The sequence below is a fragment of the Flagellimonas onchidii genome (assembly GCF_004804315.1).
GTDB classification, from domain to species: Bacteria; Bacteroidota; Bacteroidia; order Flavobacteriales; family Flavobacteriaceae; genus Flagellimonas; species Flagellimonas onchidii.
Genome location: NZ_SRXX01000004.1, coordinates 1 through 57,671, shown reverse-complemented (window position 1 = coordinate 57,671; position 57,671 = coordinate 1). Strand labels below are relative to the sequence as shown.

General features: G+C 39.5%; 54 protein-coding genes (1 of these 54 running past the window's edge). 19 read left to right on the top strand and 35 right to left on the bottom strand.

Translation table 11 applies throughout. From position 1 onward, the window contains the following. Positions 1-1,931 carry the 5' portion of a penicillin-binding protein 1C gene (gene pbpC / locus E4661_RS05535; protein WP_205728930.1) on the bottom strand. Its footprint begins 439 nt before the window's first position, so the window shows 1,931 of its 2,370 coding nt (coding positions 1-1,931); its start codon is at positions 1,929-1,931; the stop codon falls past the left edge of the window. 192 nt (positions 1,932-2,123) lie between these two features. Next, positions 2,124-7,592, bottom strand: coding sequence for an alpha-2-macroglobulin family protein (locus E4661_RS05530; protein ID WP_136465834.1), 5,469 nt, complete (start codon positions 7,590-7,592; stop codon positions 2,124-2,126). Positions 7,593-7,801: 209 nt separating this feature from the next. Here E4661_RS05530 and E4661_RS05525 point away from each other — a divergent pair, with 209 nt between their 5' ends. Beyond that, positions 7,802-8,215, top strand: a complete 414-nt coding sequence (locus tag E4661_RS05525; protein ID WP_136465833.1) for a nuclear transport factor 2 family protein — start codon at positions 7,802-7,804, stop codon at positions 8,213-8,215. A gap of 69 nt (positions 8,216-8,284) precedes the next feature. On the opposite strand, the gene E4661_RS05520 is transcribed toward E4661_RS05525, so the two are convergent. The 6 genes from E4661_RS05520 to E4661_RS05495 form a co-directional block, all read right to left on the bottom strand. Beyond that, positions 8,285-8,722 (bottom strand): hypothetical protein, encoded by a 438-nt coding sequence (locus E4661_RS05520; protein ID WP_136465832.1) that lies wholly within the window; start codon positions 8,720-8,722, stop codon positions 8,285-8,287. A 90-nt stretch (positions 8,723-8,812) separates the two neighbouring features. Next, complete coding sequence (locus E4661_RS05515) at positions 8,813-9,604, bottom strand: TPM domain-containing protein (protein ID WP_136465831.1); 792 nt, start codon at positions 9,602-9,604, stop codon at positions 8,813-8,815. Then, positions 9,585-10,022: a TPM domain-containing protein gene (locus E4661_RS05510; protein WP_136465830.1), complete on the bottom strand. Its 438-nt coding sequence runs from the start codon at positions 10,020-10,022 to the stop codon at positions 9,585-9,587. The genes E4661_RS05515 and E4661_RS05510 overlap by 20 nt, the downstream gene beginning before the upstream one ends. A gap of 3 nt (positions 10,023-10,025) precedes the next feature. Then, the gene (locus E4661_RS05505; protein WP_136465829.1) at positions 10,026-10,625 is read right to left on the bottom strand and encodes a LemA family protein; all 600 of its coding nucleotides are present in this window, start codon (positions 10,623-10,625) and stop codon (positions 10,026-10,028) included. A gap of 18 nt (positions 10,626-10,643) precedes the next feature. Next, a complete protein-coding gene (locus E4661_RS05500) occupies positions 10,644-10,973 on the bottom strand; it encodes a MerR family transcriptional regulator (RefSeq protein WP_136465828.1) in 330 nt (109 codons plus the stop codon). After that, positions 10,973-11,950 carry a M23 family metallopeptidase gene (locus E4661_RS05495; RefSeq protein WP_136465827.1) on the bottom strand — a complete coding sequence of 326 codons (978 nt, stop codon included), beginning with the start codon at positions 11,948-11,950 and terminating at the stop codon, positions 10,973-10,975. The genes E4661_RS05500 and E4661_RS05495 overlap by 1 nt, the downstream gene beginning before the upstream one ends. Before the next feature lie 105 nt (positions 11,951-12,055). On the opposite strand from E4661_RS05495, the gene alaS reads away from it, so the two are divergent. From alaS to E4661_RS05465, 6 genes are all read left to right on the top strand, one after another. Then, positions 12,056-14,680, top strand: coding sequence for an alanine--tRNA ligase (alaS, locus tag E4661_RS05490; protein ID WP_136465826.1), 2,625 nt, complete (start codon positions 12,056-12,058; stop codon positions 14,678-14,680). Between the two features lie 3 nt (positions 14,681-14,683). Then, complete coding sequence (locus E4661_RS05485) at positions 14,684-15,340, top strand: hypothetical protein (protein WP_136465825.1); 657 nt, start codon at positions 14,684-14,686, stop codon at positions 15,338-15,340. A gap of 9 nt (positions 15,341-15,349) precedes the next feature. After that, positions 15,350-16,303, top strand: coding sequence for a GSCFA domain-containing protein (locus tag E4661_RS05480; protein WP_136465824.1), 954 nt, complete (start codon positions 15,350-15,352; stop codon positions 16,301-16,303). A 144-nt stretch (positions 16,304-16,447) separates the two neighbouring features. Further along, a complete protein-coding gene (locus E4661_RS05475; protein ID WP_136465823.1) occupies positions 16,448-17,650 on the top strand; it encodes a histidine kinase in 1,203 nt (400 codons plus the stop codon). After that, positions 17,650-19,494: a histidine kinase gene (locus tag E4661_RS05470; RefSeq protein WP_136465822.1), complete on the top strand. Its 1,845-nt coding sequence runs from the start codon at positions 17,650-17,652 to the stop codon at positions 19,492-19,494. Before E4661_RS05475 ends, E4661_RS05470 begins: the two co-directional genes overlap by 1 nt. 57 nt (positions 19,495-19,551) lie before the next feature. Continuing rightward, positions 19,552-20,178: a DUF4230 domain-containing protein gene (locus tag E4661_RS05465; protein WP_136465821.1), complete on the top strand. Its 627-nt coding sequence runs from the start codon at positions 19,552-19,554 to the stop codon at positions 20,176-20,178. Here E4661_RS05465 and E4661_RS05460 read toward each other — a convergent pair. After that, entirely contained in the window at positions 20,146-21,912 is a 1,767-nt protein-coding gene (locus E4661_RS05460; RefSeq protein ID WP_136465820.1) for an aromatic amino acid hydroxylase, read from the bottom strand. The genes E4661_RS05465 and E4661_RS05460 overlap by 33 nt on opposite strands. A gap of 152 nt (positions 21,913-22,064) precedes the next feature. On the opposite strand from E4661_RS05460, the gene E4661_RS05455 reads away from it, so the two are divergent. Next, positions 22,065-22,532 (top strand): Lrp/AsnC family transcriptional regulator, encoded by a 468-nt coding sequence (locus E4661_RS05455; protein ID WP_136465819.1) that lies wholly within the window; start codon positions 22,065-22,067, stop codon positions 22,530-22,532. Between the two features lie 153 nt (positions 22,533-22,685). Here E4661_RS05455 and E4661_RS05450 read toward each other — a convergent pair whose 3' ends face one another. Together E4661_RS05450 and E4661_RS19040 are read right to left on the bottom strand one after the other, a co-directional pair. Further along, positions 22,686-23,273 carry a DUF4136 domain-containing protein gene (locus E4661_RS05450; protein WP_136465818.1) on the bottom strand — a complete coding sequence of 196 codons (588 nt, stop codon included), beginning with the start codon at positions 23,271-23,273 and terminating at the stop codon, positions 22,686-22,688. Between the two features lie 67 nt (positions 23,274-23,340). Beyond that, positions 23,341-23,502 (bottom strand): DUF5522 domain-containing protein, encoded by a 162-nt coding sequence (locus E4661_RS19040; RefSeq protein WP_168796334.1) that lies wholly within the window; start codon positions 23,500-23,502, stop codon positions 23,341-23,343. Between the two features lie 159 nt (positions 23,503-23,661). Here E4661_RS19040 and E4661_RS05445 point away from each other — a divergent pair, with 159 nt between their 5' ends. The 4 genes from E4661_RS05445 to hemL are packed head-to-tail and all read left to right on the top strand — an operon-like array spanning position 23,662 to position 27,028. Further along, positions 23,662-23,991, top strand: a complete 330-nt coding sequence (locus E4661_RS05445; RefSeq protein WP_136465817.1) for a hypothetical protein — start codon at positions 23,662-23,664, stop codon at positions 23,989-23,991. 9 nt (positions 23,992-24,000) lie between these two features. Next, complete coding sequence (locus E4661_RS05440) at positions 24,001-24,906, top strand: 1-aminocyclopropane-1-carboxylate deaminase/D-cysteine desulfhydrase (RefSeq protein WP_136465816.1); 906 nt, start codon at positions 24,001-24,003, stop codon at positions 24,904-24,906. Continuing rightward, the gene (locus E4661_RS05435) at positions 24,903-25,754 is read left to right on the top strand and encodes a glucosaminidase domain-containing protein (protein WP_136465815.1); all 852 of its coding nucleotides are present in this window, start codon (positions 24,903-24,905) and stop codon (positions 25,752-25,754) included. The genes E4661_RS05440 and E4661_RS05435 overlap by 4 nt, the downstream gene beginning before the upstream one ends. Beyond that, the gene (gene hemL, locus E4661_RS05430) at positions 25,751-27,028 is read left to right on the top strand and encodes a glutamate-1-semialdehyde 2,1-aminomutase (protein WP_136465814.1); all 1,278 of its coding nucleotides are present in this window, start codon (positions 25,751-25,753) and stop codon (positions 27,026-27,028) included. Before E4661_RS05435 ends, hemL begins: the two co-directional genes overlap by 4 nt. Before the next feature lie 84 nt (positions 27,029-27,112). Here the strand turns inward: hemL and E4661_RS05425 are convergent, their stop codons facing one another. The 4 genes from E4661_RS05425 to E4661_RS05410 all read right to left on the bottom strand — a co-directional run bounded on the left by E4661_RS05425 (position 27,113) and on the right by E4661_RS05410 (position 30,826). Then, on the bottom strand, positions 27,113-27,466 hold the full coding sequence (locus E4661_RS05425) for an endonuclease domain-containing protein (protein ID WP_136465813.1): 354 nt from the start codon (positions 27,464-27,466) through the stop codon (positions 27,113-27,115). Between the two features lie 166 nt (positions 27,467-27,632). Continuing rightward, positions 27,633-28,076 carry a DoxX family membrane protein gene (locus E4661_RS05420; RefSeq protein ID WP_136465812.1) on the bottom strand — a complete coding sequence of 148 codons (444 nt, stop codon included), beginning with the start codon at positions 28,074-28,076 and terminating at the stop codon, positions 27,633-27,635. Between the two features lies 1 nt (position 28,077). Continuing rightward, positions 28,078-28,707: an HmuY family protein gene (locus E4661_RS05415; protein WP_136465811.1), complete on the bottom strand. Its 630-nt coding sequence runs from the start codon at positions 28,705-28,707 to the stop codon at positions 28,078-28,080. A gap of 13 nt (positions 28,708-28,720) precedes the next feature. After that, on the bottom strand, positions 28,721-30,826 hold the full coding sequence (locus E4661_RS05410; protein WP_136465810.1) for a TonB-dependent receptor plug domain-containing protein: 2,106 nt from the start codon (positions 30,824-30,826) through the stop codon (positions 28,721-28,723). Between the two features lie 100 nt (positions 30,827-30,926). Here E4661_RS05410 and E4661_RS05405 point away from each other — a divergent pair, with 100 nt between their 5' ends. Beyond that, entirely contained in the window at positions 30,927-31,835 is a 909-nt protein-coding gene (locus E4661_RS05405; protein ID WP_136465809.1) for a DUF6607 family protein, read from the top strand. 57 nt (positions 31,836-31,892) lie between these two features. On the opposite strand, the gene E4661_RS05400 is transcribed toward E4661_RS05405, so the two are convergent. The 12 genes from E4661_RS05400 to E4661_RS05345 form a co-directional block, all read right to left on the bottom strand. Next, a complete protein-coding gene (locus tag E4661_RS05400) occupies positions 31,893-32,303 on the bottom strand; it encodes a VOC family protein (RefSeq protein WP_136465808.1) in 411 nt (136 codons plus the stop codon). Positions 32,304-32,373: 70 nt separating this feature from the next. Further along, complete coding sequence (locus tag E4661_RS05395) at positions 32,374-33,096, bottom strand: DUF3307 domain-containing protein (protein ID WP_136465807.1); 723 nt, start codon at positions 33,094-33,096, stop codon at positions 32,374-32,376. Then, positions 33,093-33,701, bottom strand: a complete 609-nt coding sequence (locus tag E4661_RS05390; protein ID WP_136465806.1) for a transcriptional regulator — start codon at positions 33,699-33,701, stop codon at positions 33,093-33,095. The genes E4661_RS05395 and E4661_RS05390 overlap by 4 nt, the downstream gene beginning before the upstream one ends. A 236-nt stretch (positions 33,702-33,937) precedes the next feature. After that, positions 33,938-34,741, bottom strand: coding sequence for an SH3 domain-containing protein (locus tag E4661_RS05385; RefSeq protein ID WP_136465805.1), 804 nt, complete (start codon positions 34,739-34,741; stop codon positions 33,938-33,940). A 138-nt stretch (positions 34,742-34,879) separates the two neighbouring features. Then, complete coding sequence (locus E4661_RS05380; protein ID WP_136465804.1) at positions 34,880-35,596, bottom strand: VOC family protein; 717 nt, start codon at positions 35,594-35,596, stop codon at positions 34,880-34,882. Next, entirely contained in the window at positions 35,593-36,480 is an 888-nt protein-coding gene (locus E4661_RS05375) for a sterol desaturase family protein (RefSeq protein ID WP_136465803.1), read from the bottom strand. Before E4661_RS05375 ends, E4661_RS05380 begins: the two co-directional genes overlap by 4 nt. Before the next feature lie 3 nt (positions 36,481-36,483). Continuing rightward, positions 36,484-36,978, bottom strand: a complete 495-nt coding sequence (locus E4661_RS05370; RefSeq protein WP_136465802.1) for a hypothetical protein — start codon at positions 36,976-36,978, stop codon at positions 36,484-36,486. A gap of 64 nt (positions 36,979-37,042) precedes the next feature. Then, positions 37,043-37,606 (bottom strand): Crp/Fnr family transcriptional regulator, encoded by a 564-nt coding sequence (locus E4661_RS05365; protein ID WP_136465801.1) that lies wholly within the window; start codon positions 37,604-37,606, stop codon positions 37,043-37,045. A 56-nt stretch (positions 37,607-37,662) separates the two neighbouring features. Next, entirely contained in the window at positions 37,663-38,040 is a 378-nt protein-coding gene (locus tag E4661_RS05360; RefSeq protein ID WP_136465800.1) for a VOC family protein, read from the bottom strand. Positions 38,041-38,160: 120 nt separating this feature from the next. Continuing rightward, positions 38,161-38,601, bottom strand: a complete 441-nt coding sequence (locus E4661_RS05355) for a hypothetical protein (protein WP_136465799.1) — start codon at positions 38,599-38,601, stop codon at positions 38,161-38,163. 103 nt (positions 38,602-38,704) lie between these two features. After that, on the bottom strand, positions 38,705-38,896 hold the full coding sequence (locus tag E4661_RS05350; RefSeq protein ID WP_136465798.1) for a hypothetical protein: 192 nt from the start codon (positions 38,894-38,896) through the stop codon (positions 38,705-38,707). Positions 38,897-39,069: 173 nt separating this feature from the next. Then, positions 39,070-41,568: a zinc-dependent metalloprotease gene (locus tag E4661_RS05345; RefSeq protein ID WP_136465797.1), complete on the bottom strand. Its 2,499-nt coding sequence runs from the start codon at positions 41,566-41,568 to the stop codon at positions 39,070-39,072. A 268-nt stretch (positions 41,569-41,836) separates the two neighbouring features. On the opposite strand from E4661_RS05345, the gene E4661_RS05340 reads away from it, so the two are divergent. Then, positions 41,837-42,568 (top strand): hypothetical protein, encoded by a 732-nt coding sequence (locus tag E4661_RS05340; RefSeq protein ID WP_136465796.1) that lies wholly within the window; start codon positions 41,837-41,839, stop codon positions 42,566-42,568. 349 nt (positions 42,569-42,917) lie between these two features. Further along, a complete protein-coding gene (locus E4661_RS05335; protein WP_136465795.1) occupies positions 42,918-43,220 on the top strand; it encodes a hypothetical protein in 303 nt (100 codons plus the stop codon). Positions 43,221-43,285: 65 nt separating this feature from the next. Here the strand turns inward: E4661_RS05335 and E4661_RS05330 are convergent, their stop codons facing one another. From E4661_RS05330 to E4661_RS05315, 4 genes are all read right to left on the bottom strand, one after another. Then, positions 43,286-44,716 carry an SLC13 family permease gene (locus E4661_RS05330; RefSeq protein WP_136465794.1) on the bottom strand — a complete coding sequence of 477 codons (1,431 nt, stop codon included), beginning with the start codon at positions 44,714-44,716 and terminating at the stop codon, positions 43,286-43,288. 45 nt (positions 44,717-44,761) lie between these two features. After that, positions 44,762-46,453, bottom strand: coding sequence for a lysine--tRNA ligase (lysS, locus tag E4661_RS05325; protein ID WP_136465793.1), 1,692 nt, complete (start codon positions 46,451-46,453; stop codon positions 44,762-44,764). A gap of 49 nt (positions 46,454-46,502) precedes the next feature. After that, positions 46,503-47,057 carry a thioredoxin family protein gene (locus E4661_RS05320; protein WP_136465792.1) on the bottom strand — a complete coding sequence of 185 codons (555 nt, stop codon included), beginning with the start codon at positions 47,055-47,057 and terminating at the stop codon, positions 46,503-46,505. Positions 47,058-47,253: 196 nt separating this feature from the next. Next, positions 47,254-48,306, bottom strand: coding sequence for a response regulator transcription factor (locus tag E4661_RS05315; RefSeq protein ID WP_136465791.1), 1,053 nt, complete (start codon positions 48,304-48,306; stop codon positions 47,254-47,256). Between the two features lie 92 nt (positions 48,307-48,398). Between E4661_RS05315 and E4661_RS05310 the strand changes: the two genes are divergently transcribed. The 3 genes from E4661_RS05310 to lipB are packed head-to-tail and all read left to right on the top strand — an operon-like array spanning position 48,399 to position 50,044. Further along, positions 48,399-48,554, top strand: coding sequence for a YqaE/Pmp3 family membrane protein (locus E4661_RS05310; RefSeq protein WP_097043702.1), 156 nt, complete (start codon positions 48,399-48,401; stop codon positions 48,552-48,554). Between the two features lie 9 nt (positions 48,555-48,563). Then, positions 48,564-49,295: a hypothetical protein gene (locus E4661_RS05305; RefSeq protein ID WP_136465790.1), complete on the top strand. Its 732-nt coding sequence runs from the start codon at positions 48,564-48,566 to the stop codon at positions 49,293-49,295. Positions 49,296-49,327: 32 nt separating this feature from the next. Beyond that, positions 49,328-50,044 carry a lipoyl(octanoyl) transferase LipB gene (lipB, locus tag E4661_RS05300; protein WP_136465789.1) on the top strand — a complete coding sequence of 239 codons (717 nt, stop codon included), beginning with the start codon at positions 49,328-49,330 and terminating at the stop codon, positions 50,042-50,044. Between the two features lie 33 nt (positions 50,045-50,077). Here lipB and E4661_RS05295 read toward each other — a convergent pair whose 3' ends face one another. The 4 genes from E4661_RS05295 to E4661_RS05280 form a co-directional block, all read right to left on the bottom strand. Further along, complete coding sequence (locus E4661_RS05295; protein WP_136465788.1) at positions 50,078-50,758, bottom strand: TapB family protein; 681 nt, start codon at positions 50,756-50,758, stop codon at positions 50,078-50,080. 2 nt (positions 50,759-50,760) lie between these two features. After that, a complete protein-coding gene (locus E4661_RS05290) occupies positions 50,761-52,092 on the bottom strand; it encodes an OmpA family protein (RefSeq protein WP_136465787.1) in 1,332 nt (443 codons plus the stop codon). A 114-nt stretch (positions 52,093-52,206) separates the two neighbouring features. After that, positions 52,207-54,669, bottom strand: a complete 2,463-nt coding sequence (locus E4661_RS05285) for a ribonuclease HII (protein ID WP_136465786.1) — start codon at positions 54,667-54,669, stop codon at positions 52,207-52,209. A gap of 28 nt (positions 54,670-54,697) precedes the next feature. Further along, positions 54,698-55,294 carry a ribonuclease HII gene (locus tag E4661_RS05280; protein WP_136465785.1) on the bottom strand — a complete coding sequence of 199 codons (597 nt, stop codon included), beginning with the start codon at positions 55,292-55,294 and terminating at the stop codon, positions 54,698-54,700. A 126-nt stretch (positions 55,295-55,420) separates the two neighbouring features. Here E4661_RS05280 and E4661_RS05275 point away from each other — a divergent pair, with 126 nt between their 5' ends. Continuing rightward, on the top strand, positions 55,421-57,445 hold the full coding sequence (locus E4661_RS05275; protein ID WP_136465784.1) for a putative porin: 2,025 nt from the start codon (positions 55,421-55,423) through the stop codon (positions 57,443-57,445). Positions 57,446-57,671: the final 226 nt, after the last annotated feature.

The following is a 57,671-nucleotide window of genomic DNA, read 5'->3' as shown; positions in this document are numbered from 1 at the left end:
TTATCCAAAAATATTTGATGGTGATAGGGACACTGCTTGCTTCTGCTTCCTTTTAAAGGAAGCAATTCTTTTTGGGTATTGTCACAAAACAGGGAAGCTATAAACCCACTTTCTTTGCAAACCTCTAATTCCGTAAGATCATCAAAAGGTTCTTGAAACCAACCACTCTGGGGCAATGCATCCAAAACATCAAAAAAGAGGGGTGCTGCCGCAGTAACTCCGGTGAGGCCGGGTCTGCCTTCACCATCGGCATTTCCTACCCAAACCCCTATGGCATACTTTGGGGTTGCTCCCACTGCCCAAGCGTCTTTAAACCCAAAACTAGTTCCCGTTTTCCAGGCGATGGGTTGCGAAGAATCAAAAAACTGCCAGTTTTCATCTTCCTCGGGGCGATTCACTTCTTGCAAGGATTTAAAAGTGTGATAAAGTGATCCCGCATTCAAAATGGATGACTCAAATTGTTCTTTGCCAAAATTAATTTCACCATCTTTCAAGTACGTGGGTTCTGTAAATTCGTTGGAGCGGTAGGTGCTGGAATGGGATAAAAAGTGGTTCAAAGTAGATGCTGCCGAAGCATACGTTTTGGTAATATCCCATAAAGAGCTTTCGGCACCTCCCAATATAAGTGATAACCCATAGTGGCTGGCAGGCCTATCCAACGACTTTAGGTTCATTTTGTGCAGTTTGTTATAGAATTTTTGAAGTCCGTATTGCCGTAATAACCGAACTGCAGGAACATTTAAAGAACGGGAAAGTGCCCTGCTGGCGGATACCGCACCGGTGTGTTGTTTGTTGAAGTTTTTAGGGTTGTACCCATTGATTACGGTTGGAATATCTTTGACCAAGCTGTTGGGCAATAATTGACCTTCATGAAGCAATGAAGCAAATAGGAAGGGCTTCAAAGTGCTTCCCGTACTTCTCTTTTTGGTGATAACGTCCACATAATTGCCATGTTCGCGTGTCGTGGAAGAATTACCCACATAGCAAAGCACCTTTCTAGTTTCTACATCCAAGACCAAAATGGATAAATTATAGATTTCATTGTTTTTAAGTTGGTCGTAATAACGCTCCGCCAACCTATTGACCTGCCGCTGCAGGTGTCTATCAATGGATGTGTGAATCCGTTCTCCTGGATGTTCCTGTTTAATCCGTTCGATTAAATGAGGTGCAATGTTGGGCAAAGCTTGTGGTTTTTGGGGCAGGGGTTCTAAAATGGCAAGTTCATATGTGGTTTGGTCAATGTGTTTTTTGTCCCATAGTTTTTTTAGTAGACGATTCCGCTTTTCCAGCAAAATCTGTTCGTTTCGTCCAGGAAAAATTAGAGAAGGAGCATTGGGCAAGACAGCTAAAGTGGCCGATTGTCCCCAACTCAATTCATGTGCAGGAATACCAAAGTAGCGCCAAGAAGCTGTCTCTAGCCCCACTACATTTCCACCATAAGGGGTATGGGAAGCATATAATTTTAAAATTCCTTTCTTAGAGTATCTGAACTCAAGCCGTGTTGCCAAAAAGAGTTCAATGATTTTTTCAAAATAAGTACGTGATTTGTTTTTCCGACTTAGTCGTATCACTTGTTGGGTAATGGTACTTCCACCTCTACGGGTTTCTTTGGTCAGATTGTGTTTTATGGCATTAAAAATGGAAATAGGATTGAATCCGGGATGTTTATAGAAATATTCATCCTCAAACAGCAATACACTCTGTTTGAAACGTTCGGGAATAGAATCCATTTCAGGAAAACGCCATTGTCCGTCATCGGCGATTCTAGCCCCAATTAAAACTCTATCCGAGCTAGAAACCACTGTGGAAGTAGGGTCTTCAAACAAGACCTTGGGTAGACAGAAGAACCATACTAAAAATAACAGCACCAATACAGAGAATTTAATCTTGTGTTTTAACACTATTCTTTTGAATGTCAGCGCCCATTTCATCATTTGTCTTGAGATTGACCTTAGAATTTTATTGTGGCTATTTGGTTGCTATGAACTTTTTAGAGCATCTTGTCATTTCGATAGAGCGAGGAACGAGTGATGAGAAATCCCATTGTTATTGAGATTCCTCTTCGTATCTCATTCGGAATGACATCTAATTGTAAGGAGAATTCCACTTTCTTGTTTAAATAATTACTTTATCACTTTAATCCATTTTCCTTTATTACGGGCATAATAGTTGTCATCATACATGGCTTCAACCTGTAATCCTGGCAAATAGTAATCCCCCAAGAATGAAGCGTTGAGTGCTATATAAAATGTCTTGGACTTTTTGGAATCTAAATCAAAATAGAGATTTGTGCGGTCATCACGAACATCAATATAATCAGTTTTGTTGGAATTGAAATCCGAGGTTCCAGCATATGATGTATTCACAATTTCCCACCCACTAGGCACAATTTGGGTTAGTGCCAAATTGTCGATATAATCGTTGGAGCTATTAAACACGGTAACCTTGGCTTGTAACTCGGTTCCTTGTCGCAATTCAGAAACATCAATACGGTTTCCAAGGGCATTCACATAATCAACTGAAAGCCTCAGATTTTGTGCTTGGGCCAACTCTTGACCAACGGGAAGCTTCCCACTTTGCGCCAAAGTGGCATAAATAATATTGTTCTGGTTGTTTTTAACCTGAATTTGCTCTTTAGCGGAAGATATCACTAAGTCTCGCTGCGCAATGGCCCTGTCTGTTTTTACAGTGACTTCTTTTCCATTATTTGTGAAGGTAAGGTCCAACGACTTACCACCGTTTTGGGTCACCATTTTTGCCATGGACAAAAGGGCGTAGGCAGTTTCTTGCGTACTGTACCAGCGTTGTGAAGACAAGTTTTTTGCCAAAGAAACAGCTAGCTCACGTTGTTGGGAGTCTTCTAAAATAACCAATGTTTCTAAAGCCATGGCTCTGTTACGGAATACAGAACCATAGGTTCTATAATTATAAGAATTTGGCTGAAAATCGATATTGGCAATTTGAATCAGTTTTTTGGCTACCTCCTTTTTCCCCACTAGGGCATAAGCTGCTGCCAAACGCCACTTGGCTTCATTGCTCAGATTTTTTGACTCACGAAGGCGGTTCATCGCTGCCAATTCTGGTTGTTGAGCCAAGGCCAAAGTATATAAGCGGTAGGCTTGGGTGATATCATCATTATAAGTAGAAGCTTTTCTCCACTGTTTAGCCTCATTTTTCTGATAGCGCAACCAGTTGCTTAAAAAGGTCAACGGCAATTGATATCCTTTTTGTTTGGCTTCCAACATAAAGTGACCTGCATATGAAGTTCCCCATGCATTGGGTTCTTTGCCACCTGGCCAGTAGCTTAAGCCACCTCCTGAGGTTTGGAAATTGTTTAACCTTCTAATGGCGGCCTTAATATTTTTTTCTGCTCTCTCTTTCTTGTTGGAAGTAATGTCGAGTACATCATTCAAAAATAATTGCGGAAATGCCGAAGATGTGGTCTGTTCCACGCAGCCATGCGGGTATCTAATCAGGTATGACAACCGTTTGGAAAAATCCATGGGGGGCAAGGTCGAAAATTCGATGGTGGCAGTGTTGGTTCCCGATGTTCCAAAAGGTTCCAATACTATGGGTTCAGATTGATTTGCCTCCAAGGTGTACAAGGTGCTTTTTGAGGTGATGGGATTTGGATTTTCCACATCGATTTCAATTTCATTGGTGGCTTTTTCCCCTGCTCCAGATGCGGTAACTTTTATGGTTTGAAAGGACTTTGTAGGGTTCACCTTAAAGTCAAAATTCACTATTTGATCACCAACGGCATTAAAAGTGATGTTTTTGGAAGTCGCGCCGATGGGCTCGAATGCTTTGCCTGCCTTAATGGAAACTTTTACGTTCTTAACCTTTTTTTCCATGGCAAACACAGTAACCGGAATGGTTACTTTCTCTCCGGGCGACAGTTTTCTGGGTAGGGAAGTCAAGACCATCAACGGTTTTCGAACAGGAGTTGCCTTCTCCGCATTGCCATAGGCGCTATTTTGGTTCCCAGCAACCAGCATGGTGCGAACAGAGCCAACATAATTGGGCATTTTTATGGTATGGGACGCTTTTTCACCTGCTTTTAAAGTGAACGGGCCTAAATAGCTTACAACCGGTTTAAACCGTTGTGCTTTTCTGTTTTTAGAACCGTCACCGGCTTCTTCCCCACCACCGATTTCATAAATATTGCCTACACTCACAGAATAGGCGCCCATGACATCATCAAAAATATCGAAAGTCTTTACGCCCAAAGCCTGTCTGGCATAAAATGCGCTGTGAATATCCGGTGTCTTAAATCGTGTTAGGTCGAGCAGTCCTTCGTCCACAACAGCCAAACTATAGGTCATGGGTTTATTATTGGTTTCGGATACTTTTACATCGAACGAAGTTTCAGGTTCTATTACATCGGGCATTTGAAGTTGGGGCTTTAGACGTGAGGCCGGATTTTCGACCAAAAGCGGGACCACTCCGTACAAGCGAATTGGAAGGTCGTTTGCCACTTGCCCGTGAGGCTGTAATAACGAAATGTTGATATAGGCATTGGGTGCCATTTCGGCGGTAATTGGAATTTTGGCGGTAGTTTCTTTTGCCGAGGTTTCAACCCACTGCTGGGACAACACTTCTGAACCGTTTTCGATACTTATCAGTGCTCTTCCACCTCTATTGGATGGAAAAGTGACCAATGCTTCTTCACCCAGTTGGTATTTTTCCTTGTTTGCTGAAAAGAGAAGGATTTTTGAACTTTCTGAATCGCCTGAGGCGGGTCTTCTCCACCAATCTCTATAGAAATAAGTGGTGCGTCCCGTGGCGTGTCCAGAAGCTTCATCAATCACCCGAATTAAAAAGCGACCTCCATCATCGTTGGGAATGTTCACTTTAAAACTACCCTTGCCATTGCTTCCCGTGGTTACCGACATTTCTTTGTATGGTCTGTGGACTGTGGCATTTTCGTAGCGGGATAGATTGTCTCGACCCCGGTTCCACCACCAACGCCATTCAATCTTAAAGATTTGAACTTTCAGTTTTCGATTACCCACGGCTTTTCCACCTGCATTCACGCTGACCACATCGAATTCAGTGTTTTCATCGGTTAAAAACGAGCCATAACGGTGCGGTTTTGGAGATTGTAACCCTACAAAATGGGTGTAGGGTGCCAGTTTTTTAGAGAATACATCGATAGAAAAGTCACCACCGTCTTCAAAAACCTTGGTGATAAAAGTGGCTTGGAGCATTCCTGGAGCATTTTCGTTAACATTGATTTCTTCATTGAAATCAAGCACCCCATTTTCATCCAAAGAGGATTCAATAAATACATTTTCAACCGCACTGAAGGATCGTACAGGATCTCGGAATTTATAATTTTTATATTTTGGGAATGTGGAATAACTGTTCTGTATTGCACCTTTGATAGAAACCTTAAGATTGCGTGCGGGGGCTCCATGTAACCATTTTACCTTGAGTTCACCTTTGTTAACCTCGTCGGCTTTTAGATTTTCATCATCAAAGGAAAACTCCATTTTAAGTCGATTGGGTTTTATGGTGGCAATCTTTATGCTTTTGTTGTATACAGCTCCTCCAACCACAATTTTGGCATTCCAATCGCCGGTCGAGGCTTCGGGTTTTGTGGGGATAGGGAAATAATAAAAGTTCTTCTCTTTTTTGGCATAAAGACTGCCCTCAATTTGCACAGGGTCTTTTTTGAGGACATTTCTTTGGACCAATTTGCCACGGGCATCCCTTACTTCCAAATTAACCGGGTGATCGTCAGGAATGGGATTGTTTTTGTCATCCAGTACAAAGGTCAAATGTACGGTGTCACCAGGACGATGAACACCACGTTCGGTATACATAAACCCTTGCAGACCACGCTGTAAGGTCTCTCCTGAGACATCAAACTTACTTAAAGAAAGGGCATGGCCGTCTTCCAGTTTTGCATAAGCAAAATTATTGTTCTTTTGTGCGATGGCAAAGAAAGGTGTTTCTTCACCATCAAATAATCCCAAACCGTTTTCATCCGTAATTGCCTGACCAATCAGTTGTTGTTGGTAGTCATATAACCTTATGGTGGTATTGGCTTCGGGACTTGTAGTAAGCAAATTGGTCGTTGCAAAATGGTACGATTGGTTGTTCCCTTTTTTGATAATCAATCCCAAATCGCTGCCCAACAGATTTGTTGATACATCATCTAGATAGTAATAATACCCATTATGGCAGGGATTGTCTCTGTTTTCCCAATAATCATTATCTTCAAGGTCTTCCTGGTCCTCACATTGGTAAGTGGTGTGTTCCTTTTCAAAATTGAAATCAATTTGGTACAATGCCCCTGGGCTTACCTTAATCAGTTCTGAAAGGTTTAGGGCATGGGCCTTCCAATAGCTGGTGTTTGTATCTCCATTTTCTGTTAAAGGGATTACTTTATAGGCGACCCTTTTGCCAACCCGTACAATTTCGTTGTCGTATTCTTGTTTTAGGTTATTTACCTGCAAATACTGCAACATATTGTTTTCATAAATCTGAGTGACACGAACTTCAACGGCGGAAAGATTAACCGTTTCAAAATAAATGGGTGTGGATGCGGCGTTGGGCAGTATGGTTCCTTTGGAAATAAGCCGTACGGCAGGTTTTAACTGCTCAAAGGAGACCAATTCTGAAAATTCGTTTTTCAGGCTAAAACCATATTCACTTTTAATGCCTTGATGAACCGTTACTCTGGCTTCGCCGATAATTCGGTTTGAAGGATAAACCTTTAATAGGTTCCCATCAATTTCATAACGCAGATTTTGGTTATTTTCAATAGTAACAAGCCCTTTAAGGTTTTGATTTTTCTTTAGCGGTTCTGAAAAATTCAAGGTAAGCACGGCATTGGGCGATGAGGTGGTCTTGGAATCTATCACCACAAATTTGTTCAGTCCGGGGATAGTATAGTTTTCTTCTCCTTGGTTGTCGATGCCTAGACTTTTTCCACTCCAAACAATGTTGAGTTCACTGTCGTCGTCTAAACGAGGTATACTATCAATCCTAAAATTGAAAAATTGGGCATCTTCTTCCGTATTGCTCCATTTTACAGGAATTTCTTTATCACCCTGTTTTACTGAAATGATTCCTGTTATTTTACTAGCATCCAAAAGATCTGAAGCTGTAAGATATCCAGAGAGGTATTGCCAGTTTTTGCTGTACGATTGCAGGTCATCCAAATTGATTTTAAAGTTTGGGGCAATAGTTTTAAAACTAAAAGTGAATTCTTTGTATTCGGAATCAATCTCCTCAAAAAGTTTGTTGAGCGAAAGTGTTACCACATACTCTGTATCCGGTTTTAGATGTTCCGAAGGTTGAAAAACAAGTTCCCTACCATTTTCGATGGCGAGTTTGCCTTCAACTTTTGGGGATATTTTTATGTATTCTGAAGGAAGCTCCTGGGTAAGATCAAACTGTTCCAGTTGCTGTACAAGCATAATATGAACAAACCCTGAAACACTTTGATCTCCTTTGGTATGGTAACTTATATAATCCTTGAATTTGAATAGATTGTCTATTTCTGATTCAGGAGCTTTTTTTTTACAGGAAACAGCAAGAAGAATGATTGAAAGAACTAAAATTCGGAAGATTCGAGACATACAAAACGGTATTAAGTTATACGTGATTTTAACCACGGACAAGATAGATGAAAAATGGATGATGGGGCGTTTTGAGTTGATGAATGGCTTGTTATAATTTACGGATGAGCGTTATGGATGGACGTAACCTTATGAAATATTTATGATTTAAAAATAAATGCCTGATTTTAAAATCAATAAATTGAAGAACAAACAAAAAACGTAACACCATGATGCGCAACATTCTCTTATTGTTCCTTACTGCATGTGTTTTTTCAACTGTAAATGCTCAAGAATCGGATTATCAATTGATAGAGAAAACCTTGAATTATTATATGGAAGGTGGTTCTAACAAGGATTTTGAAACCTTAAAGAAAGCTTTTCATGACACCGCAACCATGAAATACATCACCAAAGAGGGGTACAAAGAAGTCAATGCTCTTGAGTTTTTTAGTGGTATGAAACCCGGTCCGAGGGTTGATAGGGTAAATCGTATTGCAGAAATCACGGTTTCAGGTCACGCCGCCAATGCACGATTGGAGTTGGAGTACGAGGATTTCACGTTTGTCGATTTTATGAATTTGCTAAAGATTGATGGAGAATGGAAAATCGTGAGCAAAATTTTTTATAAAAGAGTGGATTGATAGTTCAGTTTCAGATAAAAGCAATAATTGAATAACAAAGCTGGGCTACTGAGAACAGAAGCGAATAAATTAAAGGTTCACAATAATAACCTTTCCTATAGCATCCGAAAGCGCCACTTCCTCACTATTTACCACAATGGAACTTAATAAAGGAGTAGGAGCACAGCACTCACTTCTTTCTGATAGTTCAAAAGAAGGATTGACGGTAAACGAATCATTGTCCCCTAGGCTTATAGTGTAAAAGTGCTCGCTAGACCCCCAATCTGGATCTTGAATCAGCAGAATTGGACTTGAAATTGACTCCAACGAAACTACAGTGTTGGCGTCGTTTATGGTTAAATCGTTCAAGCTATATATGCCATTCTCAAAAACGTTATCGCCATCTAAGCGTACATCAAAGGCCAAAACGCCTAGTTGAGGACATAAAACTGAACAATCATCTTCAGAATTAATACATGATAGAAATAAAAATACGGGTAAAAAGGAGAATAGCTTTTTTAGAGTCATGAGGTATTTTATGATTAGATAAAAATTTATGAAAAAAGTTGCGTAAGACAAAATCTTTGACCGAAAGAGGGTAATTGCATAAAACAATTATCACCACCCACCGGAGGCACCACCGCCTCCAAAACCGCCACCTCCGAAGCCACCTCCAAATCCTCCAGAGCCAAAACCACCGCCTCCAAAACCGCCAGAGGAACCGGAGCTACGCCCCATGTTGCTCAAGATGATCATATCCCAAATATCCAATCCAGAGTTTCGGCCACCTCGACCACCTCTGTTGTTCCGGTTATTTTTTCTGCCTCTTGAAAGGATGATTAAAATGATGATAAAAATGATAAAAGGGAGCAATGATTTAATTGAGAACCCTGTATCGTTCCCAAAAGAACGGTCTTCTTTAAACTCACCATTCAGCACTTGGAAAATAGCATCTACTCCTTTATCCAGTCCTCGGTAATAATCACCTTGTTTGAATTTTGGTATAATGATGGATTCGATGATACGTTTTGACATAAAATCGGTCAGAGAGCCTTCTACGCCATAACCGGTGTTGATAGCAATTCTACGGTCATTCTTGGCCAAAAGCACTAATACCCCATTGTCTTTGTTCGCTTGTCCGATACCCCATTGTTGACCCCATTGGGCTCCCAGATAGTTGATATTTTCACCTTCCGTCGAAGCAATAATGGCTATTACAATTTGGGTTGAAGTGCTGTCCGAATATCGGATAAGTTTTTGTTCCAAAGCCTTGCTTTGGGGAGCGGACAGTAGATTTACATAGTCATAAACACTTGTCTGTTTTTGTGGTTTTTCGGGAATAGTGAATTGTCCCCACGAAAGAGTGGAGCAAAAAACCACAAAAAGAAAATTAACCTTTGGAAATGGCATCACTTAGTTCGTTTGTGTCTGTTTGGTCCCACGGAAAATGTGCCTGAAGCTCCTTACCAGCCATTAAAACGCCTTCAACAATTCCTTGTTTAAATTTTCCTTGTTTAAAATGTGACGAGATAACGTCTTTGGTACCGTCCCAAAAACCTCTGGGAACGGCTCGATCTATCCCTGAATCACCATAAATCACAAACTTTTTGTCTTCCACGGCCACATAGAGCAATACACCATTTTCATCTTTGGTATTGTCCATTTTCAAAAAATGGAAAACTTGTTGTGCTCTACTAAAATGATCGATTTTGGTAGTCGCCTCAATATGTACCCGAATCTCTCCTGAAGTGTTCTTTTCAGCCTCTAGAATGGCGTTAACGATTTCACCTTCTTCTTCGGCGGTCAAAAATTCCTCTACGTATGACATCCTTTAATTGAATTCGAAATTTACATCTGGGGCATTTTCTGCGCCTGGATTGGAGCTGAATAATGCAATGGGGTCAAAATTGGCTATACCTGCTATAATATTGGTTGGAATCTTTTGGATTTTGATATTGTACTCACCAGCTAAATTATTGAATCGGTTACGCTCTACATTAATTCTATTTTCTGTACCCTCCAATTGCGATTGCAGTTCCAAAAAGTTTTGATTGGCTTTAAGTTCAGGATATCGTTCTACGGTAACCAAGAGCCGCGACAGTGCTGAGGATAAACCAGTTTGAGCTTGTTGAAACTCTGCTAACTGCTGAGCTGTAATGTTATTGGCGTCTATAGTGGTCGATGTCGCTTTTGCTCGTGCTTCGATGACTTCTTTCAGAGTATTTCTCTCAAAATCTGCTGCACCTTGGACAGTTTTCACTAGGTTACCTATCAAATCACTTCTTCGTTGGTACGAGCTTTCGACATTTGCCCATTGTTTGGTTGCTTGCCCTTTCATGTCTACGAGTGTATTGTTGGTTCTAACATACCACCCTCCAAGTATAAATATCAGGGCACCTATAATAACTAGTGGAATTAGCCATTTTTTCATTTTATATGGTTTTAGTGTTTATAGTTGTTCTTTGATTTTCAAAAGCTCGGCCTTTACTTTTTGCAGTTTTTGAATGACTTCGAAATTGGAAAGTACTTTTTGCTTTTCTTCTTTCAGGTGGATTTTTGCGCCTTCCAAGGTGAAACCACGTTCTTTGACCAGGTGATAAATCAGTTGAAGGTTTTTGATGTCCTGCGGCGTGAACTTTCGGTTGCCTTTTGCGTTTTTTTTAGGTTGAAGCACATCAAATTCCTTCTCCCAAAACCGAATCAAAGAGGTGTTCACCCCAAAGGCCTTGGCTACTTCGCCAATGCCATAATATCGTTTTTCAGGAAGGTCGATATGCATTAATCCAAGGATTGGTTCTCTTGATTGGCAAACTTGAGCATATTCTCAAATTCTTCTGGAGACAAACTTCCGTAGTAGAAGTTAATAGGGTTGATACGTTCTCCATCCTTATGAACTTCATAATGGAGATGAGGTGCTTCGGACCGTCCGGTATTGCCAACAAAACCGATTAAGTCCCCTCGCTTTACCTTTTGACCTTTGGTCACATTGTATTTGCTTAAATGGGCATATAGGCTAAGATACCCATAACCATGGTCTATCCGTATGTGCTTTCCAAACCCTGAAGACCGATTGTCAGCTCTTGTTACCGTGCCATCCCCAGAAGCATATATTGGGGTTCCTCTTGGTGCGGTAAAATCCATACCCCAGTGCATCTTTCTAGCTTTGGTAAAAGGGTCGGAACGCCACCCAAAGCCTGATGCCATCCGTTTTAAATCTTCATTTCGAACAGGTTGAATGGCTGGAATGGATGCTAATAACTTCTCTTTTTCTTCCGCGAGTTTGGCAATTTCATCCAACGATTTGGATTGAATCACCATTTGTTTTTGAATGATATCCAACCGCTTGGAAGCATCAATGATGATTTCTGAATTGTTAAAACCCTCCAATGATTTATAGCGGTTTACTCCTCCAAAACCAGCCCTGCGTTGTTCTTCCGGTATGGGATTGGCTTCAAAATATAGTCTATAAATATTGTTGTCACGATCTTCAATATTGGCCAAAACCTGCTCCATTTGCTCCATTTTTTTGCTCAATATTTCAAACTGAAGCTCATAATTACGAACCTCGCGATCTAAGGAAAGTTCTTTTGGAGTGTTCAGCCAATTGGTGTTAAGTAGCAAGATTAGACCTAAAAGCCCAAATAGTGCAGAACCTAATACAAAGAAGAAAAGATTACGGTACTTTCTGGATTTTTTCGGTTCTATCTTTCGATAGGAAAGTGTATCAGGATCGTAATAGTACTTAACTTTAGACATGAAGCGATTTTATCCTATTTTTGCGCATTCTGTATAGTCAGAACAAGCAAATATAAAAATTGTTTTGCTTAAACTGTTAAATTTAATATAACCCTAGCAAATCCAATGACATCCAAAGAAGTCAGAGCGCAGTTTTTAAACTTTTTCAAAGGCAAGGAACATAAGATCGTTCCATCTGCACCAATGGTGATGAAAGATGATCCTACCTTGATGTTCACCAATGCAGGGATGAACCAGTTTAAGGAGTTTTTTCTTGGGAATTCGGTGCCGTCTGCCAAAAGGGTTTCCGACACTCAGAAGTGTCTACGTGTAAGTGGTAAGCACAATGATTTGGATGAGGTGGGCAAGGATACTTACCACCATACCATGTTCGAGATGCTGGGAAACTGGAGTTTTGGGGATTATTTTAAGAAAGAAGCAATTCAATGGGCTTGGGAGCTGTTGACCAAGGTCTACAAAATAGATAAGGATAGTTTGTATGTTTCTGTTTTTGAAGGTAGCGATGACGCCGACAATTTAGAAATGGATAAAGAAGCCTTTGAATTGTGGAAGGCTATAATTCCTGAGGATCGGATCATCATGGGGAACAAAAAGGACAATTTCTGGGAAATGGGTGATCAGGGCCCTTGTGGTCCTTGTTCCGAAATCCATGTTGATATTCGCTCTAAGGAAGAAAAGGCAAAAGTCTCTGGTGCATCATTGGTAAACCAAGATCACCCACAAGTGGTGGAAATTTGGAACTTGGTTTTTATGCAATACAACCGAAAAGCCAATGGTGAGTTGGAAAACCTTCCAGAAAAACATGTGGACACTGGAATGGGTTTTGAGAGGCTGTGTATGGTGCTTCAAGGAGTACAATCCAACTATGATACCGATGTTTTCACACCACTTATTCGAGAAATAGAGACCATTACGGGTAAAAAATATGGAAAGGATGAGCAAACGGATATTGCCATTCGAGTAGTTGCCGACCACATTAGGGCGGTGGCCTTTTCTATTGCCGATGGTCAATTACCAAGCAATAATGGAGCAGGTTATGTAATTCGAAGGATTTTACGAAGAGCCATACGCTACGGATTCACCTTTTTGGGAACCAGTAAACCATTCATTTACAGATTGGTGAAGGTATTGGGAGAAACTATGGGGAAGGCCTTTCCAGAGCTTCGTGAACAATACCAATTGATTGAGAATGTGGTAAAAGAGGAAGAAAGCTCATTTTTAAGCACCTTGGAGCAAGGGTTGGTATTGTTGGATTCCGTTATCAAATCTTCAAAAGGAAAAACCATCGACGGTGAAAAGGCATTTGAATTGTATGATACTTTTGGTTTTCCCATTGATCTTACTGCGTTGATTCTTGAAGAAAATGGCTATGAACTGGACATTAAAGGTTTTGAAAAGGCGCTTAAGGTTCAAAAAGACCGATCTCGCGCAGCTTCAGAAGTTTCCAAAGAAGATTGGACCATCCTTTTAGATGATTCGGAGCAGGAATTTATTGGGTACGATAGCCTTGAGGCTGATGTGAAGCTGGTGAAATATCGTAAGGTCAGCAGCAAAAAAGGAGGAGATCAGTATCAAATGGTTTTTAATTTGACGCCATTCTATGCTGAAGGAGGTGGACAAGTTGGTGATAAAGGCTATTTGGAGGTTCCCAATGGAGATGTAATCTATATTTTGGACACCAAAAGGGAGAACAATGAAATTGTTCATTTCTCTAGTAACCTTCCAAAAAAGGTTTCCGATACTTTTAAAGCGGTTGTTGACAAAAAACAAAGACAACGTACAGCCAGTAACCATACCGCAACACATTTGCTTCACCAAGCACTAAGGGAAGTTTTGGGTCCGCACGTAGAACAAAAAGGCTCAGCGGTACACTCTAAACATCTTCGATTCGATTTTTCGCATTTTGCAAAATTGACAGTGGAAGAGCTTCGGGATGTAGAGAACTTTGTCAATGCTCGTATAGAAGGGCAACTGCCTTTTGAGGAAAACCGAAATATTCCGATTGAAGAAGCTATGGCACAGGGAGCTATGGCACTTTTTGGAGAAAAATATGGAGATACCGTTCGAACAGTCCGTTTTGGACATTCGATTGAACTTTGTGGAGGAACCCATGTAAAGAACACCTCAGAAATATGGCATTTCAAAATAGTTTCTGAAGGTGCCGTTGCGGCTGGGATTCGCCGAATTGAAGCCATTACCTCCGATGCTGTAAAGGAATTCTATTTTAAGAACAACCGAATGTTGTTCGAGATTAAGGATTTGTTGAACAAAGCCCAAGACCCGGTGAAAGCTGTTGAAGGTTTGCAAGAAGAAAACGCAGCCCTAAAAAAACAGGTTGAACTATTGTTGAAAGATAAGGCCAAAGGGCTTAAAAACGAATTGATTGCCGAACTGGAAGAAATCGACGGAGTTCAATTTTTGGCCAAAAAAGTAGACTTAGATGCGGCCGGAATCAAAGATTTGGCTTTTGAAATAGGTGGACAAATTTCCAATCTGTTTTTACTGCTCGGTGCTGAAAAAGATGGAAAAGCGCTATTATCCTGTTACATTTCAAAAGAAATGGCGTCAAACAGAGGATTAAACGCAGGCAACATAGTTCGTGAATTGGGTAAATATATCCAAGGAGGAGGAGGAGGGCAACCCTTCTTTGCGACTGCAGGAGGTAAGAACCCAGATGGGATACCCGAAGCATTAAGTAATGCACGGGGGTTTGTTGCCGTAACAGACTAAGGTATGCGATTCTTTTCATTAAAAAAGTTCAACTGGAAGTACATTTTCGGAGAAATATTGCTGCTTTTTATTGGGATTAATTTAGCTATTTGGTTCAACGACTGGAATGCTTCGAAATCTCTTCAGAAGGATAAGGAAATAGCATTGTTAAAGATAAAGGATGAATTGAGCAATAATTTAGCTCAACTGGAAGAGAGCAGATTTAAAAACCAAAAAATACCTTCTTTTTTTGACGAACTCAACAGCTTGGAGAACAAGCAGGGTGATTTGGTTTTAAGCCCAGATATGATGAATATTTTTGTTAGACGTTATCCGGAATTTTATAGGAAAATGGATTCGACTAAAGTTGGGAATCAATTGTACAAATACAAAGGTCTGACCAAGGTATATCTTGAAATTACGGATTTGAGCAATATTGCCTGGGAAATCTCTAAGTCCACTGGAATATTTCACGAATTTGGCTATGACTGCCTTTATCAATTGCAAGGACTGTATCACACACAGGATCTAGTAAAGGGAGAACTTAAAAAGGCTACCGAAGCCTTGGGGAACAAATCAATTGATGACCTGATTCGAGTTTTGAGTTTTATGGATCAATTGGAAGCCCAGTTGGAAGCCCAATATAAAGATATGATTGTGAATATAGAGAATTGTGAGTAATCCATCAGAATGAAACTGCAGACCATTGTATCGATAGAAAAGTCAAGTGTACCCATAGATTATGGTAGTAGAATATTGCTGTTGGGTTCTTGTTTTGTAGAAAACATAGGCCGAAAATTAGAATATTTTAAGTTTCAAACCACCCAAAACCCCTTTGGAATTTTGTTCCATCCACTTGCCATTGAAAATTTAGTGGAAAGAGCCGTTACCAACCAGATATACAAAAAAGAAGAGATTTTTGAGCATGCAGGAATTTGGCATTGTTTTGATACGCATTCGGATGTTAGCGCTGAGTCGGAAAACGAGCTGCTTGAAAAATTAAACCAAGGGTTAGAGAAGACGAGGGAAGCATTGGAGAATGCAACTCACATTATTATAACGTTGGGTACCGCATGGGTATATCGAAATAATGAAACCAAAAAAATCGTTGCTAATTGCCATAAGGTACCCCAAAGAGAATTTTCAAAAGAGCTATTGATTGTTGAAAAGATTCGGTCAAGCCTTGAAAAAATGATCAATTTGATTACGTCGGTAAACCAGAAGACACAAATAGTTTTCACTATTTCTCCTGTTCGTCATTTAAAAGACGGTTTTGTGGAAAACCAACGCAGCAAGGCACATTTGATTTCCTCTGTTTATAAAACTACTTCTAACTTCGTCCCTCTTACCTCGTATTTTCCTAGTTATGAAATTATGATGGACGAGCTTCGTGACTACCGTTTTTATGGTAAGGATATGGTACATCCTAATAATTTAGCGATTGACTATATCTGGGAAAAATTCACATCTACATGGATTTCCCCGAAGTCCTGTCCAATTATGGTTGAAGTCGACCAGCTTCAAAAAGGGCTATTGCATCGGCCCTTCAACCCAAATTCTGAAGAACATCAAAAATTCAAAACATCACTTGAAACAAAAATTGAACGTTTTCAGGAAAAATATCCATTCATAAAATTTAGATAAAAGGAATTGATTAATAAGTTGAATTAACCTCATAGGTTGGATGAAACGCCTTATTGGTCAATTCAAAATGGGTGTACGTCAGATCTACATAGGGTATTTTTTGAAAAACACTAAATTACAAGCTTAAAACCTCAAGGAATAATTATGGCAAAGATTACTCAGAATTCGCGGTTGTTCCCCGAAAAAGATGAGATAAAGTTTGCTGATGTCTTAATGTATTTTTCCGAGTCCCTTCTTGGTATTGATGATGAAGACGAGATTTTGTGGGATTTGGCGAAAAATTGTATTTCCAAATTGGGTTTTATTGACTGTGTGGTTTATCTGTTAGATGGAGATAGGGATGTGATGATACAAAAGGCAGCCTATGGGCCGAAAAACCCGAAAGATTTTGAAATATATGAGCCTGTTGAGCGTCCTTTGGGTTTTGGTATTGTGGGCCATGTTGCGCAATCGGGAATTGCTGAACTTTTGCACGACACTTCGAAAGATGAGCGTTATCGGATGGATGACGAGTTCAGGTATTCCGAAGTGTGTGTTCCCATAATTATCGATGGCAATGTAATTGGTATTATTGATTGCGAACACCACGAAAAAAACTTCTTTTCGGAGCATCATTTGCGTATGTTACTGATCATGTCCTCAATTTGCGCAGTGAAAATCAAGGGGGTTAGGGACCATAAAGAACTGGTTGAAAAACAGGAAAAACTCCTTAAACTAAAAGAAGAAATGATGGAGCTAAGGTTTAAGGCCCTAAACTCACAACTTAATCCGCACTTTGTTTTCAATGCGCTTAACTCCATTCAATATTTTATTACCTCTGAAGCTAAAAAGTCGGCATTGGATTATCTTTCGGGGTTTAGCAAGTTGGTGCGCTTTCATTTAAAACACATAGATTCGGATAAAGTGCATGTTTCTGAAGAGATTAGTATGCTGAAATGGTACTTGAAGCTTCAAAAGCTTAGGTATGTTGAGCAGCTTGAATATGATATCAGTATTGAAAACGAAAACAGATTGGAAGATGCAATGGTCCCTCCTTTTGTTATCCATACCCTTTTCGAGAATATCATAGAACAGGGCGCTTATAATCAATACAAGGATCAAAACTTTGAAGTTAGCTTTAAAGTCAGCGGTAAACATGTTTTTGTAATGCTCTCCTATAGCTATTCCATCTTAAAAGATATGGATTACACTCCTGAGTATCGAGATCAAATACTTGGTTGGCAGGACCAGATTAAACTGTTGAATGCTATAAAGGACTATAATATTGAAAAGAGGATAGCATTTGTTGATAGGCAAGACAAAAAAGGCGTAAGCATAACCCTAAAACTTCCCAATCTATATGAATAATGGCAAAGCCCATATTGAGCCTACTTTTGACAATCGTTTTGGTTTTGAGTTGTCAGCTGGTGATCGCTGCACAAAATATCCTTAGCACAGAAGGCTTAGATTTAGAATTCACCGTATTTAAAACATCCGATGAAACGCTCACAATAAAGGATGTTTTACAGAATCGATATGATTTTAAAAGTCCTGATGATTATGTAGACGAAAGAACACATCCAGATGATATTTATTGGATAAGGATAGATTTTACTTCAGAGCTTCATAGGCTGAAACAGGACTCTTTATGGGTGTTGACCCCATCACTTTTTGATTACGGTACGCTTTATCAGGATGGGGATGGAGCCATAGCAAAAATAAGGTTTGGTTGGTTTGAGGATATACCCAATGAGGGAAGTATAAGCTATAGTCATGGGGTTCCATTTAAGAGCGATCGGCTTTTTTACGATCAATACGTTTACCTAAAGGTCAGAAGTGTTGTGGATATGGAAAAAATTGCCCAGTGGAAGATGAGTTATCGATCTCACCTCCAGGATGGGCTGGCCAAGAAGTTTTATAGCTTGGAAGATTTAAAGTTTGTGGTTCCTTCCTTTCTATTTGCCGGGGTATGCATTATCATGTTTTTGATGATGTTGATGTTTTTTGTGTACTCCAAACGGATGGAATTTTTGTTTTACTGCTTTTATGTATTGTGCTTGTTTCTTTATTTGGGGCCTTATGTTTCCAGATTGTATGTAATGCTACTTCCCAGTTTTAATCTCACCAGCTACACCTTTTTTCAACAGATGCAGATGTTGATCAACCTTAGCTATGTTCTTTTTGTGATGTATTACCTCAATACTAAAAATCTATACCCAAGGTTACATTGGGTCATAAAAAAGATAGCTTGGATGTTGGTTGCGGTAACTATTCTGGATGTTCTGTTCTTGTTAAACAAGTACTTTTTGGAGCATATTTATCTGTTGCATTTTCAGCGCTTGATTATGTCAGTGTTCGGCTTGGGGGCTATGATCTATTTATTGAAGGTGCGGAAGAACAATTTGGCCTGTTTTATTGTGGCAGGTTCCTTTTGTTATATGATGGGGGCTTTGGGATTTTTGTTTTCTAGAAATGGGTATTTAATGTTGGCCGGCTCCAGCTTGGATATACTGATTTTTGCCGCCGGACTTACTTTTAAAATACAGACTGAATATAAAGAACGACTTCAGTTTCAACGAGAGGCCCATATAAACAAAACCAAAGCTTTACGGGCCCAAATGAATCCTCATTTTATATTCAACTCCTTAAACTCGATTCAAAACCTGATTACAAGAAATGATAAAAAATCAGCGCTTCGATATCTTTCAAGATTTAGTCGATTAACCAGAAACGTTCTGGAAAGCTCTATTGAGACCAAAATCATGTTGTCAGATGAGATTAAAATGCTCAATGATTATTTGGAGTTGGAATCCCTTCGTTTTGACAACGCATTCGATTACAGCATAATTGTGGATGAATCTATCGAACCGGAAATGACAGAATTTCCTTCCATGATTGTCCAACCTTTTGTCGAAAATGCCATACTGCATGGGCTCCTGCCCAAACAAGGAAGTGAAAAAATGCTTTCCTTGTCCTTCAAAGATGATGGGGACTATGTACTATGTGAAATTGAGGATAATGGAATAGGAAGACAGGCAGCTCTAAAAAGAAGTACTCGGAAAAATAAAAAATCAAGGGGTATGCAGGTAACCATGCAGCGTTTTAAAACCCTCACAGGGGAAGCGGATGAAAACATGATTCAAATTGTAGATAAGAAAGACCAACATAAAAATGCAGCCGGGACAAAAATCAGTATAAGGATTCCAGTCTAAAAATAGCAAAGTGATCAAACGGAATCTTGTATATTTCCGTAGTTAAACCTTATCACCATGAAAAGAGTCCTTGTCGGTGCAGTCATTGCTTTAGCTTCCATTTTGATTTATAAGTCCTGTGAAAACCACCAAAAAGAAGAAGCGATACTAAAAGAGAGTTCGGTGCTGATTCAACAAGAACTAAAAAATGTGTCCAAGCTTGTGGTGACAGAAGGTCATTTTGCAGAAGTGTACAATTATGCGGATTCCAAAGAACTTTTTGGGACTTTGATTACAGCCGATAAAAAAGCTTTGGTGGTCGTAAATGCGGAAGCATCAATTTCCTATGATTTGAGTAAAATCAAAATTGAACTTGATGAGAGACAAAAAACGATACGTATTTTATCGATTCCCGAACCAGAGATTAAGATAAACCCTGATTTTGAGTATTACGATGTTTCTGCAGATTACCTTAACCCTTTTAATGCAGAGGATTATAATGCCATCAAGGAGAATGTGAAACAATCTCTCATGAAAAAAATTGAAGCTTCCTCTTTAAAGACTAATGCCCAGAACCGATTGTTGAGTGAACTATCACGAATCTATGTGCTGTCAAACTCACTAGGCTGGACATTGGAATACCACGAAAAAAGTATCAATTCCTTAGATGAATTAAAGAGCCTTGGCAAAGTTCGTCTCGATTAACTCAATTCCATCATCAATCAAATGCCCCGCTTTAGGATTGTTTTGCTTCACAGTTTCTAGATGCGCCCTAATTTCTTGTTGAAACCCTGCATCGTTGCTTTTTTTGGCCAATTCATAAAGTTCTACTGATAGCAGCCAATCTTCGGGATAGTTTTTTTGTAACTCGTTGAAAACCTTATTTCGGGAAGTAGTAGTGTTGGTGCCTTCTCTAAAATCCCTTATTTGTTGATAGAACATCTCCAATTGCTTGCGAGAAGCACTTTTTTCTGGTTTTATGGTAGTTTCAGACAGTTCATGGGTGATGAGGTTAAAACTGTTCAAATCGGCAGGGCCATTGAAGGCTGAGACTACCTCCTGGCCGACAGCCATATGATAGAGTCCCCAATCTGGTAAAAATAACATGGTGCCATCATATGTTACCGTGCAATCCCTGAAAGTGATTAATAGAATTTTTCCTTGGAGATTGCGAGTCCCGGTAATAATGGTGCCTTCGATTTTTACGCCACCTTCAAACTCGAGCGAAACCTGCTCTCCTTCATAAATTTTGTAAGCTTTTAAATCTCTTGGCCCCATGTCTTCTATGGCCAGATTGATTCCTTTTAACTTTCCGACCGGTGAGCCAAAACCTTCTAAATGGTGTTGGGTACTATGTCCGACCAGTTCTTTCTCGCGATAGGCCAAGGCAGTTGGCCCTACGGTTTGGAAATATATGGGTTTGTTCTGATGGGCTATTACCCTATGAAATTGCCCCGAAACCTGTAGTCCTGTGCTGAGCTCGATGCTTCCCAAAGCCTTGGAGTCAACCAATTTTTGAATTCCGGAAAGCCCCCCTGTCCGTAGGGCCATGGTGTTGGCAAAATCTTCCAAAACTTGACTTAAAAATGCAAAATCAGGAGTTACAAAAAGCTGTGGCTGCGGTTTGGTAATGTCAAAGGATTGACGAGCAGCCTCTATGGTATAAGGAAGTTTGACCACTTCTTTTTTCATGCACCATTTACTCTCTCCAATGGATGAAAGCAAACCGGCTCCGTAAATTTTTGGGTTATCAACAGTACCTATAAGACCATATTCCACCGTCCACCAATGTAGATTTCGAATAAGGGCCATCTCACTGGGTTCGCCCATATTTTCTTGTAAATGTTCTATGTGTTTTTCAGCCGTGTCAATTTCTTCTTGAGAGGTACCATGTGCTTCCTTGATGATGGAAAGATGTCGAACGGCCTCATAAAGCTCATAATCCTTGGCACTGGAAATGGCTTTGCTTCCAATTTCCCCAAACCTTCTTAAATATTCGGCATATTCGGGATTGGCGATAATGGGAGCGTGGCCTGCTCCTTCATGAATGATGTCAGGTGCTGGAGTATATTCAATATTTTCCAATTGTCGTATATCCGAAGCAATCACCAAAACATTGTACGCCTGAAATTCCATAAAAGCGGAAGGAGGAATAAAACCATCCACGGCCACGGCCGCCCAGCCAATTTCCTTTAAAATGCGGTTCATGCCGTACATATTGGGAATATGGTCAATGGAAATTCCGGTCTGTTCCAATCCTTCTACATAAGATTGATGTGCCACTTTACTTAAGTAATCCACATTTTTACGCATTACATAACGCCAAACCGCCTGGTCAATGGCTGAATAGTCTTCATAATTCTGCGGTTTGATAAACTGTTTTAAATGTTTGGGCAGTTTATCTAAAATGGGATTGCTTTCGTACGCACTCTTTTTCATGAAAATACCATAATAACTTCCTGTAAATATATGATTTATGGAAAAAATAACATGTTAAACTAACATGTATAGGAATTTAGTCCATTTTAATGGATTTTATAAGGAATAAGTGTTAGTTTTGATTTGTTGCAAACCACTAAACAGGAAAAAGTATGCAAGCCCAGCTGGATGCCATTGATCGTGAGATTTTAAAAATCTTGGAAAAAGATGCTAAAACGGTGGCAAAAAATATTGCGGAACAACTTGGGTTGACCAAAACTCCGGTTTATGAGCGAATCAGAAGATTGGAGAACGAAGGGTTTATCAAAAACTACTCGGCCATAATCGACAAAGAAAAGGTAGAGAGTAGCATTACCGTATTCAGTTTTGTTTCCCTTGAAGCCCAGAAAGGACATTTGATGGACGACTTTTTGAGTCAGGTCAATCAATTTTCAGAAGTAACGGAGTGTTTCGTAGTAGGTGGGGAGTTTGACTTTCTATTGAAAGTTATTGTGAAAAATTTAGATGCCTATTACAATTTTGCGAAGACAAAAATTGCTTCTTTGCCCAATATTGGGGCAGTAAAAAGTGCTTTTGTCTTAAATGAGGTGAAGAACGAAAATACCTTTCCGTTGCTTTAGGGGATTAAAAAGAACGAAGAACCCATTTCACTTTTCCAACTTCGATGAACACTTACAACTTAGCTACGTTGGATTCTTCGCCCTATTTTTATTATGTTGTCATTCCCGCTTTTGCGGAAATCCAAATACGGGGTTTTATTTCAAGAAAATCCACTAGTTTGATGCAACCGCCGTAGTCGGCATAGGAGGATACTCCTTAAGAATATGGGATACAAACTCACGAATACGCTCCTCTTTCTTTTCTATGTTTTTGGTATTGTTCAAAGTGCCAACACCGCGACCTTGCCATACCAATTCTTTCTTTTTGGCATCAATTACATCAATGTACAATGAGCCTTCGGTACGCGTGCTTACATTGGGCTGATTGTTCCATCCCCAACCCCAACCTGGGCCCCAGACCCATGGGTTGTAGAAACCGCCCCAACCCCAGCCCCAGCCGAAGTTGTTGTTGTAAACGTCTACGCGCTCACGTTCTTTGGTAAAGATGCTTACGAGTACATCCGGGTTTTGGGATTTTACAAAACCTCTAGAGTCCATTTCATTTTCAATGGCCCTAAGAATACGTTTTTTGTCCAAATCGGAAATTTGGGCTTTGTCTATACCTGTCTTATAAAAGGCATAGGATTTATAGGTTTGAAAATCAGCTTTTTTATCATAATCGGAAACCACCCTGACAGAGCTGCAGGATGCCAATAAAACAACTGCAAGGGCAGCTAAGGAAAACAGTTTTAAATTTCTCATAGTAATCTTTTTTGAGTTCAATGAAATCACAAAAAAATAAGTCACAAATATTGTGCCGAACACCGTGCTAACGCCTTGAGTTTGTGTTTTTATCATACCCATAGGGGCAATGACGGCAACCGCTCTCGCAACAATACCCTCTTTTGAGGTGATATTGCTTGGTAAACACTTTATAACCTTCCTCAGAAAGGTAAAAATCGCCCTCTTCAAGGGGAATATATTTCTTCATAGTTGTAGAAACCAAGATAAAGTTAAGGTATTCTCGGGAAAAGGCTTGATTACTGAATTGTTAAGTAATTCACCGAAATTGTTAATGTTATTATCGGATTATTCCAATTTTCCAATACCTTGTGGGTTATCTTTGTAGGAAACCCATTATACCATTAACGTGATATTGGTTTTTAAACATTTCTTCTATAAAAACTACGTGGGGCTTTCCCTATGGCCGTTCATCTTCTTAAAGGAAGGTACGCTTAAACATGATGAGGTGCTCATCAACCATGAGCGCATCCATCTGAAACAGCAACGGGAGTTGTTGATTCTCCCTTTTTACATCCTTTATATTGCTGAATGGTTGTTGCGAACCCTCTTGTATTTAGACAGTTACCGGGCGTACCAAAATATTAGTTTTGAGCGTGAGGCTTATGCCAATGAGGAGGATAAGCAGTATCTTGCGCGCAGAAAGTCCTTTGGTTTTTTGGATTATTTGACGCGTTAACCACATAGCTTGCTTATTCCCAATCAAAAAATAGATTTGCCCATTCTTGGGGAAAAAGGAGTTTCACTTTATATAAAAAGGGAAGATTCCATCCATCCACATATTTCAGGGAACAAATACCGAAAGTTGAAATACAACTTGCAGGAAGCAAAAAAGCTAAACCATTCCACATTGCTCACCTTTGGTGGAGCATTTTCCAATCATATTGCGGCAACCGCTTGTGCAGGAATAGAACAAGGATTAAAAACAATCGGTGTGATTCGTGGCGAGGAACTCAAAGACAATTGGCAAGACAATCCAACTTTACAATTGGCGCGTGAACACGGGATGGAATTTCATTTCGTCTCCCGAAGCGATTATCAAAAGAAGAACGAGAAATCTTTTTTGGATGAATTGAAGGATGTTTTTGGTGAATTTTACCTAATTCCAGAAGGAGGAAGCAATGAGTTGGCCGTAGAAGGCTGCAAAGAAATTTTGACCGAAACAGATTCTCGGTTTGATTTTATCTGTAGTTGTGTGGGGACTGGGGGTACTATAGCTGGACTTATCAACTCTGCAAAACCCCATCAGACGGTTTGGGGATTCCCTGCATTGAAAGGAAACTTCTTAAAGGAAGATATCCGTAAATTTGCCCGAAACGAAAATTGGGAATTGATTTCCGATTATCATTTTGGAGGTTACGCTAAGGTTGATGCAGATTTGATTGACTTCATCAACACCTTTAAAAAGGAAACAGGAATTCCATTAGATCCTATTTACACTGGAAAAATGGTTTTTGGTATTTTTGACCTAATTAAAAAGGATGCCTTTAAAAAAGGAACCCAAATTTTGGCCATCCATACCGGAGGGCTTCAAGGAATAAAAGGCATGAACCTTGTGTTGAAGAAAAGAAATTTACCGTTGTTGGACGTATGATTCGGAGAATAGGATATGTTTTAGTGCTCATTTTGATATTTACAGCCTGTAAATCCAAAAAAAGAACAGTGGCCCATCAACCCAAACCGGTCGTAGAGGTAAAAAAGAACCGAAATCCCAACGCTGGACTTCCGAAAGATGGTCCAAAGGAATCCAAATTGTATCCGTTGCCTGCTAATCCTGGTCGTTTTGTAAAATTTCCTATTGCCAATACCCAAGAATACATCGATACTTTTTCCGAAATAGCTCAGTATGATATGCGTGCCTTTGGCATTCCTGCCAGTATTACCTTGGCACAGGGTATTTTGGAGAGTGGTTCTGGTAAAGGTGAACTCACCCGAAAGACTAACAATCATTTTGGCATAAAATGTCATACCGGATGGGATGGGGAGTTCGACTTTCACGATGATGATGCCAAAGGCGAGTGCTTCCGAAAGTACAATCACCCCATGTATTCATTTCGCGACCATAGTATTTTCTTATCTACTCGATCGCGTTATAAGTTTTTGTTCAATTACCGAAGGGACGATTATAAAAAATGGGCTTATGGTTTGCGACAGGCAGGGTATGCCACCGACCGAAAGTATCCCCAGAAGCTCATTGCCCTAATTGAAAGGTACAATCTGGATAAATATGATGATGAGGTGGTTGATGGTGGATTGGATACGGTAAGGGCACCCAAAAAATATGAAGTATTTACCCATGTGGTGGAAAAGGGAGAAACGCTCTATGCAATTTCCCGTAAATATGCCATTTCGGTGGATGAATTAAAACAAATCAACAACCTTAACAACAATACCATTTCCATTGGGCAGGTGCTCAACATCCGGAAAGAAAAAACCAAATGATTTACCAAAGAAGTAGTGCCCTGTTTGCAGAGGCCAAAAAATACATTCCAGGAGGGGTAAATTCCCCGGTTCGGGCGTTTAAAGCCGTTGGTGGCGACCCGATTTTTGTAAAAGAGGCCAAAGGAGCCTATTTATATGATGAAGATGGAAACCAACTTATCGATTATATCGCTTCTTGGGGCCCACTGATTTTGGGTCATGCCCATGAATCTGTGATCAATGCGGTTATAGAAAAGGCTAAAAAGGGAACTTCCTTTGGAATGCCCACTGAAATTGAGACCGAATTGGCCCAGCTGGCCGTTTCCATGGTGCCCAATATTGATAAGATTCGTTTTGTAAATAGTGGTACCGAAGCCTGTATGAGTGCAGTCCGATTGGCCCGCGGATATACTGGAAAAGATAAGATCATCAAGTTTGCAGGGTGCTACCATGGTCATTCAGATTCCTTTTTGATTCAAGCGGGGAGTGGCGCCGTGACTTTTGGAAGTCCCAACAGTCCTGGGGTGACCCAAGGAACGGCAAAGGATACCCTTCTGGCTAATTACAATGATTTGGAAAGTGTAAAAGCTTTGGTAGAGGCCAATAAAGGTGAAATTGCAGCTTTGATTTTGGAACCTGTGGCTGGAAATATGGGCTGTATTATCCCAACAGATGAATTTATTCATGGTTTACGCGATATATGCACCCAAGAAGGTATTTTGTTGTTGTTTGATGAGGTCATGACCGGATTCCGATTGGGAAAAGGAGGCGCACAAGAAGCCTTGGGCATTGATGCCGATATCGTAATGTTTGGAAAAGTGATTGGTGGGGGACTTCCTGTAGGGGCATTTGCCGCACGAGCGGAGATTATGAGCCATTTGGCACCTGAAGGTCCAGTGTACCAGGCAGGAACTTTAAGTGGAAACCCTTTGGCGATGAGTGCCGGATTGGCCATGCTTACCGAACTCAACAACAATCCCGAAGTATTCACTAGCCTAGCCGAAAAGACAGAGTATTTGCATAAAGGAATCGCTGAGGTGTTGACGCAAAGAGGCGTCACGCATCAAATCAACCGCTATGGTAGTATGATTTCGGTACATTTTTGTGAAGAACCCGTAGTGGATTTCGCATCTTCAGCCAAAGGAAATAACGATACCTTTAAAAAATATTTCCATGGTATGTTGGAGCAGGGGGTTTATCTGCCTCCATCGGCATTTGAAAGCTACTTTTTAAATGATGCTCTCAGCTATGCTGATCTGGATAAGACCATTGAAGCGGTAAAAACTGTTTTTTAACTTTATAGCTCCTTCCCCGTCATCCTGAGCGCAGTCGAAGGAAAGGGAAGGTGTCCGAAGGGCAGAAGGGATTGTGTAGATATTTTATTTAAAATGCTCCCGAATCTCCTGAAGTATAGAAGGCAAATTCTCAAACACCATTTTATTCTCAAAACGTATTAAGGTAAACCCAAGATTTTCCAAATATTGAGTACGTTTCAAGTCCTTTTCCTCAGCAGTTGGATTCATATGGACTTGTCCGTCCAATTCAATGATAAGTTTTTCCGAAGCGCAATAAAAATCAACAATACAATGGTCAATACTATGCTGTCTTCTGAATTTTCGGCCATTCAGCTTTTTGTTTTGAAGTTGTTTCCAAAGAAATGCTTCCGCAGAAGTCAGGTTTTGACGTAGCTCTTTACGATGAGGCCGAAGATTTGGATGGTCGTGCCTTTTCATTTGTAATACCAAAATAGTAAAAAGATGGTTTGGTTTACACCCTTTCCGACTCCTTTCAGGAGCCACCTTTCCCTTTTAGGGAAAGGAATTATAAAATAGAAAAAGGGGCGTGAACCCCTTTTTCATCAAAAACAAACTAAAACTAACTGACTCCGACTAAACTTGACTAAATTGGTTTAATCCAGAGCAAGTGTTTCCATTTATTGCGTTCCTTTAAGATAAGCAACACATTGATGGCGAACAATCCGCTGGTTTGAAGGAGTTCACCGAATTCATCCGCTTCCAGAAAAGCATGAAACAAAAAGATATGCAAAGTGATGGGCAGCAAGAGCACAGCACCGATAAAGCTGGTTCCTTGCAGTAGTACCAATAGACCGAACAACAGTTCGCAAATACCCAATACTTGCCAAAAGTATCCGGTCTGTTTGGCTCCACTGATGTACAATATTTTTTGAAGCGTGCTTTCCTTTTCAGGCGCTTTAAACTTTTCGGCTTTTTCAACTACTTCAATGGGCGAGGGGATGGGTTTCCGGAATTTTTGAATTCCGCCGTAAAGCATCATTCCACCCAAAATGAGTCGCAAAACAATAAATAGGATATTCAGTTTCATTTTACTGTGTCAAAGTGGTTTCGCCAGCATTGGGATTGTACACATAGTTAAAAGTGTAGAACCTTGAAGCATCCGTACTGGGGTCAGGGCTGGTGGGGGCATCTTCGTAATAGCTCAAAAACTCCACTTTGGCATACTTTCCCTCATGGGTGCGGATTACAAACACCTTTCCAGGTATTGCAGATACAATATTGGTCATAAAGTTGTAGTTGTACCATCCATTATCACTTCCGGTTGGAATGGCAAAGGCGCCGTCTGCATCTTGGGTAAAAGTAAGTCCATCAGCACTGGTGATACTCGCAAAGGTTCCGGATTGAATAGATGCGCCTCCATTTCCGTTTCGCGCAGGTTCTTCGGCGGTTCCGGTTACCGCACCTCCATTGATAGCAACTGTTGTTCCTCTAAAGGCTAAATCCCATTCGGTATCACTTGTGGTCACCTCCCCTGTGGCAAAGCTGAATTTGGTGAACGGACCACCTACGGGTTGACCTTGGCCACCGGTTTGTGGCGCAGCAATGTTGGATGCGGTTTTGCTCTCTACGGGGACCAAGTTGGGGCCGTCATCATCACTACAGCTTACGAAAGTGATATATACGAACAATAGACTTAAAAGTTTAAAAGTGGTTTTCATGTGTATTTATAAATTAAAATTGAATATTAAGTTTTGTGAATAGTTGAATTCCTGGGTTGATGAGCACTTCGCTATCTTGGGTCGCTAATGGATTGTTTCCTTTAAAGTTCAAAAGATTGTTTGCTCCCAGTTGAAGTTGATAGTACTTGAAAAAGGTTTTTCCGAAAGCAAGGTTTACCAAGGCATACCCATCTATAAATGCGTTGTCATAATCATCCAGCAATCCGTTACCATTGCGGTCGGTAAGTCCAAATTTACCTCGGTAGGTGACCCTTAGATTGGCATTCGCCTCCCATTTGGGGATATCGTAAAAGGCCTTGAAGTTTAAAGTATGCCTAGAGCGGTTTTCCAATCCAAAGTAATCCGATTTTTCCAACTGTACTGTGGACAAGGTTTCGGGATCACGGGCAAATACTTCTCCATTGTCAATGGCTTTCAATTTGTCCTTATCATATGCAAATAAAAGCTGGTAGCCTGCAGATAGATTGAGTTGATTTGTAGGGTTGTATTTGACATCCACTTCCAGACCTTGAGTGTAGACACTTTCCCTATTGATATAGCCAAATACATTTTGACCATTGGTCTTGGCGGCCAAGATTCGGGTATCGATGAGATTTTTGAAATCGTTTCTAAAGAAATTGAGTTCAGAGGAAATTTTTCCTTTTTTAAAAGCAAATCCAAGATTGTAACCAATGGAACTTTCGGCATTCAGTTTTTGGCCCAATTCGGAGGTAGCTACCTGTAGGGTGGCAATTTCTCCATTGTTTTGAAGGCGTTGTATGCCAGCGGCTTCGACCTCTTTTCCAAATACGGAATATCCACCCCCAGCGGCATTGGTAAAGTCGAGGTAGAGTTGCCTAAAATCTGGAGCTTTAAATCCGCTTCCCACAGAACCTTTTAGGGCTAGATGATCGGTGAGCTCATAACGAGCGGAGATTTTAGGGCTGAGTTGTGAATTGTATTCGCTATGATTGTCAAAACGGGCACCTGCAATTACATTGAGCCTTTCCAAAGGTTTGAAATCGTACTGCGCGAATACATATTGTGAATCGAAGGACACCGTTTCAGCAAAAAGGGAACGATTCAGATTTTCGAAATTATAACCTCCACCTAGAGTAAGGATATGGTCGGCTTTGAACGTATGGTTGAACCGAATTTCGGGACGAAAGAGCTTTTGGTCAAAATCGTTTTCAATAAGAAGTTCGTTGCTACCCGCATCGACCACTTTTTCATTGGTGATGTAGTTGGTATAGTAAAATTCGTATTGAAGATTGATCCTTTTTGAAGGATTATGATTGATTTTCAACTGTAGATTGGTATCCTTTTCTTCGCTTGTACTCGGGGAAACATCAAATTCTTGGAAAAAATGACGGCCCGAAGCATAAATATCCAATCGTTCTGAAAGGTCGTAAAACACCCGTCCGTTAAAGGTATAATTGACAAAGGGGTTTACGGTGTTCCCTTCTTGGTTTGGGGTCAGGTCATACCCATCAGTACTTAATCTATCTGCGAAAAAAGAATAACCAATCTTATCTAACCTTTGGTTTAGGCTAAAGTTGGTATTCTGGTTGTTGAAGGAAGCCACCCGATGGGATACTTGGCCACTGATTTTATCGGAAACGGGCTTTTCAGTAATAATATTGATGACTCCACCTAAAGCCTCAGAACCAAAAAGACTGGAGGAAGGCCCTTTGACCACCTCAATTTGTTTGATGTTGCCTATGGCAAAACGGCTTAGGTCCAGATTCCCTGAGCTTCGGCCCACTACAGGCACCCCGTCTATGAGCACTAAAATGTAGTCCGAAGCTATGCCCTGAATCTGGACACCTTCACCACCTCCAATAGTCGCATCGGGCGTCATGATGATTCCGGTTTGTTCGTTCAATATTTCATTCAGACGGGTTACTCCGGTTTGCTGGAGTTGTTTTTTTGGAATCAAGGTCACAGGAAGGGGTAGGGATGATAATTGTCTAATCGTTCTAGTTGCTGTTACCACAACTTCATCCAAGTTTTCAATAAGAATGGAATCTTTTTCCGAGTCTGATTTTTCTTGGGCAGTAAGTCCCAGGACCATCAAGAAGGAAAAAATAAATGAAATATTATTTTTATTTAGACTCATTCTAGTTTAGATTTGTGGCAAATATATATTTATTTTAATTCAATCTAAATAAGAATAATATTAATTTTCGATTTTTTTAATACCAAAAAGCAACACTGAAATGAAACATGCTACATTTTTTACCGTACTGAGCTTAATACTTGTTCTCGGTGCTAACGCCCAGAGTAAGAAGAAACAGGACCAAGCTGCCATCAAAGGCATGTGCGGCTGTTATGAGGTAGGCTTCAATTTTGCCGAAACTTTTCAATATTCGGAGGATGAAGACTATGTCCCTTCAAAGGCTAAACATTCCAAAGCCCTCGAATGGGTTCAACTTGTTGAAGATGACAAAGACAAGATTGTAATGCAATACCTATTGGTTGTTGGAAAACCAGATGCTCCTCGAGTAATTAAGCACTGGCGCCAAGACTGGTTATTCGAGAATACAGATTTGTACACCTATAATGCAGATAACCATTGGACCTATAAATCGCTTCCTAAGGCAGATGTCAAAGGGCAATGGACCCAAAAGGTTTATCAGGTAGACGATAGCCCCCGTTATGAAGGGTCAGCTACTTGGATTCATGCAGATGGCCAGAGTTATTGGGAAAATGCCGCTGAAGCTCCCCTGCCAAGAAGAGAATACACAAAAAGAAGTGATTATAACCTGACCCTTAGAAACAATAGACATGTTGTTAATGCAGAAGGATGGGTACATGATCAGGATAATAAAAAAATCATTAGAAAAGCAGGTACTACGGACGTGGTTTTAGCCGAGGAAAAAGGATTCAATACCTATAAAAAAGTGGCCGATAGCAGATGTAAGGCTGCCCAGGACTGGTGGAAGGAGTATAGCGCTGATTGGGCCAAGGTTCGAACCAAATGGGATAATGTCTTTGCACAAAAACAAGATTTAAAATTGAACAAAAAAGTTGATGGCATGCCGCTGTATGCCCATTTGTTTTCAGAAGATTTTGATAATTCTGAGGAGAATATTGCTAAGACTATAGATGCTTTTATTTTAAAGTAATATAGCGATTGGTTAGTTTGGTTAAAGGTCACCCAAAAGGGTGGCCTTTTTTTATGCTTAATAGTTTTTTTCCACCAACCTCTTTGAAATCCACCAATAATTGCCTGCAGGGTCAATTACTCCTCCTTGTCGGTCTTCATAGTCCATATCCATAGGATCAAGACATTTTTGAGCGCCATGGTCCAATGCATTTTGATATACTTGATCCACATCGTTCACGAACAAATAAAACGAAGTTCTCATACCCTCAAACTCTCCTCGAGCCTGGCTGATCATAAAACAACTATCTCCAATTTTAAGAATCACGTTGGCTATGTCACCTGTTTTTTCATTTATTGTCCGATTCAATTCCTCGGCATAAAAAGCTTTCTTTAAGAAATTAATTTCTTCTTCTGGATTCGCAACAAATAAATAGGCGTTTACTGTACTGAATCCATCGGGACGATAAGTGTTGAATATTTCTTTCATGGTTTGCTGTTGTTTACATCATGACGATTGAACCAAGCAACTATTGGACAATTATTTTGAAAGATTTTATCTATACGATTTCCGTTAAGTGATTATATAACATTCCGGTTAGAATAGCCAAACCGAAGCTCAAAAGTGTACCAATAAGCACATATTCGGTGAGTTTTCTATTCTTACCCTTGTTAAGGTCCCCAAATCGGAAAACGGATTTTGCTGCTATCAATAATCCAATGGCAGCCCATTGATTCAACAAAATAAAGCCAAAAACAAACAATCGTTCCAACATGCCAATGTATTTCCCAGCATTTTTGAGAGAGCCTCCTTCTTCCGTGTCATCTTTTAGGACTTCGGCGACATATGGAGCCAGTAGCATTCTCATGATAATTCCTGAAACATAGGTCACGAATACCAAAAATGTAAAGAGTAAAAGGTTTGCTTCACCCAATATAGATTGAAAATCGAACTCAAATGGAGAAACCCATTGAATTATGGCGATAAGAACACCTATATGCAACACCTGATCCAGAGCAAAAAGCCAGCGATAGTTTTTTTCATTGGTGAATGCCAGTTTTCCCAAATCAATTAAATAGTGGGAAATAATGATGATGGCGATAATTCCCAGGTGCTGAAATTGTAAGAGAAGAAGCAATGCCAACAAATGCACTCCGATATGCCAATAGAGATATTTTGACTTCCACTTTTTCTCTAATTTGTCATCTACCCAGTGGACGGGTTGGAATACAAAATCACCCAAAAAATGGGCTAGAATCAGTTTTAAGGCTAATAAAGTCATAGTTGTATGAGTTGGGTGGTATAAAATTGAATCATTTTTTGCACTTCATCAAATCCTGCGCGTATCAATGCTTCACTGATGTTACTTTGTGATTTTTCCAGTAGGGCAGCCAACTCTTTTTGGTTGGACTTAGGATGTTCCAGAGCGGTCTTCACAACCCTTGAGGTTGCTGGTAACCAAGCATCCATAGTTAAGGAGGCAAGTTGTAGCATAAGATTGATCTGGGTATCGAAAGCTTCATTACCGGATTTTATCGCTAAGGTCTGCTTTTTCAAATTTTCGAAGCATTCTCCCGAAAATACAAAGGCTGAACCGTTGGATTCGGTTACTTTTTCAGCATGATAGTCTTTTCCTCCTAAACCGATACTCATGCGGACATCTATGCCCTTTTTCTGTTTTAGGCTTGCTTTAATATGAATGGCCGTTTTGAGCGCTTTTTCTGGTGATATCTCCAATTGAAAGCTATCACCACGGTAGATTTCCCATTGTTTGGGCTCTTTTCCGTGGGTATTTAGCACTTTCTTCAAATTGGTTAACCAAGCTTCTGGACTATCCTTTCGAGAATTGATAATGTCCCCAGTGATTACGGCTGTTGTTATACTCATAAGTCAAATATCGGTAAAATAACCGATAATTACAAATATCTGTAAAAAAGCAGATAATTTAATATATCGGTGAAATAGCCGATAATGAAAAATGGAAAGAATGAGGTTGTCTAAAAGATAGCAATGTGTCATTCTGAATTCATTTCAGAATCTCAATAGATTGATAGCCAAATTTTATGAGAAACTGAAACGAGTTCAGTTTGACGAAACAATCCTTTTTAGACAGCTCAAGTTTTCTAGTCTGCGTGTTTCTTTCGGAAATTGGGAGCTAATTTTCCATTTTCCCAAGTCAGCTTCCATGTTTCCAGACTGGTATGGAGCCATAGGTTTTCATCACCGCTATAATGATTACCTTTTTCTTTTTTAAGGATTATTTTTTCCGGAATACCTCCTTCCTCATCAGGAAAAATGAATCGCTCGGAATGGTAAGAGCGCTCAAAATCGTGCGAAGAGGATATTTCATATGCGGTTAAAGCACCTTTATGGGCAAATAGATAAATACCTCCTTCTTCATATTCCCAATCAAAGTAATATTTAATATGGATTATGCCATCCAAATGGGTAATATCCCTAGTACCGTAGGTTTTTATGCTAAAATTATGAGTGTTGGTTAATGGAACTTTTTTTTCATACAGTTGACCTAAATTCCGACTTCTTATATTCAAGTAAGTTGTACCTCTTTCTTGGCTATAGGCAAAATAATAGTGGATGCCATTAACCGTCTTTCTATCCAAAGAGAGCAATCCACCTAAAATGTAGCCGGTCATATCGTTATACTTTACTTTGTAAAAAGAATGGTCGATACCTTTATAGGGCCATGTGAAATCTGTTTTTTCAATAATCTCTACCCATTCTCCAATTTTAAGAAGTTCTAAAACTTTGGAATCTGTGTCGGGAGTGGTTCTTAACTTAACATTGTTACCAAAGGAATATACTTGTTCTCCCGGCTCAAAAGTATCAATGTCATGGATACGTTGAGCAAAACTAAGGGTAACGAATAACAGGGCGGTGAGTACCGCAATTGTGCATTTTGATTTCATATTTCAGAATTTTAAGGATTAGGACAGTCCTTAGGGAGGTTGAAATATATACGGGCCAAAATGCTAAAATGGATTTCCGTAATGCGCTTAGGAAAGTCGTTGCATAAAGATAAGAATGATGAATTTAAAGGAATAAATTTATTTTTCAATTACCTGAAACATGGCACCAAAGGAATCGGTCAACAGTGCTGAATGATAATCTTGATAAATCAGATTGCCTCCCAATTCCAAAACTTTGGAAATAGTTGAATCAATATCCTCCACCTTGAAAAAAACGGACCAATATTCATGTTTTCCTTTGATTTCATTATCCAATTGTTGAATGGCTGAGATGTTTTCACCTAGATTATTGTAAACTAAAAACCTTTTGTTTTCTGTTTCTTCAGTAGTCCAATCAAAAAGATGGGTATATAAATCCAATACCAACTTTGCATCCGAAACGAAGAGTTCATTCCAAACCATTGTACTTTCTTCATTCACGGTCCGAGCGTCCAATGCATTTCCATCGTAAACCGTGAAACCGGCACCTGAGGGATCCCTAATCAGTGCTATGGACCCAAAGTTTTCCATAGATTCGGTCAATTCAACCCGTCCACCTAAGGTTTTAGCTTTTGAAATGGTATCAGCTATGCTATCCACTTGGATGTAAGGCATCCAAAAAGAGGGCATGCCCATATCTACAAAAGTCTTAGGCATTACATATAGACCTGACGCTTCTTTTGTTGCCTTGTAGGCATAGTAGTAATCAGTGTCTACTTGCTGATACTCCCATCCAAAGACTTTGGAATAAAAATCTTTGGAAACTTTTAGGTCAAAAGTCGACAAATCGGTCCAAATAAAGTTGTTCGATTTCATTTGTTGGGTTTTGGCTGCCATCCAGGGGGCATGATCAATACTTTTAATTTATTGGTAAAGCCTGGGGTATCTGCAACTTTTTCAAACAAACGCTGCAAACCATGAAGAAATACCTTGATAGGGTTGTTGGAGTTTATAGGTTTATCGATACCGTACCTCACTTTTTCAACTTCAGGCTCAAAGGTGCCCAACATTCTGTCCCAAATGATAAGGATACCAGCGTAATTCTTATCCCAATATTGCCGATTTGACCCATGATGTACCCGATGGTGTGAAGGCGTATTAAAAATGTATTCAATAGGTTTTGGAAGTTTTTTGATGACTTCGGTATGCAATAAAGTCTGAAAGACTTGAACGAAAACCTCAGACAGCAACACGAGAATGGGGTCAAACCCTAGCATTACAATGGGCAAGGAGAACAAAATAGGAAAGACGGCATCAAGAGGCCCAAAACGGTAAGCAACCGACATATTGAAGTGTTTTGAACTATGATGAACGGTATGCGTTGCCCAACCCAATCCTACACGATGCATCATTCGATGATCCCAATAGTAGGCAAAATCGGCCAATAAGATGCAACATATCACCGTAGCCCAGCTAATGGGAAGGTGGGGTAAACTAAAATTGTCATAGGTCCAAAAGTAAATCTTTGTGATGGCCAAGATTCCAAGGATGTATTCGATCAATACAAAACCAAAAAAGGAGATGATATTGGCGATGGAGTCGAAAATGACATCCATGGTCAACTTTTTAAGCACTGTATATCTAATCAACTCCACAAAAAAGAAGGGTATAATGATATAGATAAGACTCCAATCATTGAAGATGGTGAACCAATATTCAACATCGACCCAATTAAGCTCTTGTGATAAAAATTCAATCATTTGTTACCGTATTTTGTTCCAAATTTCAGTGTCGGCGTAGCCGTAATAGTCATAACTCAGTCGTAGTTGGGTCTCAGAAACGGATTGGATTTTACAAGGCACCTTGTAACTTTCACCTTCGTATTCCAATTGGTAAATCCCTTTATAAGGATGGGCCTTTTCAAGTGTTATTTCCAAAATAGTGTCATTGGCTTTTTCTGAATTGCCATATTCATCTATGTAGGCAACTGTGATTCCTATCATTTTTCCATTATCTAGGGTTATTTCATTTATTACGGCACCCTTGAATGCTTCGGAATTATAATTGACTTTCCATTTGCCAAATAAAGGATTGTCATTCTCTTTTTTAACTGGCTGGGACTGCTCTAAAGGTTTTTGTTGGGTTACTGGAGATACTTCATTTTGGTTCGATTTGACCTGTTCGGCCAATACATGGGGAATTCCTGCTAGAACGACGATTACCCCCAAGCTTATCATAAATAATTTAAAATTATGCATTGCTATTACTTTGGGACAAAAATAGATACTGGTTATGGACAACTTTTTGACCTATATCAAAAAATCACTTTTGGGTTCTCAACCGACTCAAAGTTTCTTGGGACATTCCTAAAAATGAAGCAATATGACCAAGTTTTGCCCGTTGATCCAATCCTGGCATTTCACGCATGGTCAACTCGTATTTTTCCTTGGCCGTAAGGTCTTGGAAATTTTTGGTGATGAAATCCATAATGGCATGCTGTTGTTCAATAAAGCATCGTGCAAATTTTTCAAATTCACGAAAACTGCCAATCAACTCTTGGAATTGACTTTTTGAGATAACATATATTTCACTGTCCTCAAGAGCCTCAATGGATTCAAAACTTGGCTGATTGGCATAGAAGCTGTACCATGAAGTAAAAAAATCACTTTCTGAATAAAACCAATAGGTCCTTTCCTTATCCTTGTTGAGATAATACGAACGAAAAATGCCTTTCTCTATAAAATAATAGTGTTGGCAGTATTTTCCTTCCTCAACAAGCTTAGTGTTTTTAGGAACTTGAATTTTCTTAAAAGCAGTTGCCATACTGAATTCCAGTTCGTTCGGAACTACAGAAAATTGCCTCACTTGTTCGATTAGATTCCGCATGTTGATTAAAGATATCCTTTTTGATGAAAAACGGGATTCACCCTAATTAAATGAAATCAATTGATACGCCAGGGAGGGTTCAACCTATTTTCCCCTGCAAAAAACAAAATCAAGTGATTGTTATCAGGATCTCGTAGCCGCGCTTCTCTCCATAACCAAGGACGGTCAGATGGAGATTCGTAAAAATCAATGCCTCTTTCTATAAGATTTGAGACCGTTTCGTCTAGATCGGCGCATTCGAAATAAATGGAAATACCTTCACCTTTGGGCAATTCTTCCACTTGGTGAACTGAAAACGTGCTATCGCCATCGGGGCAAACAAAACGGGCATAATGGGGCAATGCTTTTACAATTAATTGTAAGCCTAGTTTGCTATAAAAAGCAATGCTGTTTTCAACATTGAGTGAAGGAACGGTAACTTGATTCAGATTCATAATATCGTATTGAAAATATGTATTCCAAAATACGATATTCGTTTTATAAGAAATAAAAGTTGAGACAAAAAAAGAAGCCACGTCCATGGCCGGCGTGGCTTCTAAAATCAACAAAAAACACTATCCTCTTCTTCCCTTCTCCTGCATTTTCTTTTTGCCGTTCAGTCCTTTTTTAAGTTTTATTTTTTTCCAGGTTTGATACTGATCTTTGGTCAATACCTCTTTCATTCTTTGTTGATGCGCAATTTGGCGGTCCAATCGGGCATTTTCAAACTCAAATCGCTCATCAGATGTGGGTCTTTTCCATTCACCACTTTCTTTTTTAGTTTTTATTTCTTCATACCTCGCTTTTCGATATTCAGCTTCTTCCAGGTTTATGTCCATTACCTTGGCTTGTTGGGAAGTGGTAAGATCCAAGACAAGTGCCATTTTTTTTGTTTTCAAGGTGGCCAATTGCTCAGCGGTCATATCCATTTTTTGACCTTGTCTTGTCTTTGTGGGTTTTTGGGCCACAACATTCATGGTGGTCATCAAGACCAATACTACTGCTAACTGTTTCATATGTCTAAACTTTAATGATTTGGTTGTAGGACAGTACTTGTGCACTATGGTTTAACCACCATATCATCATTTATGAAGCATTTAACATGGAATTGATGGACAGTTACTCCAAATCCTTTACTTGATTTTCTTGAGTGTCCTTGAGGTCATCGATATCCTCTACATCGGTTTCAACAATAGATGAAGAACTTACTTGTTCTTGAAACCTTTTATCTTCTTGCTCAACCTTGTTATAGATAAAGGCCGCAATAGCAAAACATAGGAAATAGAGGAAGCTTTTGATTTTGTAGGTCATGATTTTGAGATTTGGGATTACTAAAATAGGGAAAGCGGAGGCACTTAACCATCATATGTTGTGAAAAGGCCTTTTTTGGATGTGAATCGGTCGAAAAGTATGGTATAATCGACAAAATGCACGGTTTGTCCAAAAAAGGCCCAATCTCAAAGTGAATTCCTACGGTAGAGGAATTATTTCGGATCTAAAATCATGTCGATGCGCTCTAGGGCATCTTGCAAATGGTATCTGCTCATAGTGTCCGAAACTCTACCAAGACCATTTTTAATGTCACGCTTTAAGTTGTTCAGTTCGGCTCGGGCGACGGAACGGATATCTGATTGACTGGTATTGACTGCCGTAGATTTTTGGTATCCTCCAAAATCAGGTGATTTCCCTTGATTACCTGCGGTCATTAAATATGCCAAACGGTCAATATGCGCTTTTTGAAGGTTTCTACGGTAGGTGTCAATGGATTTACCACTTCGGGTTTCAGACCAAATGCCTCTCCTAAGATCCCGCATCATTTCCAATAGGCCATAGGCGTTTTTGCCATTAATGGTTTCATTTTCTATGATTCGGGCCAATTTACCTAGTTGTAGCATGGTATTCAAATAGCTTACCTGCATGGAGCGGATACGTTCCACTGAACCTGAATATTCGATTTTGTTGAAAATTTCGGGTACTATCAACCATTCAGGTGTTTTAAACAGTTGCTCCTGCATAAAATTCATGCAGTTTTTCTGGTGCTCTTTGGAAACAGGAACATAAACGGCCCCTTCTTGATCTGCAGTCTTATAATATTCGTAAACGCCACCAATATTATTGGAAACGTGTCCCATATATCTTCTGAACTGAGCTACTACCTGTCCGTACAAAGTGCCAAGGTCATCATAATCCTTACCATCTTCAGTGGTCCACTCTGGAAGTTTTGGAACAATACGCTTTAGATTTTCAATACCATATAAACTTGCTTTAATGGCATCGTCACCTAAATCTTCGGTTTGCGAACTAGGATCATGTATATCACCCACTTGTTGATGACCGAATCTATATCTTGGGTCATTTTCATGGGCTCGTATCCAGCTATTCAAAATAGGCTTTTCACCTTCTGCAGAGGTATCAAGAATAGGTTTGTACCCCCATTTAATAGCATGTTTATCATAAATACCAATATTGGGCATTAAGGCTACTCCTTTATCTTCAGGTTGGGCAACATAGTTGAATCTAGCATAATCCATAATGGAAGGTGCGGTACCATACTTTTGGGTAAAACTTGCTGAACGTAGCGAGTCTACAGGGTATGCTACACTGCTTCCCATATTATGTGGAAGTCCAAGGGTATGTCCAACTTCGTGCGCAGATACAAAACGGATCAATCGGCCCATGACCTCATCTTTGAATGCCGGACCTTGTGCTTCTGGATTGATTGCTGCCGTCTGTACAAAGAACCAATTGCGGAGCAAGGTCATTACGTTATGATACCAGTTGATATCCGATTCCAAAATCTCACCACTACGCGGATCACTCACGTGAGGCCCGTTGGCATTCGGGATAGGGGAAGCCAAATACCTTACAACTGAATAACGTACGTCCTCTGGAGACCACTCAGGATCTTCTTCCTCGCTTGGAGGGTCCATGGCCAAAATGGCGTTTTTGAATCCTGCTGCTTCAAAAGCAACTTGCCAATCCTCAATACCTTGTTTAATATAGGGTATCCACTGTTTTGGTGTGGCCCTATCCACGTAATAAATAATGGGTTTTTTGGGTTCTACCAGTTCTCCAGCCTTGTATTTTTCAATATCCTCATCTTTTACTTCCAACCTCCAACGATCTAAATATCGTACAGTTTTACTTTCTTGCGCATCTAACCCATAGTCGACTTGACCTCTTGCAAACCAACCAACACGTTCATCAAAATAGCGACGTTTCATTGGATTCTTTGGCAAAAGAATCATGGAATTGTTTATTTCCACGGAGATGGAACCCAGACTCTGATTACTTGGAGGTGAGCCTGCAGCATAGGTTTTTACATGCCTCGCTTCAATGTTCAAAGGGTAACTTTTTATGGATTCGATATAGCTTCGCTCACCATCCAAACGACTTATCTTATATTGCTTTCTTCTTCCATCCGGCATGCCCAAAGACTTTACATCTTTGCTGAACAACGGGTCTACTTCGATAACCGTGGCAGGGTTTAATGAATCCTTTTTATTGAAGGCTTTAATGTTGAAGGCAAAAAGTACGGGTTCAAAGTTGGAATTCACCACAGCTTCGTGTACAGGGAGTGAATCGGCTGCTACATTGCCATAAGAAACGACCCTGAGTAGTACCTTTTTAGGCTTTTTCTCCCATCGTAGCACCTGGGTATTTATTTTCCCCCCACCAAAACCTATTCCAGTGGCGGTCTTGGCAATACGACTTACCATGAGCATTTCCCGATTAAAAAGAGAATCGGGAATCTCGTAGAAATATTTATCATCTACCTCATGTACCTTAAAAAGACCTTCGTCAGTCTTTGCATCTTTGGTAATGACTTTGTCGTAAGGCTTAATGTCTCCTTTTTTTGGTTTATCCTCACTTTTTTGTTCTGTATTATTTTTTTTCTTTTTGAAAAGTTGTGCATCTGAAGTTTGAATGGCACATAGAAGAAATAGGGCCAAAAAAACCTTGTTAAGAACGTTTTTGATCATTTATTATCGGTTTGATTTAATGAATAGCTACCAAAGAACCTAAAAAACATAAAAACAGACTGTTAAATAAATATTAACTCTCAATTTTTTTCTGATAATGGCCAACCTTTGGGAGAATCCAATTTTACTGATGGTTTCCGCTCAAACGTGACCTATAGTTGAGTTGAGCGCGGATTTGTTTTTCCTTAAAAAAATGAAAAAGCTGTAACATTTTACAATTTGGGTAGTCTTATAAGCATACATCATCAATCAAAAAATTCAATCAAAAATGAACAAGTTATTATTAATTTACGGTTGTGTACTTTTAGGTAGTTCCGCCGTAGCAAGTGCCCCGCAAAGTATGGCGGTCCCAGTTGTAGAAACCAAGTTGGAAACCTCCAGTACGTTTGAGAACAATTTTACAGTATTGCAGATCAATGCTGAGCTTCAAGAAACCGCCTCAAATTTATTTTACTTATACAGTGAGGAGGCATCTGAACTTAATTTAAATGAAATAGAGTTCGTAGAAGACGAATCCGCGGAAGATTTGGGTTTTGATACCTCAGAGTATCTTCCCGAGGGCTTTAGCCCTTACGAGACTTATTTTGATTTGAATTCCATTATATACGTTGAAGACGAAACAAAATTCGAGCTAGGTTTCAATACCTCGGACTATTTACCTAGTAATTTTGACCCTTATTCAGATATTGTTGACGTACATTCCATCAGCTATATGGATGTTGAGGATTATGATTTGGGATTTGATACCAAAGATTATTTACCAGAAGGGTTTTCACCTTATAATGTTTATGTGGATTTAAAATCCATCCCTTATGTCAAGGAAACGGAATTTAACTTGGACTTGGGTCTTGATTATATTTTGCCTGAAGGATTTGATCCTTATGCAGATTCTACGGAAGTTACCAACGTGAATTACATAGAGGAAGAAGATATAGATTTGGGTTTCGATACCTCAGCGTATCTCCCAGAAGGATTTGACCCGTATGAAGGGACAAACTAGTAGGATGTTTTAGTTTTCATTTTACAAATTTTTGAGTTAGTTAGAAAAGCCCTCCACCGAGGGCTTTTTGTTGTTTTAACGTTAATTTAAAAGCACTAAATCTCAGTTGGTGGTGCTTAACAAAAAAATAACACAAAAATCGACCAAGTGTAAATGGCAAAAAAACACCTTTAACACTATCAATCCTACAATATTCAAGGGTCAAAACCGTCACTTTTTCAATATTTAAAACCCTAAATTAACAACTGCACATTGACCCATTTTCAGGCCAGCATTAACAAAAAACTAATTGTAATAAACTTCACATTTTCTGGTTTTACCTTTGTAATACAATTAAAAAATGACAGTTATGAATTTTAGAAATTATACAGCGGCCATTCTTGTGGGAGCAGCAGTTTTCACCTCGGCCAATGCCAAGGAATCTGAAGTTCCTAAAGAAGAATTTGACATCAATAATATAGTGTTTGTGGAGGAAGACCTAAACTGGGAATTGGGCTTTGATACAGCACAGTATCTACCGGAGAATTTTGATCCATACGGAGGTGAATTTTCGCTTAAGGCCATCAATTTTATTGATGAAGGTGATGATATAGAAATCGGATTTGACACATCAGGATATCTACCTGAGGGCTTTGATCCGTATATACAATAAAGTTAGTTTCATACTTTTTTGAGTTAGTTAGTTTGTTTGCCCCTCCTAAAGGAGGGGCTTTTGTTTTAGAACAACCAGGGAAGCACAAATTGAAATACTAAAATCAACAGGCCAACTGCAATGAGATTGAGGATGACACCAACCCTGGCCATTTGTGCAATTTTCACATAACCGCTCGCAAAAACTATGGCATTGGGTGGTGTCGCCATGGGAAGCATAAAGGCGCAGCTACTGGCAATCGTCACTGGAATTAATAAATAAAGGATAGGAATATCCAGTCCAATGGCTATTCCTGCCACAACAGGAGCCAAGACAGCCACTAGGGCTACATTACTCATGAGTTCGGTCATAAAGAGCATCAGCAGAATCAAAAGTGATGCTGTAAGTAAAACGCTAATATCACTATTGGCGATAGCGGCTGCCACCATATCCACAATTCCACTGGTCGACATGCCCTTGGCCAATGCGAGCCCACCCCCAAAAAGTATTAAAATACCCCATGCAAGTTTCGAGGTATCTTGCCATTTTATGATGAAATCTCCTTTTTTTAGATTATATGGGATAGCAAACAAAGTTACAGCAGCAAAGATGCTGATCATGGTGTCTGTAAGTCCAAGTTGAGGAAAAACGGCATTGATCAGCGTGCGGAAAATCCAAAGAAAGACGGTAACCCCAAAAATGGCCAATACTAATTTTTCTTTTCCAGAGGTTGGTCCCAATTTTTCAAGTTCCGTATCTATGACCTCTTTGGAAGCATTGAATTTCAAGTCTCTGTTGGGAAACATCCATTTCACCAAGACCAGATAGCTTATACTGACCATAATAATTGAAAAGGGCAGCCCGAGGGTCATCCATTTCAAGAATGATATCTCTGTGTTGTATTCGTTCTCCAAAAGACCTATTAAAACAGAGTTTGGAGGAGTTCCTATAACCGTGGCTATTCCACCGGCATTTGCCGAGAATGCAATTCCAAGCATTACGCTTAGTGCAAAATTCCTGTCATTTTTTGTGAATCCATCCTCGTCATTGATCAACAGATTGATTACCGACAAAGCTATAGGAAGCATGACCACCGTACTTGCCGTGTTGCTGATCCACATACTAAGCGAAGCAGTGGCTATCATAAAGCCCAAAATCACCTTGTTTGGAGTTGTGCCTGTTAACCTGATAATATTCAGAGCTATGCGCTTGTGCAAATTGACCTTTTCCAGGGCCAAGGCCATCACAAATCCACCAAAAAAGAGAAAAACGATTGGGCTTCCGTAATTGGCGCCAACTTCTGCTATGGGCAGTATTTTAAGAATAGGCAATAATAACAGGGGCAACAAAGCCGTTACAGAAATGGAAACAGCTTCGGTAATCCACCAAACTAGCATCCAAATGGCAACGGCAATTACCGAGTCGCCTTTTTCGGATACCATTTGGAAGGGAAGATTGACCAGGATGAGAAATGTGATAGGGCCAAAGAACAGCCCCAGTTTTTTGCTTAGCTCCATATAATTTCCGAAGCTAGGCTATTTTGGCAAAAGATGAAAATAGAGCTATTGTTTTAGTTTGGCAAAAAGCCCATCATCTCTTTTCTCGACTTGGAACAACCCCAATTTAGAAAGATTCTTAGTGCTCTTGCCCCATTTTTTCCCACTGAGCCCAGCCTTTTCTTTTAATTCTGCCAAAGGCATCTCATCAACAGGCTTTAAGATGTCCATAATGATTTTCTCCTCTTCGGTAAGTTCCACCTGCTTATTCTCGGGGCGCATTTGAGGGAAGAAAAGTACTTCTTGTATGGACGAATTATTGGTCATGAGCATCACCAGGCGGTCAATTCCAATACCAATTCCGGAAGTAGGTGGCATTCCATATTCCAAGGCACGTAGAAAATCTTGATCAATGAACATGGCCTCATCGTCTCCTTTTTCGGAAAGTCGAAGCTGCTCTTCAAAACGTTCACGTTGATCAATAGGGTCATTTAACTCGGAATAGGCATTGGCTAATTCTTTCCCGTTTACCATTAACTCAAAACGTTCGGTAAGGGCTGGATTTTCCCTATGTTCTTTGGTCAACGGACTCATTTCTTTGGGATAATCGGTAATGAACGTCGGCTGAACGTAGTGGTGCTCACACTTCTCTCCAAAAATCTCATCAATCAATTTGCCTACACCCATGGTTTCATCCACTTCAATATTGAGTTTTTGGGCTACTTCGCGTAATTGTGCTTCGTCCATTCCAGCTACATCAAATCCAGTATGGATTTTTATGGCTTCCAAAATCGGTACGCGGGCATATGGAGCTTTAAACTCAATTTCGTTGTCCCCAATGGTCACTTTTGTTCCACCAGTTGCATCCATGGCAATTTTTTCCAACAACTGTTCGGTAGTATCCATCATCCAGTTGTAGTCCTTATAGGCCACATAGAGTTCCATTACGGTAAACTCTGGATTATGGGTACGGTCCATTCCCTCGTTTCTAAAGTCTTTGGAAAACTCATAAACCCCATCAAAACCTCCAACAATTAATCTTTTTAGATATAATTCGTTGGCAATTCGGAGATATAAGGGGATATTCAGGGCGTTATGATGGGTCAAAAAAGGTCTAGCCGCAGCACCACCTGGAATGGGCTGTAGAATAGGGGTTTCCACTTCCAAATACCCTCTTTCATTGTAAAATTCACGGATACTATTGGTGATTTTGGTGCGTTTAATAAAAGTATCTTTCACAGACGGATTTACCACCAAATCCACATAGCGCTGTCTATAGCGAAGTTCAGGGTCATTGAACTCATCATATACCTTTCCATCTGCATCTACCTTTGGTAGCGGTAAAGGTCTAAGTGCTTTGCTCAATAGCGAAAAGTTTTTGACCATGACCGTTTTTTCACCTACTTGAGTGGTGAACAGTTCACCTTCTACACCTATGATATCACCAATATCCAAGAGTTTTTTGTAAACCTCATTATATTGGGTTTTGTAATCTCCTGGGCAGATTTCATCGCGATTAAAGTAAACCTGAATACGACCATCACTGTCCTGAAGTTCAGCAAAAGAAGCCTTTCCTTGAATTCTTCTTGACATCAGCCTACCAGAAATCACTACCTGTTTTCCTTCCTCAAAATCGTTTTTGATGCTTTTTGAAGTGGCATCCACTGGATAAAGTGCGGCGGGATATGGGTTGATTCCCAGTTCCCTAAGCTTTGATAATTTCTCCCTTCGAACGATTTCCTGTTCCGATAGTTGCATAGTCGATAAAAAATTAAAGCGCAAAATTACACTTTTGCGCTTTAATTCCTTACTTAGCCTTACTTATTGTAGCATAATTTGGAGTATAAGGTTCACCATTCATGATTTGGGCCATGTCTTCTTCCAAAGATTCCAGCGGACTTTCAACAATTCGGTTCACTTCTTTCCCTTCTTTAAAGAAGACCATTGTCGGGACCTTAATTACATTCAGTCCTTTTTCTTCCCCTGTTGGACTCTTTTTGTAATGTCCTTTGCGATAGTCCAAGGCGACAATTTGTAGTTGGTCGATTGGGAATTTGACCTCATGTAAAATTTTCAGTATTCGTGGAACTTCCCTTTTGCTGTCACCGCACCATGTTCCCAAAAAGAGTTTGATTTGATGCTTTTTAAGTTGCTTTTTGAACATTTTTGTCATGGATTTGTCCACGACATAGTTTTCATAATTTGTGCTGAACCAGTTGGCGTACGGTTGGGATTGGAGTCCTTCCAAATTAATCTGTCCCACTAGGAACTTTTTACCATTTTCCAGTTCGATTTCTTTGTTGAAATCCTGTGCAAGCAAAGAACTGCTTACGAACAAAAGCGTCATTAGAATTGATTTCATGATTTTTCAGTTTAAAATTTGGAACCGAAAATTGACCAAAATCAGGGTGGTAATGGGGTTTTGAAGGATGGAAATGGGGACTAGACCCCAGGTGGAATTTTACTCGATAATCGAGATTTAAGTTATTTTGAAGATTTTTTTGATGTTTCTAAGATTATTCTTTTACGAATGTCTTAGGGACTTACTCTTAGGAAGTTTATTTTTTATTGAAAATGGAAACAATTTCTTGACGAGAAGAAACCTCCAATTTTTTGTACAAATTGTTGATGTGGGTTTTGATAGTGCTATGACTCACAAAAAGCTCCGAAGCGATTTCCTTATTGCTTTTGTCCATTAAAATTTGCTGTACAATTTTCTGCTCCTGTGGGGTCAGTTTTTGTAACAAGTCATTGGTTTTTGCTCTTGCTGCAGATTTTCTTGTGATAAGTAGATACAGATTTAATCCTAATGATAAGACAAGAAGAAGTAAGACTGCCCATTTCCAATTCCAATTGGTGGAATCCTTAAAATTGGCCAATTGCCTATCCACTGTAACTTCAGCTTCAAATTGTTGGGTGAAATCGGTATTTGGATAGGCGGTATTTAACCGTTCCAGAACTTGGTCATAGTAATCGTTGGAAACAACATCCCCGAGATAATGGGAATAGGTTTCATTGCTTTTGTCAGATAAAAAACCATAAATAAGTAACTCAACCAAAGGTTCGTTGGAATCTTCACCGAATTTTTGAAGGGTGGTAAACCATTTTTCCAAATTCAGTTTTCTGTTGGTCTCACTTCGATAATCAACAAAATCAAATATCATTTCCTCCTTTAAGGCCTCAATTTCTAAAAGAAGTGAAGATTTTGAATTGGTAGAGGTAATTGTGCAAAGTGCTTGATCTTCAAATGAGGTGGGAAATGCTATGGTATCTCCATTGTTGGCTATAAAGAGCACGCTTTTACTGTAAGGGCAACTGCCCAAAAAATGCCTAGCCTCGGAGTTGTTAGAACAGCCATCCAAATGGATGCGATATATCCGATTGTCTTTTAAAAGATTATCGCCTGTGAAATTGAAAAAACCCAAGGAGTCAACCTTGGTCTTGCTTATGATTTGTTCCAAATAAACTCTGGAAGTCTTTCGATAATCTTCAACCAGGGATAAATAAATGGCGTTTCCCTCATTGACTTTGGAGACATATCCTGAAAAACTGTACTGACCTAATAAGGATAGATGACTCAATAGCAAGATAAGGAACAGGGCAATTTTCATAAACTAATTCAATGAAGTTTAAAAATAAGGGTTTTGTGTAACAAATTGGTTTATTCCGATACTAATGAGATACATCAATCAAAATCAAATCAATGAGTTTCTGGAGAGTTTTATTGGCCATTCTTTTCCCACCTTTGTCGGTCATCGGAAAAGGTTGTGGGTCTTTTGTTATTGTATTACTTTTAACGTTTTGCGGATGGGTGCCCGGAGTAATTGGTGCGCTTGTCATTTTAAACAATACAAATTAGAGCACCACAATGAAAAAAATCCAAATCTTAGCATCGGCGCTTATGGTTGCCTTCGCTTCATCATGCAATTTTACGGAAGAAATTACGTTACAAGAAGATGGTTCAGGAAAGCTTTCCATCAATTTTGATGGGTCCGAGCTGATGGAAATGGCAGGTGAGGAAATGAAAAAGACCAACGAAAAACCCATCGACTCCTTAATTTCCTTTAAGGATCTGCTGGAAGAAAAGCATGATAGCATTGCTGAGCTTACACCAGAAGAACAGGCTAAACTGAAAAAGTTGGAGCCCTTTATGATGCATATGGTGATGAACCCAGATGAAAAGGTGATGAAGTTTGATTTATTTAGTGAATTTAAGAATGTAAGCGATGTCAATGATGCGTTCAATGCTTTTCAAGGTGCTAATGTTTTGGGTTCTAATCAGCAGGGTGCTCCGGCGCCAATGGAAAGTTCAGCTTCTGAGGTAAGCTACGCCTTCACGGGGAACAGTTTTTCAAGGAAGGCCAAGATTTTGGATGAGCAACTGTTTCAACAGCAAGTGGACAGCCTCCAAGGTGCTGAAATGTTCCTTTCAGGATCTACCTATACACTGAAATACCATTTCCCAAGAAAGGTAAAATCCACCACTGCAGAGGAAGCCACATTCAGCGCAGATGGTAAAACCCTTATTTATGAAGTCAAGTTTTTAGATTTGATGAAAGACCCTTCGCTTTTGGATCTTGAGGTAGAGCTGGAGAATTAGTTTTGAGATAAAACGCTTCGTATCTTTGCTGGATGAACAAGAAAGTCCAGCTACAGGATTTAGGCCATAAGGATTACAAGGAAACTTGGGATTACCAAGAAGCCCTATTTAAGGAAATTGTTGATGTAAAAATCAAGAATAGAAGGGAAGAGGCGAATCTTGAAACTCCGAACCATTTTCTTTTTGTAGAGCATCCGCATGTCTATACTTTGGGAAAGAGCGGGGATATGGCCAATTTGTTGGTCGATGAAAAAAAACTGCAAGAAAAGGGAGCTACTTTTTACAAAATCAACAGGGGAGGGGATATCACCTATCATGGTCCAGGACAAATTGTAGGCTATCCCATTTTGGATTTGGACAATTTCTTTACCGATATCCATAAATATCTCAGATTACTTGAGGAAATGGTAATCCTAACCTTAGCGGAGTATGGCCTAAAAGGAGTTCGTTCTGAAGGAGAAACTGGGGTTTGGTTAGATGTTGGAACTCCTTTCGCCCGTAAGATTTGCGCCATGGGTGTACGGGCAAGCCGCTGGGTGACCATGCATGGTTTCGCATTGAATGTAAATGCGGACTTAGGTTATTTTGATTTAATGATTCCCTGCGGGATAAAAGGCAAGGCTGTTACCTCCCTGAATGTGGAGCTTGGCCAAAAGGAAGTGGATATGGATGAGGTAAAAGAAAAATTACAGCATCATTTTGAATCCCTTTTTGAAGCTGAATTTATAAAAGAGAAAACCGAAGCATAAGCCTCGGTTTTCCGGTTTTGATTGGTTTTGTTGTCATCGCTCATAGGATGTAAGCAAGCTCATGCTTCGTAATTTCCCTTTTTTGTTATAATCTTCGGTTTTTACCATACCAATATGCTCAGCTAACCATTGTTTGGTTTTCCCTGTGGATTTTATACCCATTCTCATGTCTGTATCGTAGCTGATGACAAAACATTCAAAAGTTCCAGCGGGAGTAGTGACACTCTCTTTACCTTCTACGGTTCGGTTGTACATTCTCATAAATGATTTCATCGCAATCGGTGCACCGGTTATGGCAATTTCCATTTCCGCATCAGGTAAAGTCTGGCCCACTGATAGGTCATTGGGTATATAAATGTTGTTTCCCGTAATATCTACCTCCATGTTATCAAAATGACTGGCCCTGGCACTACCCATAAGGGATTTAAAGTCAATGGAAACACCGTTTTCTTCACATTGCATCCCATAGGAAGAATCTCCAAGTTGAACATCGTTTTTGTCAAACATTTCCATGGTATACAGTACACGGTCACCACCATCATCTGTGACGGAATAGACCACCTTACCTTCTTTGTTCATTCGACTGCCATAAAGCGTATGTTCAAATTTGGCTCCATCTGAAACGGGATAATACTTGCTACAGTCGGTTTGGGCAATTAAGGTTTGTCCGCATATGAGACCTATAATCAATACGGCCGAGATGATATTTTTCATGGTTATTGCTTTATAAATTCAACTCTCCTATTTTGTGCTTTGCCATCCGGACTATTGTTGTCCGCAACCGGTTCACTTTCACCTTTGCCATCCACGGTCAATCGGTTTGAATCTACACCATATATAGAGACCAACGCATTTTTAACGGAGGCCGCTCTTTTTTTAGAAAGGCTCATGTTGTTTTCGTCGCTACCGTCGCTATCGGTATGGCCAACAATTTTAAGGTTAATAGAACCGTCTTGCTGCAATACTTGATAGATCTGTCTAATGATTCCCATAGATTCGGGCTTTATATTGGCTGAGCCAGCATCAAATAAAATCCCATTAGTAGAAATTTTACCTTCAGAAATCAGTTTTCTTCTTAAATCGACTCCCCCTTCGGCAACCTTGAGATTGGTGATAAAGATTTTTTCCTTGCCATCTTTTAGGTTGTTCACATGAAACTTTACTGAAGTAAGTCTGTTTTCCGGAATCATACGAGGGATGTCAACATACTTTTTTTCATTTACCCAAACACGGAACCGAGCTTTGTTCACCGCTATGGAAATATGAGGTTGATTTAATACAGCTTTTCGTATGTCTGCCCTTATACCGTTGTTTATAGTACGGCCCTCGCCTTTGATATGGTTTTGTACCCTAATATCGAAAGCACCGTACTGGCCAACGGGAAACCATACTGAGGCACGGTAGTCTCCATCCTTAAAATTGGGGTCATTACTTAGATAGAGCCCAATACCAGCTGTTGAGGAAGTTTTGTTGTCCATTCCGTAGGTTAAAATGTCGAACTCAATAGTGTATTCTTCCGGCAACTGGGGAACATCGGGAATATAGTAGATTCCATAACCAGGGATAAGTTCCATCCACTTTTGAGGGGATTCGTCAATGGTAACCACTTCACCACTTCCATTTGTATTCCACCTAGCAGGAAAATCTCCGATAAAATCGTTTGCAAAATCATCAAAGAACAGCTGTTTGTCACCAGGGACAAAATCAAACTTGCTATAAATTTGGATGGACTTTTGACCTGATGAACTCACTGAACCTGAATTCGGAGACCCATTGGGTTGCCCGCCCTGAGTGTTGGTGTTTCCTCCGGTAGATTGAGGTGTTTGCTGGGGCTGCTTTTTACCCCCAGAACCGGGTTCTAAGATACTGTCCAAGGCTTGGTCGGTTTTCTTGGAAGTTTCATGTTCTACTCGTCTTTCAATGGTACGTTCGGCTGCTCTTTCAGCTTTTTTACCAAGTTTTTTTAGGAATTGAGCGTTGGTGTTGGTGCTAAAGGCAAAAGCAATAAGGGAACAAAACAAGATTTTGCCCAAAAAGGAGGTTTTCATTTCAAAAAGTGTTTAGATAGTGTAATTGACTGTAAATTAAAAATTTACAAGAGAACGAGAAAGAAAGAATGTGTATTTTGTATAAACTACTGTATGGGTTGCTGTGAAGACGGTTTAATTCAATTTATATACAATTATGGAGTTTTCTTGATCTTTGGCAACAAGCTCTAATTTCTTGTCATTGTCGATATCGGCCAAATCAATAAGGGAACTCCCAAAAACCGGGAAATTTGGTATTGGTTTTGCTTGACTGTCAAATAAATATATTTTTTGATTTTGAAGGTCCGTAATACCCACATAGATCTTGTCGTTGATATAAAAAATCTTTGGTTTGGTGTACACTCCCAAATCTAGCTCGACCTTCTTTCCTTTAATACTTAGAATGTTGTCGTCCATAAGAGCCAAAGTTTTACTAGTGGTATACATACCATGGTCACTACTAAGATTGAAGTTGGTTGCCGTGAGCTTTCCTTTGGTGTCAATTTGATGCAATACGCCTTTTTTGTTTGTCACTGAAAATTTGTTCTTGTACAGGAATACGCCATTATTTGAGAAATCAATTTTGTCAGCAACTTTTAGGCGTTCTTGACCTGTTCTATGTAAAATTTTTAGCTTCAGGTTTTCCAATTGAAATACCAAATAGTCCTTGTTTGATACCCTGAAATGTTTCGGAGAGGTCAAGATGGGACTTTCAGCTTCCGTGTATTTGAACCCGCTAACAATCTGCATTTGGTTGTTGTACATATATACCTTGTTGCCTTGGGTTATTACAAAGCGGTAATTTTTGTTTCCTTCGTAGTCAAACACGGCCAAGGGATTGAGGTTTCCGCCTTCAAAGGTCTTTTTGAAAGGGAGAACATCTTTGCCGTTTCGGTCTACTATCATAAATTCGTTACTGGTGCAGAATGCCAGTTGCAAACGGCCATTTTTATAAATATCCACTTGTTGAATAGGGCCTTGGATTCTAGAATTCAACTGCTTGCTCCAAAGTACTTTTCCTTCCGTGGAAATTAAATACAGAATGTTGTTTTGATCCTGGACCACAATCTCTTGTTTATTGGTTCTGTGGTTTTTGACGAACTGGGGATTTATAACAAGATCCGTATCAAGTTCAAGGTTAAATAAGGGCGTTACAGAATTTATCGCCACCGCTTTTTCAATTTTCGAAACCAAAAAGTTTAAATGCGAAAACCCTTGATCCGCTACCAATTGAGTGGCAAAAGTGTAATTGTCAAAATCAATTTTCTGAAGGGGCTCAGAAAATTGTGAAGCCATGTGTCCTTTAGATAGAAATCGGATTCCAGATGGTTTGGAGATGAAAAGCAAGCTCGATTCATTGGCGAGTTGCGCCATGGCCGTATTATAGTAGGGTGAATTGCCGAAGGAAGCATTGTTTCGATCATTGCTTATAATGTTCTGCAATGATTCCTTCGTTTCCGCAAAAACAAAAGTGTTTTCCAATACTGTGTAAAAATTGGATTTGAAGTCCTTTATCAAGGGGCTGAAACCGTCTACCAGCAAATTATTTGTTTTAAGGTCAATGATTTCGCTGCCCTGATAATTGGTGGAACCTTGCTTGTCTGCATTTAAAAATGAAGAAAGACTTTCTGTTCCAAAAGAGCTTAATAATGCCACTTTTTGGTTATTTGCGAATATGATACCAACTTCTTCAATAGTGTTGAAAATAGTATCGGGAGCCTTTACCCTGTCCAGATAAGTGTTCTGGTTTTTGGCAAAAGTTTGATAATCGTCAAAAGTGTATGATGTTATGGCTTGAGCACTTAGTGGAGCAAACAAATGGGTCTTATGAACTAAAGGATTGGTTCCTTTAAACAGATTGATAAAGTTTTTTGTGGAATCAGAAGCGACTGCTACTCCAGAAAAACTTACATCATTTGAATTGGTTGAAAAATCTTGTGAAATCCAATCTGCAAATGAGATTATATCGGAATTATCATTTTTTAACTGAGCCGAAAGAAGAGACGAAGGTTCGTCCAAGTTCATAAAAAGTGTTGCAGATTTACTTTTTGTAGCAGTTTGGTAAAGTTTTTCCAGTAAGGGGTTGGTTGGGTTGTTTTTTTTCGCTCGTGCAATATTCTCTATTAACAACATGGAAGAGCTAACAATGAGTTGGTCGTCTACAAGCATACTAAAAGTCTCTGTACCTTCCAGAGTGTATTTGGAAATGCTTTTGGTTTCATATGTCAATGTCTCGACTGTTTTGTCAGTGATGTTATCTAGATTGAAAAGGTTGGCGGCATTCTCAATGATTAAAACAAATTCATGGTTGTCCTTTCCCACTGTATAAAGGCCAAGTAGGCAGTTTGAATCTGTTTTAAGATGTTCAAGAGGATGTACTTTTTTATAAATTTTGCTGTATAAGGGAAGACTTTTGGTCTTATCAAAAAAAGAGCTGTTTTTAAGTTCGCTTTTAAAATTGGTTAGGTTGTTGATCTTAATGATTAAAGAGGCGTTTGGGGGCAAGTATCCAAGTAAAGAGTCTGTGGTCTTGACCTCTTTTTTGCAGCTAAAAAATAAAACAAGTAAAAAAGAAGTGAGAAATGCCCTGTATTTCATTTTCGAAGTTTCGAACAAATTTAGGGTTTTACAATTCCAGTGTCAACTGGTCGGGAAGTTGTCTGAAACTTTTTCTGTGGTATTTGGTAATACCGTACTTCTTTATTGCTTCCCTATGTTCTTTTGTGGGGTACCCTTTGTTTTTTTTCCAATTGTACATCGGAAACTCTTCATGAATTTTGGCCATATAAGCATCCCTGTAGGTTTTGGCGAGAATGGAGGCTGCTGCAATGCTCATAAATTTTCCGTCCCCTTTTATAATGCACTCATGAGGGATGGAGGAATATGGTTTGAATCGATTACCATCGACCAATATAAGTTTAGGAGTCTGTTTTAATCCGTCCAAGGCACGATGCATGGCTAAAATAGAAGCATTAAGAATGTTGATGCTATCTATTTCATCTTCGAAGACATGACAGACCGAAAATGTAAGTGCTTCTCTCTCTAGAATAGGTCGAAGATGTTCTCGTTTTCCTTCCGAAAGTTGTTTCGAATCATTCAATACAGAATTATCGAAACCCGCAGGCAGAATTATTGCCCCGGCAGTAACGGGTCCTGCCAAGCAACCTCTTCCAGCTTCGTCCGTTCCTGCCTCGTCTGGGTATTTTAAAAAAGGTTCAAGCATTGTTCTGTCTAAAAGTTATGTTTTCCGAGGTGGATTAAATTCCTTCAATATTATGATTTTTACAGTATAAACTTTCACATTTCTTTAGAAACAAAACATATACCTTTGCCTGACCAATAATAAGGAATGAGATTTTTAGTATTTGCCCTTCTCTTTTTGGTGAGCGCTACCTTGATTGCCCAACAGGACTCACTACCCCCGGTTAAGGAAATTGATTCTTTGGTGAAAACCGACTCCATTGCAAAAAAGAATCCTATAGACGCCAAAAAGCCAATGTTCCGGATTCCGGAAACAAGAATTGAGGAAAAGGATTCCGTTTTTATCACGGATTATAAAATCATTTCCTACTATGGAGATACCACGATTGTGGATACCACATTGACCATAAGAAAGGAGTATAAATACAACTATATTAGGAAAGATGATTTTGAATTGATGCCCTTTTCAAACATTGGGCAACCCTACAATGTCTTAGGACGAATTTTTTCGAAGAATACCTTATATCCCCAATTGGGAGCTGTAGCAAAGCACTATAATTATTTCGAGATTGAAGACATCAACTATTACAATGTGCCTACGCCTATGACCGAGCTCATGTTCAAAACTACATTGGAACAGGGGCAGCTATTGGATGCATTGTTGACTTTTAACTTTACGGAAAGATTAAATGTATCCCTTGCGTATAAAGGGTTTCGTTCATTAGGTAAATACCGGTTTGATCAAGCTCAATCAGGTAATTTTAGGACGTCATTTGTTTATGTCAATAAAAAAGGAAACTATAATATGCGAGGTCACATCACTGCTCAGGATATTGAAGCAGAAGAGAATGGTGGACTTTTGAATCGCGAACAGTTCGAAGATACGACGACTGATGATTTTACGGATAGGTCAAGAATTGATCTCCGTTACACAAATGCGAATAATAGAATTCTGGGGAAACGATATTTTCTGGATCATCAACTTAAATTGTTTGGCCGTAAAAAAGATTCCACAGAAATAAAGCCAACGGCTTTGGCAGTTGGACATGAATTTAGTTATGAAACAAAATTCTATGACTTTACGCAAGCTGCGCAAAATGACGCTTTCGGTTCGGAGCCATTTGTAACCCCAATTGAGGATCGTGCCCGTTTAAAGACCATGTTCAACAAAGGTTTTGTGAAATTTTCAAATAAAACTTTGGGGGATATAAAAGGATGGGCCAGCCTTTATAATTACAATTATTTTTTCAACAGTGTTTTGATTACCGATCAGGGGACTATTCAAAATCAATTGAAAGGAGAGGAAATAGCAGTTGGGGGTAGTTATCTAAATAATTTTGGGCGCTTAGTGCTTAAGGGAGATGTCAATTATAACCTTACAGGAGATTTGGGTGGAAGTTTTTTTAATGCATCCGCAGATTATAAGATAAATGATAATTATTCCATATATGGTGGAATCCATATATCTTCAAGAATGCCCAACTTCAATTTTCTTTTATACCAAAGTGATTACCGAAATTTTAATTGGCAAAACTCTGATGCTTTTGAAGAACAACAGACGCAAAGCATCCATTTTGGGGTAAATTTGAAAAAATGGGGGCACTTACGTGCCGAGTACAGCGCATTGGACAGCTACACCTATTTTGAATCCATAGCAACACAAGAGCAAATCGATAATGCTCAGGAAACCGCTTTCGTAAAACCCTTTCAGCAGACAGAGACCATAAATCATTTAAGGGTAAAATATGAGAACGATATAAAATGGAGAAGATGGACCCTTACTAATACAGTGCTTTATCAAGAGGTTACCCAAGACAAGCAGGTGCTAAACCTACCTCAGTTGGTTACTAGAAACTCTTTGTATTTTTCAAAGGATATTTTCAAAAAAGCCATGTATTTGCAAACAGGAGTTACCTTTAAATATTTCACTTCATATAATATGAATGCCTACAATCCGCTATTGGGAGAATTCTATATTCAAAATAGAGAGGAGTTAGGAGGATATCCGTTGTTGGATTTGTTCATCAATGCAAAAGTGAGACAAACAAGAATTTATTTGAAGGCCGAACATTTAAATTCCATATTTTCTGAACCCAATTATTACTCTGCACCAAACTACCCCTATCGTGATTTTGTAATCCGGTTTGGATTGGTTTGGAATTTCTTTTCATAAAAATTCATTAAATTGAAATATTTTGAAGTTGAAAAACAGTCAATTACAGAATAAGGTGATTTTTTTGAAAAAAAATAGTTTAAAACTGTTTGTGGGATAAAAATAACCTTTCTATATTTGCACCCGCTTAGCTGATAGGGCAGGGCGATAAGGAGAGGGTTAAAGGGTTGTTTTCGGCCCGTTTTTTTTCTCTTGAATTGAATAAGAAGTTCATTTGACATATTGT

Excerpts from the sequence above, each read along its gene's own strand:
- E4661_RS05530 (WP_136465834.1), bottom strand. The coding sequence starts at position 7,592 with ATGTCTCGAATCTTCCGAATTTTAGTTCTTTCAATCATTCTTCTTGCT.
- E4661_RS05525 (WP_136465833.1), top strand. The coding sequence starts at position 7,802 with ATGATGCGCAACATTCTCTTATTGTTCCTTACTGCATGTGTTTTTTCA.
- E4661_RS05520 (WP_136465832.1), bottom strand. The coding sequence starts at position 8,722 with ATGACTCTAAAAAAGCTATTCTCCTTTTTACCCGTATTTTTATTTCTA.
- E4661_RS05515 (WP_136465831.1), bottom strand. The coding sequence starts at position 9,604 with ATGCCATTTCCAAAGGTTAATTTTCTTTTTGTGGTTTTTTGCTCCACT.
- E4661_RS05510 (WP_136465830.1), bottom strand. The coding sequence starts at position 10,022 with ATGTCATACGTAGAGGAATTTTTGACCGCCGAAGAAGAAGGTGAAATC.
- E4661_RS05505 (WP_136465829.1), bottom strand. The coding sequence starts at position 10,625 with ATGAAAAAATGGCTAATTCCACTAGTTATTATAGGTGCCCTGATATTT.
- E4661_RS05500 (WP_136465828.1), bottom strand. The coding sequence starts at position 10,973 with ATGCATATCGACCTTCCTGAAAAACGATATTATGGCATTGGCGAAGTA.
- E4661_RS05495 (WP_136465827.1), bottom strand. The coding sequence starts at position 11,950 with ATGTCTAAAGTTAAGTACTATTACGATCCTGATACACTTTCCTATCGA.
- alaS (WP_136465826.1), top strand. The coding sequence starts at position 12,056 with ATGACATCCAAAGAAGTCAGAGCGCAGTTTTTAAACTTTTTCAAAGGC.
- E4661_RS05485 (WP_136465825.1), top strand. The coding sequence starts at position 14,684 with ATGCGATTCTTTTCATTAAAAAAGTTCAACTGGAAGTACATTTTCGGA.
- E4661_RS05480 (WP_136465824.1), top strand. The coding sequence starts at position 15,350 with ATGAAACTGCAGACCATTGTATCGATAGAAAAGTCAAGTGTACCCATA.
- E4661_RS05475 (WP_136465823.1), top strand. The coding sequence starts at position 16,448 with ATGGCAAAGATTACTCAGAATTCGCGGTTGTTCCCCGAAAAAGATGAG.
- E4661_RS05470 (WP_136465822.1), top strand. The coding sequence starts at position 17,650 with ATGGCAAAGCCCATATTGAGCCTACTTTTGACAATCGTTTTGGTTTTG.
- E4661_RS05465 (WP_136465821.1), top strand. The coding sequence starts at position 19,552 with ATGAAAAGAGTCCTTGTCGGTGCAGTCATTGCTTTAGCTTCCATTTTG.
- E4661_RS05460 (WP_136465820.1), bottom strand. The coding sequence starts at position 21,912 with ATGAAAAAGAGTGCGTACGAAAGCAATCCCATTTTAGATAAACTGCCC.
- E4661_RS05455 (WP_136465819.1), top strand. The coding sequence starts at position 22,065 with ATGCAAGCCCAGCTGGATGCCATTGATCGTGAGATTTTAAAAATCTTG.
- E4661_RS05450 (WP_136465818.1), bottom strand. The coding sequence starts at position 23,273 with ATGAGAAATTTAAAACTGTTTTCCTTAGCTGCCCTTGCAGTTGTTTTA.
- E4661_RS19040 (WP_168796334.1), bottom strand. The coding sequence starts at position 23,502 with ATGAAGAAATATATTCCCCTTGAAGAGGGCGATTTTTACCTTTCTGAG.
- E4661_RS05435 (WP_136465815.1), top strand. The coding sequence starts at position 24,903 with ATGATTCGGAGAATAGGATATGTTTTAGTGCTCATTTTGATATTTACA.
- hemL (WP_136465814.1), top strand. The coding sequence starts at position 25,751 with ATGATTTACCAAAGAAGTAGTGCCCTGTTTGCAGAGGCCAAAAAATAC.
- E4661_RS05425 (WP_136465813.1), bottom strand. The coding sequence starts at position 27,466 with ATGAAAAGGCACGACCATCCAAATCTTCGGCCTCATCGTAAAGAGCTA.
- E4661_RS05420 (WP_136465812.1), bottom strand. The coding sequence starts at position 28,076 with ATGAAACTGAATATCCTATTTATTGTTTTGCGACTCATTTTGGGTGGA.
- E4661_RS05415 (WP_136465811.1), bottom strand. The coding sequence starts at position 28,707 with ATGAAAACCACTTTTAAACTTTTAAGTCTATTGTTCGTATATATCACT.
- E4661_RS05410 (WP_136465810.1), bottom strand. The coding sequence starts at position 30,826 with ATGAGTCTAAATAAAAATAATATTTCATTTATTTTTTCCTTCTTGATG.
- E4661_RS05405 (WP_136465809.1), top strand. The coding sequence starts at position 30,927 with ATGAAACATGCTACATTTTTTACCGTACTGAGCTTAATACTTGTTCTC.
- E4661_RS05400 (WP_136465808.1), bottom strand. The coding sequence starts at position 32,303 with ATGAAAGAAATATTCAACACTTATCGTCCCGATGGATTCAGTACAGTA.
- E4661_RS05395 (WP_136465807.1), bottom strand. The coding sequence starts at position 33,096 with ATGACTTTATTAGCCTTAAAACTGATTCTAGCCCATTTTTTGGGTGAT.
- E4661_RS05390 (WP_136465806.1), bottom strand. The coding sequence starts at position 33,701 with ATGAGTATAACAACAGCCGTAATCACTGGGGACATTATCAATTCTCGA.
- E4661_RS05385 (WP_136465805.1), bottom strand. The coding sequence starts at position 34,741 with ATGAAATCAAAATGCACAATTGCGGTACTCACCGCCCTGTTATTCGTT.
- E4661_RS05380 (WP_136465804.1), bottom strand. The coding sequence starts at position 35,596 with ATGAAATCGAACAACTTTATTTGGACCGATTTGTCGACTTTTGACCTA.
- E4661_RS05375 (WP_136465803.1), bottom strand. The coding sequence starts at position 36,480 with ATGATTGAATTTTTATCACAAGAGCTTAATTGGGTCGATGTTGAATAT.
- E4661_RS05370 (WP_136465802.1), bottom strand. The coding sequence starts at position 36,978 with ATGCATAATTTTAAATTATTTATGATAAGCTTGGGGGTAATCGTCGTT.
- E4661_RS05365 (WP_136465801.1), bottom strand. The coding sequence starts at position 37,606 with ATGCGGAATCTAATCGAACAAGTGAGGCAATTTTCTGTAGTTCCGAAC.
- E4661_RS05360 (WP_136465800.1), bottom strand. The coding sequence starts at position 38,040 with ATGAATCTGAATCAAGTTACCGTTCCTTCACTCAATGTTGAAAACAGC.
- E4661_RS05355 (WP_136465799.1), bottom strand. The coding sequence starts at position 38,601 with ATGAAACAGTTAGCAGTAGTATTGGTCTTGATGACCACCATGAATGTT.
- E4661_RS05350 (WP_136465798.1), bottom strand. The coding sequence starts at position 38,896 with ATGACCTACAAAATCAAAAGCTTCCTCTATTTCCTATGTTTTGCTATT.
- E4661_RS05345 (WP_136465797.1), bottom strand. The coding sequence starts at position 41,568 with ATGATCAAAAACGTTCTTAACAAGGTTTTTTTGGCCCTATTTCTTCTA.
- E4661_RS05340 (WP_136465796.1), top strand. The coding sequence starts at position 41,837 with ATGAACAAGTTATTATTAATTTACGGTTGTGTACTTTTAGGTAGTTCC.
- E4661_RS05335 (WP_136465795.1), top strand. The coding sequence starts at position 42,918 with ATGAATTTTAGAAATTATACAGCGGCCATTCTTGTGGGAGCAGCAGTT.
- E4661_RS05330 (WP_136465794.1), bottom strand. The coding sequence starts at position 44,716 with ATGGAGCTAAGCAAAAAACTGGGGCTGTTCTTTGGCCCTATCACATTT.
- lysS (WP_136465793.1), bottom strand. The coding sequence starts at position 46,453 with ATGCAACTATCGGAACAGGAAATCGTTCGAAGGGAGAAATTATCAAAG.
- E4661_RS05320 (WP_136465792.1), bottom strand. The coding sequence starts at position 47,057 with ATGAAATCAATTCTAATGACGCTTTTGTTCGTAAGCAGTTCTTTGCTT.
- E4661_RS05315 (WP_136465791.1), bottom strand. The coding sequence starts at position 48,306 with ATGAAAATTGCCCTGTTCCTTATCTTGCTATTGAGTCATCTATCCTTA.
- E4661_RS05310 (WP_097043702.1), top strand. The coding sequence starts at position 48,399 with ATGAGTTTCTGGAGAGTTTTATTGGCCATTCTTTTCCCACCTTTGTCG.
- E4661_RS05305 (WP_136465790.1), top strand. The coding sequence starts at position 48,564 with ATGAAAAAAATCCAAATCTTAGCATCGGCGCTTATGGTTGCCTTCGCT.
- lipB (WP_136465789.1), top strand. The coding sequence starts at position 49,328 with ATGAACAAGAAAGTCCAGCTACAGGATTTAGGCCATAAGGATTACAAG.
- E4661_RS05295 (WP_136465788.1), bottom strand. The coding sequence starts at position 50,758 with ATGAAAAATATCATCTCGGCCGTATTGATTATAGGTCTCATATGCGGA.
- E4661_RS05290 (WP_136465787.1), bottom strand. The coding sequence starts at position 52,092 with ATGAAAACCTCCTTTTTGGGCAAAATCTTGTTTTGTTCCCTTATTGCT.
- E4661_RS05285 (WP_136465786.1), bottom strand. The coding sequence starts at position 54,669 with ATGAAATACAGGGCATTTCTCACTTCTTTTTTACTTGTTTTATTTTTT.
- E4661_RS05280 (WP_136465785.1), bottom strand. The coding sequence starts at position 55,294 with ATGCTTGAACCTTTTTTAAAATACCCAGACGAGGCAGGAACGGACGAA.
- E4661_RS05275 (WP_136465784.1), top strand. The coding sequence starts at position 55,421 with ATGAGATTTTTAGTATTTGCCCTTCTCTTTTTGGTGAGCGCTACCTTG.